Here is a 51,518-nt window from a genome sequence, read left to right as displayed (position 1 = left end):
GCCGCTAAAGCCGTAGCCGCCGATCGCGAAAACGGTCGAGACATTGTCTTTCTCGTCAACGAGGAAATGCTCCTCCAACTGCTTCATGGTGTCCAGCGTCTGCTCCATGGTGGCTCCGGTCGGAAGCGTGACCTGCGCAAAGAGGAAACCCTGGTCCTCATCGGGAAGGAAGCCGCTTGGGAGCTTCGCGAAAAGGGCTCCCATTCCAACAATGATGAGCACGTAAAGGAGCATGGATCGCTTCCAGCTACGGTTTACGCGCCCAACACCCTCACCGTAGCGGACAACATTGCGGTCGAAGGTTCGGTTGAACCAGCCGAAGAAGCCCTTGCGCTCATGATGATGGGCGCCGGTGGAAGGCTTCAGGATCGTCGCGCACAGGGCTGGCGTCAAGATCAGCGCGACCAGTACAGAGAGCGCCATGGAGGTCACGATGGTGATCGAGAACTGGCGATAGATGACACCGGTCGATCCGCCGAAGAAGGCCATCGGCAGGAACACCGCCGACAAGACAACGCCGATGCCGATCAGCGCGCCGCTGAGTTCGTCCATCGATTTGCGCGCGGCTTCCTTGGGCGACAGCCCTTCCTCCTGGATCAGTCGTTCGACATTCTCGACGACAACGATCGCATCGTCGACGAGCAGGCCGATCGCCAGCACCATGCCGAATAGGGTGAGCGTGTTGATAGAAAAACCTGCCGCCAGAAGGACCGCAAAGACGCCGAGCAGCACCACGGGCACAGCGATCGTCGGGATGAGCGTCGCCCGCCAGTTCTGTAGGAAGAGGAACATGACGAAGAAGACGAGGACGACGGCTTCGACCAGCGTATGGACGACCTGCTCGATCGACAGTTTGACGAACGGCGTCGTGTCATAAGGATAGACGATCTTGAGGTCCGAGGGGAATTGTTTCGCCAGCTCGGTGACCTCGGCCTTGACCGCTTCGACCGTATCGAGCGCATTGGCGCCGGGCGCCAGGCGGATGGCGAGGCCCGAGGCCGGCTTGCCGTTGAAGCGCGCGTCGAAGCTGTAATTTTCCGCACCGACCTCGACCCGTGCCACATCCTTGAGAGTGACCGTCGAACCGTCGGGATTGGTCCTGAGCAGGATGTCGCGGAATTGCTCGGGCGTCTCGAGGCGCGATTGCGCGGACACCGTGACGTTGAGTGCCTGGCCGGGCTTTGCCGGAAGGTTGCCGATCTGGCCGGCGGAGATTTGCGCGTTCTGCTTGCGGATCGCCGTCTTGATGTCGCTGAACGTCAGGTTGAGGTTGGCGAGCTTGATGGGATCGACCCACACGCGCATCGCATATTGCGCGCCCATGAGAAGCGTATCGCCGACCCCGGTGATGCGACTGATCGGATCCTGCAATTCGGAGGCGACATAGTCAGCAATATCCGCCTGGTCATGGCTACTGTCCTCCGAATAGAGTCCTACGATCATCAGGAAAGAGGCGGACGACTTCTGGACGCGCACGCCCTGTTGCTGCACTTCCTGCGGCAAAAGCGGCATCGCCTGCTGCAGCTTGTTCTGAACCTGGACCTGGGCGATGTCGGAATTGGTACCCTGCTCGAAGGTCAGGATGATCGAGAGATTTCCGGCGGAGTCGCTGGTCGAAGCAAAATAGCGCAGATTGTCGATGCCCTTCATCTGCTGTTCGATGACCGTGGTCGTGGTCTTTTCGAGAGTCGAAGCATCCGCGCCCGGATACAGGGTCTGGATCTCCACCGCGGGTGGCGCGATTTCGGGAAACTGCGCAATGGGCAGATCGCGAATAGCGAGTCCGCCCGCCAGCATCATGATGATCGCGATGACCCATGCGAAGATGGGACGGTCGATGAAATAGCGGGACATGCCTTAGTTCCCCGCCCCGGCAACCGATCCGGAGCCTGTCCCGGCCGACCCTGTTCGACGCGGCTGGGGCGCCTTGGGTGTGACGGTGAGGCCGGGTTTGGCGCGGAGCAAGCCGTCGACGATCAGCCGGTCGCCGGACTTGAGGCCACTTGTGACCACCCAGCGGTCGCCGATCGCCCGGTCGGTTGTGACGAACCGCTGTTCGACCTTGTTTTCCGCGTTGACGACGAGGGCAGTCGCGCGGCCGCGCGGATCGCGCGCGACTCCCTGTTGCGGCGCGAGGATCGCCGCTTGACGGACACCATCGACCAGCCGCGCCCGGACATACATGCCCGGCAGCAAAACCCCGCCTGGATTGGGAAAGGTGGCCCGCAAAGTGACGGCCCCCGTCGAGGGATCGACCGTGACTTCGGAAAACTGCAAGCGGCCTTCGATCGGATAGGTCTTGCCGTTGGGAAGAAGCAATTCGACGCGCGCGCTATCATTGTCGCGCGTCAGGCCGCCCGCGCGCATTGCCTCACGCAAATTGAGGATTTCGGCGGCCGATTGCGTGACGTCGACATAGACGGTGCCCGTGCGCTGGATCGTCGCAAGCGGTTCAGCCTGGCCGGCCTGCACCAGCGCGCCGGGGGTGAAAAGCGAGCGCCCGATCCGGCCCGAAATCGGCGCGCGGATGCGGGTGAAACCGAGATTGACCTCGGCCGCCTGCACGGCAGCGAGCTGCGCGGTGACGTCGGCGCGCGCCTGCCTGGCGGACGCCACCGCATTGTCTGCATCCTAGCGGCTCACCGCGTTGATGCCGACCAGGTCGCGGTAGCGCTCGGCCTGCAGTCGGGTGGCGTCGATCGCCGCTTCGGCGCGGGCCAGCCCGCCCTGGGCGCTGCCCAGCGCGGCACGATAGGGTGCATCCTCGATCTCGTAGAGAATCTGACCCGCCCTGACGAGCGAGCCCTCGTCGAAGAGACGCCGGCGAATGACACCATTGATCTGGGGACGTACCTCGGCAGTTTCGACGGCCGCGATTCTGCCCGGCAACTCGCTCGTCAATATGGCCGGTTCGCTCTTGAGCGTGACGACTCCGACCTCGGGCGGGGCAGTCCTGGGTTGCTCTCCGGCGCCGCAACCGGCCAGCAGGACAAACAAGAAGGGCAAGGAAGCCCTGGCCGATCTGCACACCAACATAGACAAAATCCCGTCTCGACATCTTCTAAGAATGAGCGCTCACTCCCATTATGCTGCGGTGCAATAGGTCAAGACCTCGGCTACTGCAATCGATTTTCCGCGGTTCGTCATACAGCCGCAGAAATCAGCAGGAATCAGAGCTGTTCGGAGATGGAAAGTGCTGTGGCCTCCCGGAAGTAGCGGGGAGGCGGTCAGAGCTTGACGTCGCCGTGGAGCTGATCCAGATAAAACATGAGAGAGCGCTCACTCCCAGGCCTGCCGAGCCGATCGGCCACTTCCGGGTGACGGCGCGGAGAACCAGATCGTCCATGATTGTGCTGCAAGCGGTGATCTGGGCTGATCGCCGACCTATGAGAAGCGCAGAAAATGGCACGAAAGCGACAGTTCGACCACGAAGAAGCACTTGATATCGCCACGCGGGCGTTCTGGCTGACCGGATATGAGGGCACCAGCATCGCGGATCTGGAATCAGCGATCGGCGTGTCCAAGCCAAGTATCTACAGGGTCTTTGGCAGCAAGGAACAACTGTTTCGTCAGGCGGTCGACTGCTTTGCCGAGCGATATGCCGGATTTTTCCTGGACGCTTTGGAGGAAGCGACCGCCATTAATGTCCTGCGGCATTTGATCGTTGAAGTGATTCGGTCGGTGACCGGCTCCGATACGCCGCCTGGTTCTCTTCTCGCGCATGGTGCCATGGCCTGCGTCCGGGAGAATGAAGAGATACGCGCCTATGTCCTGCGCCGGCGCGGGAAATTCGAACGGTTGCTTGTGCAAAGACTGATTCGCGCAAGAAGCGAGGGCGAGTTCGCCCAGGAGATCGATTGTCGGCTCGTCGCGCGATACGTCATCGCTCTGTGCGACGGTATCGCGCTCCAGGCAAAATCCGGCACAGGACGATCTGCCCTTGCCGGAATCCAGGATATCGCCCTCGCCGGCATTTGCTGCGCATTGGGCGTGGCATCGGCCGAACATCTGCCGACAGGTCATGCTGTTGGCGTCGACGCCCGCGATCGCGACGGCCGTTCGCAAAAATAGCCGCTGCTTGTCGCTCGGTCCTCAATCGACATACCAGGCGCTACACATCGCCCTACAGAGGACCGAACGCGCGGGCTCAAGAGGGATCGATAGCTGTCATGGGTGGCATCCTTGAATACCATCGAAATCTGCCGATCATCGCGCTCCTGTTCACTCTTGCATGGGCTTTCGTGATTGTCGCCGCGCCCCGTAGGCCGATCGGGTTGGGTAGCCTCGGGCGCCTTCTCTACTTCGGCGCTATCGGCTCGATGGGGCTTGTCGGCGGGGGAGCCAGCCTTCTGTCACTGATTTATCCGCGTGGCTTTCCTTGGGCCGGATTTCTCGCCATCATTCATGTCTTCACCGGCATGCGCGCCCGGCGCGCCCTTTGCGCCGGGCGAAGATCACAGGCGATCATTGCGGTCGCGCTGCAGTTAGCATGCGCTATCGCCAGCCATGGGCTACAGTGAACGACGATCCCTTCAGCGTGTCAGGCTTCGACGGGCCAAACCGCCCGCAACAACCCGCGTATGACCGAGGGTTAGTGACCGGTGGCTGGAATCTGCTCACTCAGACCGAGCCCGCGCATCATCACGCAGGCGGTGTTCCGGCTGGCCTGCTCAACATCGGCTGAGTGTGAAGCCGCAGTTCGGTGGCCGAGTCCGATGAAACAAGCCATCATGATGTCGACATAGGCATCGAGCTCGAGAGGCGAGACGTCCGGCCGCGCGAGCGCGGCCAGTCGCCGCACTCCCGCGCGGTAGAAGGCGAACAGGGTTTCAATGCGCTCGGCCACCGAAGCATTGCGGCAGGCCTCGGCGAGGATTTCATAAGAGAGGCCGCCGTCGCTATTCTGCAACGAAACTGCGGCGATCGCTTTGAGCGCATCAAACATTGAGCATTCGTTACGCTCAAGGGTATCGAATATCCCATGCATTTCCGCGACGCGGGCACGCGAATTCTCCTCGACGATGGAGAGGATGATATCGCTCTTGGACGAAAAATGCCGATAAATCTGGCCCATGCTGACAGAGGCCTCGGCCGCGAGCTCGGCGGTCGTGGTAACATGGAAGCCCTTCGATCCGAACAATTGGCGGGCTGCGGTGATGATCCTCTCGCGCGGCCCCTCTCCTGGCATTTTTGCTCTTGAAGCCTGTTTCATCCACGTTCCTTCGGCAGGGGCATACTCCCGATGCTGATGCGACGGATTCCGCATAAAGCGGAATTTCCAGTCTGTCCAACAACAGGCATAGACACGCGTCCATTTCCGCTTGACCCGTGGGAGCGACTTGCCTACCTTCGGACTCGGAGCGAGCGCTCACTCCCGTTGACTTTAAGGGATGCTTGTCATGCAATCCAGTCCCGATTTCCGATACCGGACCGGTGCCGCAAAGGCGGGAAGGGAGCGCCTTGGCCTATTCACCGCCTCATCCTCCATCGCTAAGTGCAACCTCTTGACAGATCGTGGCTCGACGACCGTCTTTAACTCCCCGCCACGATCTATCACCTGCCGGCCGACATTTCCCGCTGCTCCGGTGCCTCCCTCCGAGAGCCTTTCGGGTCGCCTCCCATGTCGGTCGGCAGCACCAATCATCTCATCACCGGAACTGCACGCACGGACTGCGCCGCGCAGTAGTGGAAGTCTGGCGTGACGGATTCAAGCTACGCACGGCAACGTCCGGTGCTGCGTCTGCGCCAGAGCAAGACCGTTGTGTCGGGCTGTGAGGAAGATGGAGGAGCGCCGGCCGGCGCTCCTCACGGGACGAGCTCTCGTGAGGCCGTGCAGCGGCCTCGCCGCCGGAAAAGCTGATGGCATGATCGGAGCAAGGATGTTCAGGAGATTGGCGTGCCAGAGCGCAGCTTTGCTGCTGCCGTTGACCGGACTGTGCGCATGTGACGGTGGGACGAAAGAGCCAGACCCTGCGGCCAATGAAAGAGGCAATACGACGACCGCTGTCGTGCTGCCGCCATCGATCAGGAAGACGACCGGCTACCGCTGCAAGGACAAGAGCATCGTATCGATCGATTTTCTCGACGACGATCGAACCATCAATCTGCGGGACGATGGCGGCATCAGCCAGTTCCGGGCTGCAAAGCCAGGCGGCCCCTATGATAGTGGATACAATGACAGCGGCGGTATGACGGTGGTGGTGAAGGGGAATGACATCAGCATCGAGCAAGGCGGCAAGGAGATCCGGCAATGCAAATCATGATCGACCATGCCTGTCCTCTACCCGTCCTGGCTCTGAAGCCTGTCAGCGGATGACAAAAGTCAGCGCGTCATAGACATACCACAGCGGCGCGAGCAGAAACACCGCAATGGCAAGCGGCCGATACACATATTCGTGCCGTGCCATTTATCCTCTCTAATCCGGCTTTCGCACCGTTTGTGGGTATCCTAAGCTGTCAGCGTGCGGATTGCATCAGGAAAGATGGCTCGGCGTGGCGGAGTCGAGATCGGTGCCAACGACGACGTACGCAAGGGGGTGGTCGTGATAGACCCGAACTATGCGTTCGATGTCTTGGCGCGCGCGGGTTATCTGGTCGATCACCGGACGCTTGCCTATGCGAGGCAGGGCCAGTGCGCGGGCATGACAATTTTGATGGATGGAGTATCGGCGGGGGCGTCGAGCGGGCGCTTGGCAACAAGGTCTCGACCCGCCTCGAATATCGCTACAGCGACCTCGGCAGCCGCGCGAGCAAGTTCGATCGCCATCAGGTGGTTCTGGGTGTCGACTATTGTTTCTGACGGTGTCGGGGCCGTTCAGCACAGGCTGGGCTGCCCCGCGCCTCCTGGCCGCAAGTTGCGGCAGCGTTTGACGTGCCTGCCGCCAATGTCATGATCATGGGGAACAGAAGGTAAGCACATGATTTCCATCGCATCATCAGTATCGCCGGGTGGAGGCGCCGGGCCTGTGGGCGGAAGCATTGACGCATGAGCCAAGAGAGGGTCATCAAGTGCCGCGCGTTCGACGAGACCGCAGCCGGCGAGAGGGCCAGCCTCGCGCGCACGCCGACCAAGCGCGACATTCAGAACTTCGCGCTCCTTCCGGGTGACGTCACTCCGACGCATCGGGACGCTGACCATACCGCAACCGACCTGTTCCGCCGGGGCGAAGCGCGGGCCGCCTTCCTGGTCGGCGATGCGGCAAAACAGATCACCGGGACGATCATTCCGGTCGACAGCGGCCAGCAGCTGTTCGCATGACGGCGCGGTTCCTCCCCCCGGCGCTGTCAGCCGCCCTCCTTGCCCTTGGCTCCCCTGCGCAAGCCGCTCCAGGTGTGGACGTCCTGATTCGTGATATCGGCGAGCGCGATGAGGCCGGCGCGATCCTCGTCGATCTGCGCCTGCTTAACGAAGGCAGCGAGCCACAGACATTTCCGTTGCCTGATCGCATCGAGGCCCGGATCGAGCGCACGGGCCGGGCGCAAACGATCTGGCTGGAGCGGGCGGCGGGGCTGCCGAACGATCTGTCCATAGCGGCCGGCGGCTTTGAGCGGGCACGCTATCGTTTCACCGCGTCCGACAGCGAGACCCTCGACGGCGCCGCGCTTTCTATTCCCGCCTGGAGCACCGGGCAGACCACCCTTACCCTGCGGCCCGCGGCCCCGGCTCCCCATCTCGCCGAAGCGCGGCCGACACGGCAGGAGCTTGCCGCAGAGACGCCGCAAGCGGCGCCCCCGCCCTCGGATCGGACGGCGGGTAACGCGTTCCTCACCAATCTGTCCGCCTATGAACCCATTTATGCGGTCTATGGACCGGGCACCAACAGCGAGGCGCGCGTCCAGATCAGCTTCAAATATCAGCTGTTCGGCACCCGGCAGGCGGAAGGCCTGCCGCGTTCGTGGCGCGACGGTCTCCACTTCGCCTACACGCAGCGCATGTTCTGGGATCTGGGCGCGCGTTCCTCGCCCTTCCGCAACATCGACTATCAGCCCGAGCTTTTCTACCTGACGCCCTCAGTCACCCTTTCGAGCGGCGTGTCGTTCAGCGCCCAGGGCGGCATACGGCACGAGTCGAACGGGCGCGACGGCCCAGAGTCGCGCAGCATCAACAACATCTATATCGCGCCGATGACGGCGATTCCGCTCGGCGGAGGCTACCGGCTGTCGCTCGCGCCCCGCCTGTCTTTCTTCGTCGGCGACAAGTCCGACAATCCCGACATTCGCCGCTATCGCGGCAATACAGGGCTCTTTATGGAGGTCGGGGAGGATGAGGGACTGCGCCTCTCCACCTCCACCCGGTTCAACTTCGGCAGCGGCAAGGGCGCGATCAGCGCCGACATCTCCTATCCGCTGCCACGCCTGATCGGCGGAGGACCCGACTTCTACCTCTTCGGACAGAGCTTCGTCGGCTACGGCGAAAATCTGCTCGACTATGATCGCCGCATGACGCGGTTCAGAATCGGCGTGGCGCTCGTGCGATGACGGCCGCGGATTTCCGGATCGAGGAGACAGACAGCGGCACCGTCCTTCACGCCATCGGCGACTGGATCGCCCTGGCAATGGATGACCTGGCCGATCGCCTTGGCGGTACGCTGGGCGAGAACAGGGCGAAGCGCCTCGACGTTACCGCGCTCGATCGTGTCGATACGGCGGGCATGCTGATGCTCCTGCGCGCGGTGGAAGACGGGCATGACTTCGCTACGGCGGGACGGGATGATCTGAAGCGCCTGGCAGAGCTGGTACGTCCCGCGCTTGAGGAGGAGCATCCCTCCCCCGCTGTCAAACACGGTCTGTACGCCTATTTCGAGCGGTTCGGCCGCCAGGTCGTGGCGCTCGCGTCAGATGCCTACCAGATGCAGGTCTTTTCCGGGCATCTCCTTGCCGCCTCGGCCAGGACGCTCGTTCATCCCCACAGGCTACGGCTGACGCCGCTCGTCGCGATGATGCAGGATTCGGGCATCAACGCGCTGCCGATCGTGTTCATCATGACCTTCTTCATCGGTGCGGTGATCGCACTCGTCGGTACCAACCTTCTGTCGAGCCTGGGAGTCGAGGTGTTCACCGTGCAGCTCGTCGGCGTGGCCATCCTGCGCGAGTTCGGCGTGGTGATCACCGCCATCCTGCTCGCCGGCCGATCCGCGTCAGCCTTTGCCGCACAATTGGGCTCGATGCGGATGAACCAGGAAACAGACGCCATGCAGGTGATGAGCATCGACCGGTTCGACGCGCTCGTCGTCCCGCGCGTGCTGGCGGCGATCCTGATGATGCCGCTCATGACCTTCTTCGCCGACCTCGGCGGCATCCTGGGTGGCATGTTGGTCAGTTGGGCGACCATCGACATCCATCCCGTCTTCTTCGTCCAGCGCACGCTCGAGACGGTCAGCGTCAGCCATTTCTGGATCGGCATGAGCAAGGCGCCCTTCCTCGCGATCGTCATCGCGGCCGCCGGCTGCCGCCACGGCCTGATGGTCGGCGGCGATGTCCAGAGCCTCGGCCACCACGTCACATCGGCGGTCGTCCAGTCGATCTTCATGATCATCATGTTCGACGCGATCTTCGCGGTAATCTTCATGGTGCTCGACCTGTGAGTGGCGGGGTAGCCGATCATCCCCCGGTCCGCGTGCGGGGCCTGCGCACCGCGTTCGGCGAAAAGGTCATCCACGACGACCTCGATCTCGAAGTCCGGCGCGGCGAGATACTGGGTGTGGTCGGCGGCTCGGGCACCGGCAAGTCGGTGCTGCTCAACACGATCCTCGGCCTCAAGCGCCCGGATGGCGGGACTGTCGAAATCCTCGGCCGCAATATCGAGGAAGAAGACGCCCAGACATGGGTCGGCCGGCATGTGGGCGTCATGTTCCAGCAAGGCGCGCTCTTTTCCTTCCTCACGGTCCAGGAGAATGTCGAGGCGCCGCTGATCGAGCATGCCCGGCTGCCCGCCTGGCACGCGGCCGAGGTCGCCCGGCTCAAGATCCGTCTGGCCGGCCTGCCCGCGACGGCAGGCGCGCTCAGGCCCTCCGAGCTGTCGGGCGGAATGCGCAAGCGCGCAGGCGTCGCGCGGGCGCTGGCGCTCGATCCGGCGATCCTGTTCCTGGACGAACCCACCGCCGGTCTCGACCCGATCGGCGCAAGCGAGTTCGACGACCTCATCAGGACGCTGCGCGACGCGCTGGGCCTCACCGTCTTCATCATCACCCACGACCTCGACACGCTCTATGCCATTTGCGACCGCGTTGCCGTCCTCGCCGACCGGAAAGTGATCGCGACAGCCCCGGTCGCCGAGCTCGAACGATCGGATCATCCCTGGATCAGGAGCTATTTCCTGGGCCCGCGCGGCCGCGCGGCGCATGACGCCAAGAAAGACCGCTGATGGAACGCCATGCAAGCTACGCCCTCGTCGGCATCATCTCGACCGCTCTCCTGATCGCCGCGATCGTCTTTGTCGTCTGGCTCGGCGGCAGCCGCTTCGGCACGTCGGACGATCCCTACCGCATCATCTTCCATGGGCCGGTCCGCGGCCTCAGCGTCGGTGCCGAGGTCCAGTTCAACGGCATCAAGGTCGGCCAGATCGAGCGCATCCGCCTCGACGAACGCGATCCCAACCGGGTGGTGACGGATGTCATCCTCTCGCGCGGCACGCCGGTCCGGGTTGATTCCCTCGCATCGACCGAGTTGCAGGGCATTTCAGGCGTGTCGATCGTTCAGATCAGCGCTGGAACGCCGGGCAAGCCGCTTCTGCGCAAGACGAGCCGCGCGCGGCGTCCCGTCATCCAGAGCAAGCCTAACGCCCTCTCCTCGCTGCTCCAGGGTGGCGGCCAGGTCGTACAGAATGCCGGCGAGGCATTGCAGCGGGTGAACCGGCTTCTCTCCGACCGCAACATCGATGCCGTCGGCGCCATGGTGCAGGATCTGCGGCTGACCACCGGGGAGCTCGCCGCCAATCGCGCGATGTTCGCCAACGCGGCGAGCACACTCGTAAAGCTCGATCGCGCCGCGGACGATATTCAGGGTGCGGCGGCATCGGTGCGAACCATCGCCGAGGGCGACGGGCGCAATACGATCGCGGAGATCTCGGCCACGGCGCGGGAACTCAAGGCCGCCGTCGCTGAAGCCCGCATCACGATCGCCAATATCAACCGGCAAAGCGGCACCATCGGATCGACGACTCTGCCGGCAGTCAACGCAACCATGCAGAGTTTGCAGGAGACGGTGGAGTCGCTTGACGGCCTCATTCGCGAGATCCGCCAGAATCCGCGGCGGGCGCTCGGCAAGGACAGCGGCAGAGAACTGGAGCTATCCCAATGAAATACATGCACGCCATCCGCCTGTCCGTCTTGCCGGCATTGCTGATCCCGCTTGCGGCCTGCGGCGCCATGCTTGGCGGGGGCAAACCCGACAATCTGTTTCGCTTCGGCGTCCCCGATCGGGAAGCCGCGCCGAGCGCGGCCGTTCCGATCGAGCAGAAGCCAGTCTCGCTTGCCCGGATACGGTTCGCGCCCGAGATCGAGGGGGACCGCATCCTCACCGCGCGCGCAGGCAGCGTCCTTTATATCAAGGACGCGCGCTGGGCCGCGCCTGCGCCCGATCTCTTCACCCAGGCGATGATACGCCGGTTCGCCGAGCGCGCCGCCGCGATCCGACTGACACCGCCGCGCGAGCGCCCGGGCAACGGCCTTTTGCTTCGCCTTCGCGTGGATCGGTTCGAAGCCCGCTATGTGCCGGACGCGGCGAAGGATGCTCCACCCGTCATTCTGCTGTCCGGCACGGCCGAACTGGCCGACCTCCAATCCCGCCGAACCGTCGCATCGCGACGCTTTGCGGTCGAGGAGCCCGCTTCGGCCAACGGCAAGACGGCCATCGTGGCGGCGTTCGACAGCGCCGTCTCGCGCTGCACGGTCGATGTCGTCGACTGGACGGCCGAGGTGGTCGCCAGGACATCCGGCCTCCAGGCCATGGAAGAAACGGAATGAACGTCATTGAGCGCCCCAGGGTCGTCATCGTCGGGGCGGGCTTCGGCGGGATGGCTGCGGCGCGCGCCCTCAAGGGCGCCGACGTGGAGGTCATATTGGTCGATCGGACCAACCATCATCTGTTCCAGCCGCTTCTCTACCAGGTAGCGACCGCGGCGCTTTCTCCGGCCGATATCGCCACCGCCAGCCGCATGCTGCTACGCGGTCAACGTAACGCGACCGTGCTGATGGCCGAGGTGGCGGACGTCGATCCTGACCGCCGGCTCGTTCGTTTCGCGGACGGACGAACCCTCCCCTATGACTATCTCGTCATTGCAACCGGTGCCGGTTACAGCTTTTTCGGGCATGACGAATGGGCACGACATGCCCGCGTGTTGAAGTCGATCGACGACGCGCTCACGATCCGCGCGCGGTTACTCGCCGCTTTCGAGCGCGCTGAACAGGTAAACGACAGGGATGCAGCACGGCGCCTCCTGACGTTCGTGGTCGTCGGCGGCGGTCCGACCGGGGTCGAGCTTGCCGGAACGATCGCCGAACTGGCGCGCACGACACTCGCCCGCGATTTTAGGCATATCGATCCGCGCTCCGCGCGCATCATCCTGTGCGAGGCGGGACCGCGGGTGCTCGGCGCATTCCCTGAAAAGCTCTCAGCCTATGCGGGAAAGGCGCTCGCCGCGCTCGGCGTTGACGTAAGGATCGGCAAACCCGTTGAGAAGATCGATGGTGAAGGGATTGTGGTCGGCGGTGAACAAATCCGCGCCGAAACCGTCCTCTGGTGCGCGGGCATGCAGGCGCGGCCCGCCGCTCGCTGGCTGGGTGCCGAGGCCACGCAAAATGGCGCGGTGAAGGTCGACGCCGCCTGCTCGGTTCCCGGGCGGCCAGAGATATTCGTGATCGGGGACTCGGCCAGTTTCAACAACGGCCTCAAACGTCCCCTGCCGGGCCTCGCGCCGGTTGCCAAGCAGCAGGGCCGCTATGTCGGCCGTCGGATCAAGGCCCGCATTAAAGGACGCGCGGAGGATCGGCCATTCCGTTACCATGATTATGGGACCATGGCGGTGATCGGCCGCTCGCGGGCGGTCGCGCATCTCGGGCGCATGCAACTCACCGGCTTTGTCGCCTGGTCGCTGGTCCATCTGATGTTGCTTGTCGATTTCCGGAGCCGGCTCATGGTCTATGCCAACTGGTCATGGGCCTGGTTCACCTACGGCCGCGGGGCCCGCCTCCTGACGGGCGACACCGCGCCGCCAGAAAGGGAAGCGCCACAATCGAAGCAGGATTCCCCCGCCGCAGGCGAACCTGAGATTGCCAAACCATTATCGGCCGCTAAAAAGACGTGATGACGAGTTTTTCCATGCAACGGTTTCAAACACACGATGGCCTTACTTTGGTCGGCGACGTGGGCGGCCCGTCGAATGCCCCGGCGGTTGTTCTGCTCCACGGAGGTGGCCAGACCCGTCATTCGTGGGCGGGAGCGATGCGACGCCTGGTCGAGCGCGGATATTTCGTCGTTAATTATGATGCCCGTGGTCATGGCGATAGCGACTGGTCTTCTGATGGGGATTATTCGCTTGCCTCTTTAGGATCTGATCTGCGCACAGTCCTCTCGGCCATCGCCGGGCCGGTTGCGCTCGTCGGCGCCTCCATGGGAGGAATGACGAGCTTCCATGCGATCGGCAGTGCCGATCATCCCATTGCCGATGCCCTGGTGATGGTTGACATTGCTCTCCGCCCGGCCTCTGCCGGTGTGCAGAAAATCCAGCGGTTCATGTCCGGGCATAATGGTGGGTTCGCGACCCTCGCCGAGGCCGCGGATGCGGTCGCCGCCTATAATCCCGATCGTCCCCGTCCTTCCGATCCTTCCGGCCTGCTGAGGAATTTGCGGCTGCGAGAGGATGGCCGCCTGTACTGGCACTGGGATCCTCGCCTGATGGACCAGCGCCCGATGCCCGAACCACCGACTTCCACAAGCGAACTGGAGCAGGTAAGTGATCGCGTGACCGTGCCTACGCTGCTGGTCAGGGGCGGCCAAAGCGATATCGTGGACGATGAAAGTGTCGCGGAAATGCGGAGACTGGTCCCGCAGACCGAAGTTTTCGAAGTCCCGGGAGCCGGGCACATGGTGGCGGGCGATCGAAATGACGCATTCAATGAAGGTGTCCTCGCATTCCTGGACCGTCATCACCCGGTCGGAGGAACAGCCTGGAAATCTAGATAGGGGTTGGTTCCCGTGTGAACGAATCCTTCGGCGCGGCGCCGGGCAATGCCATGGCCCGGATGAAGACGTCCCAGCGTCCGGCAAAATAGTCAGCGGGGTTCAGGCCGTCGAAGATATCGCCCCGGTAGCTGCGCATGCGCTGGGCGCTGCCGTTGATCAGATCGACCAGCACAGACAGTATCGGCGCCGAAGCGCCGGGACGAAGCTGCCCTAGGGCCTGCGCTTCGCGGATCAGGCTTATTCTTCCAGCCAGGCGTTCAACTCAGCCAGATCGCGGAAGCTGGGCATCGGTTGCCACAATCGGCGCCGAGCGTCCTGGACGTTCTTCTCGACCTGACCCTTCCCCCAGCCAGAAGCCGGATTGCAGAAATCGGTCTCGAACAGATAGTGGCTGGCCATGGCGGCAAACCTCGCGTTGACCTGCCGCGCCTTCCCGGTCCCGATCTTGTCGACAGCGGTCCTCATGTTGTCGAAGATCCCACGTTGAGGCACGCCGCCCAGCACTCGGAATGACCGGACTTCCTGTTCTCACTTTCAATGCTGTCTATGCCGTTGGTTCGGCTCCCGCTTTGGGAATTGCATTACGAGAAAGAATGATAATCGTACAGCGTATTTATGAATGCCCATCTTATCATTTTACAAAAATTCTACACCTGCCTGGCTCATCCAAGTAAAGATTTCCGCATTTTGACATTGGCGTCGACATTTAATCAATTGGTGGCTTGTCTACGAAGTTTCCCCAAGCGGACAGTAAGCGCCGACGCATATCAAGGAATGTCGTCCGGCGATACGCGCGCTGCACCTTGTCGGGGATGGTGTGCGCAAGCGCGGCTTCGGCGACCGTGTCAGGGATCGAAGGCATCGTCTCTGCGGCCCAGTCCGTAAAGCTGGAACGAAAGCCATGCGGAACAAAAGACAGGCGCATATCGCGCATAATCTTGCTGATCGTCATATCGGAGATCATGTCGCCCTTTGTGTTCGGGAAGATGACGCCATCGTCGTCGCTGCTGCGGAGAAGCGCTGCACGCTCGAGGATGGCGAGAGCGCCTTCATTCAGCGTCACCGTATGGGCGACGCGCGACTTCATCAGTTCCGCGGGCCGGTTCCAGAGCTTCTCCTTCAGGTCGATGTGGCTCCAGCGCGCTGATCGCACCTCGCCACTACGCGCGGCAGTATAAACCAGAAAGAGAAGCGCGAGGCGCCCGATCGTCTCCGGCTTGTCACGGACTCTGGCGATGAAAGCGGGAACTTCCTTGTAGGGCATTGACGGAAAGTTGCCTGCCGCCGGTTGCTTGGCGAGGAGCAGTGAGACAGCGCGCACCGGCGCCTCTCCTGCCCGCCAGCCTTCTCCGTGCGCGAAGTTGAGGACCATGCCGATACGCACGCGCACCTTGCGCGCCATATCGGGTTTGCTGTGCCAGATGGGCGCAACCGCGTCACGGATTTGGGGCGCATCGATCCGGTCTACAGAGAGATGGCCAATCGTCGGGAAGACGTGGGTCTCGAGCGAGGCCAGGAACATCTTCTCGTGCTTCTCGGTCCAGCCTTTCTTCATCTCGGCATGGCAGGCCTTGGCCGCTTCCTTGAAGCTCGGGATGCGCCGCCGGGCCGAGTCTCTGACCGCCACTGGATCGAGTCCCTTCTTGGCCGCCTTGCGCAACTCGGTCGCTTTTTCGCGCGCTTCGGCCAGGCTAAGGTCACGAAATGAACCGAGCCCGACATCACGCCTGCGACCGTCGACCTGCACGCGCAGCAGCCAGGAGCGCGAGCCGGACTTTTGGACCATCAGATACAGATCGTCCCCGTCGGCGTGCCGACCGGGCTTGGCGTTTTTTGCTGAGACGGCGGTTAGATTCCCCATCAGCCTTAAAACCTCACTCGCAGAGCGTTCCGCTTCCCTCACTTCTTCCCTCATTTCGACTTTTGGGAAGCGACCCATCAGCCATTTTTCTCTACCCTCATTCTTTCCCTCATCGTGCGCCGATTGAAAGTGAATGTCAACGGTCGAGGGCGGTCAGTGGCGAACGCAACATACTTGAAAACATTGACTTTCCGGTCACCAGCGAAGGCCGGCGAAAGGCAATTCGATTTTGGCTCGGGCCTCCAAAATCCTGTCTGGCGATGCGTGCCGACATTTGAAAAAACCGCTGATTTCCGTTAGTTTATGGGCATTCATTGATTGTCAGCGGATGCCCCTGTTTGCTTGCAATTGCGGATGATGGGGGCCTAATTTTGGGGCCCCACTGGGCCCCAGCTGAATCGAGGCCCCCAATGGCGCTAACCGATACCGCTATCTGAAATGCCAAGCCCGCGGACAAGCCTTACAAGATCGCTGACTCCCAAGGTTTGTATTTGCTCGTCAACCCGAGGGGCAGCAAGCTGTGGCGAATCAAATACCGCATGAGCGGCGTGGAGCGGAAAGCGGCCCGTAGGCAACTGGCTCATGCTGTCGATCCCAATGTCGCCAAGCGGCAAGCCCGCATCGAAGCGAGCATTCGGGCCAGCAACAGTTTCGCCACCGTGGCCGAGGAATTCATAGAGAAGAAAGCGCATGAGGGACTGGCAGAGCCAACGCTGGAGAAGATGCGCCGGTTTGTCAAACTGCTCGGGACAGACTTTGGAAAGTGCCCTGTCACCGATATCACGCCTCAGGAACTTCTTCATGAACTGCAAAAGCATGAACGGCGCGGCCGCTTGGAAACCGCCAATCTCCTGCGATCCTTTGCCAGCCGTGTTTTTCGCTTTGCGGTCGCAACGGCGCGTGCCGAACGTGATCCGGCGCAACTTCTGATCGGCGCATTGACCACGCCGAGGGTCAAGCACTTCACCGCCATCATCGACCCCATCGAGTTCGGTGCCCTGAGAGGGAATTTGCGGGTTCCGTTCCCACATTTTCAGCGAGATCACGAACCCACGATCATTCCCACATTCTACGCCAAATTCTGGCAGACCGATCATGAACATCGTACAAGACAAATCGTTGATTTTACAGTGTAGTTAGGAACGCCCCGGCATCGCCCGGGACAAAAATTCTACACGTAGGGATCACCAAGCAATTTCAATCAATTGCACGGCAGCTTTCCGATACAATCTGATCCCCGCCCTGCGCGCATAAACGCCCGCTCCGGTATTCCGGGGCGAGCGTTTGTTTGCATGAAGGACGCTATGGGATGACAGCGGTCTGGAATCAGCCGATTCCAGCAAGGATGTCGGCCGCTTCGGGGCGGTCGAGCCAGTCGGGGCTGACCTTGAGCCACTGGACCACGCGGCCGGGGCCGACCAGCAGCGCGGCTGGCTGTGGCAATTCCCAGCTGCCCGTGCCGGTGACTTCGCCGATCCAGCCCTCGGGCGGCGGTGAAGGCCGGTCGTCGGGCACGAAGCTGATCCCCAATGCCCGCGCCAGCCTATTGTCGGGGTCGGTCGCGACGGCGAAGGGAAGGCCATGGCGGACCTTGATCTCCCGCAGGCGATCAGGCCGCTGGGGGCTGAGGGCGACCAGCGGAATACCCCTGTCGCGCAGCGCCGGATAAAGCGCCTCGGCATAATAGGGCAGCGCGAGGTTGCAGGCCGGGCACCCGGCAAAGCGGAAGAAGATCAACAGCGCCGGGCCGTCGGCGGTCAGTGCGTCGAGGGTCAGCGTGCCCCCTTCGACATCGGCAAGGTCCAGCGGCAGCAGGATGTCGCCCGGCTGGGCCACGGCCGCCGCATCGAAGCGGTCGACCAGGATCTGGCGCTGGCGGGCATTGCCCGCAAGCTGCGCCGGGGGCCAGTTGCGCTCCCGCTCCGCCTGCAGCGTCGCATAACGTGCCTTGAGGGTATCAATCGCGATTGTCGCCATGGTCTTCTCCTTCCCGCAACACACGCCAGTCTTGGCGACGGAGGGGGGTGCGCGCCAATGAGAGTTACGGGAAGGAGGACGATAAATGCTTATGGATGCGGGGTTTCAGGCGGCGTTGCGCCGTTCCGCGACAGCCGCGCGCGCGTTGGCGGGGATCGTCAGGCCCAGATGGCCGCGCAGCGTGTCCGCCGCATAGTCCCGGCGGAAGAGGCCACGCTCCTGCAGGATCGGCACCACTTCGGCAACGAAACGGGCGAACTGGCCGGGATGGCCGAGATGGACGTTAAGCCCGTCGAGCGCGCGCCCTTCGAACCAGCGCGCGATCTCGTTCGCGACGGTCTCGGGCGAACCGACGAACGGGCTGCCCCGCCCCGCCCGCTGCCGTTCCACCGTCTGGCGCAGGGTCAGCCCCTCCGCGACGGCAAGGTCGGTGATCTTCTTCGCCTGGGTGTAGAAGCTGTTCCGGGCATATTCGAGCGCCTCGACCGGGAAGGGCGCATCCACGTCATAACGGCGGAAGTCGTGCCAGCCGAAGGCGCGGCCGAATTCGGCAAGCGCCTGTTCGAAGCTCTGGTCGGCGCGGCGATAATGCTGCTCGATCTCCTTCGCCTGCGCGTCGGTATCGCCGACATAGACGAAAAAGCCGGGCAGAATGACGATCTGGTCCGGATCGCGGCCAAGGCGCGCGGCGCGGCCCTTGAGGTCGGCATAGAAGGCCTGCCCCTGCTCGATCGTCGCGGCATGGGTGAAGATGGCGTCGGCGATGGTCGCGCCCAGATCCCTGCCCTGGTCGCTATCCCCCGCCTGGAAGATGACCGGCTCCCCCTGGGGCGAGCGCTGGATGTTGAGCGGCCCCGCGACCGAGAAGAATTCGCCCCGATGGTCCAGCCTGTGCAGCTTTTCCGGGTCGAGAAACTGGCCGTTGGCGCGATCGCGCACCAGCGCGCCGTCCTCATAGGAACGCCACAGGCCGCGCGCCACATCCAGGAATTCCTCGGCACGGCGATAGCGCGTGTCATAGTCGAAATGCTCTTCCTGGCTGAAATTGCCCGCCGTCCCGGCATCTCCGCTGGTGACGACATTCCACCCCGCACGCCCCCGGCTGATGAGATCGAGCGAGGCCAGGCGGCGCGCCAGGTTGAAGGGGTCATTATAGGAGGTGGTCAGCGTGCCCACGAGGCCGATATGCTTCGTCGCCACGGCGAGCGCGGAGAGCAGCGTCAACGGCTCCAGCCGGTTGAGATAATGCGGCGGCGAATGGGCGGTGATGAACTGGCTGTCGACAATGAAGACCAGATCGAACTTCGCCGCTTCCGCCTGCCGGACGACTTCTATGTACCAGTCGATATCGACGCTGGCATCGACCGGAATGTCGGTATCCAGCCAGCGGTTGCTGTCGCCGGGGCCGCCGACGCCGGTCGGTACAAGGCCCAGTTTCAGTTGGCGTTTGGTCATGATGACTTGTCCTGTTGAAGCAATGGTGCCCGCCGGTCAGGCGTCGAAACCGGGCGCCTGCCGCTGCGCCTTGCGCAATGCCGCTTCCCAGACGAGATCGGCATGGGAACGCGGGCCTTCCACCGGCTGGCGAATGCGCTGCATCTGCCGCCGCACCTCTTCCTGCGCGGCCTCCGGCGCGATCAGCACATGGTCGCGGCCGATGCTGAGGGTGCGTACCTGCGCGGTGCATGCCGCTTCAAGCTGGTAGATGCCGCTCCACGCCTCGCCGGGCGATGCGCCCAGCGCCAGCGTGCCATGGTTGCGCAGCAGCATGACCTTGGTATCGCCAAGGTCGGCGACCAGCCGTTCCCGCTCGTCAAGGTTGAGGGCGACGCCTTCATAGTCATGATAGGACAAGCGCGGGATCAGCGCGAGCGCCCGCTGGTTGAGCGGCAACAACCCTTCCGCATGGGCGGAGACCGCCATGCCGTCAGCACTGTGGAAATGCGCGATGAAATGGGCGTCATCCCTTGCCCCGTGGATCGCGGAATGGATCACATAGCCGGCATAGTTGATGCCATAGTCGCTTTCCCCGATCACATTGCCGTCAAGGTCGACCTTGACCAGGCTGGACGCGGTGATCTCATCGAACATCAGGCCGAAAGGATTGATGAGGAAATGATGCTCCGGCCCCGGCACGCGGGCGGAAATATGGGTATAGATGAAATCGTCCCAGCCATAGAGCGCCGACAGCCGGTAGAAGGCGGCAAGATCGACGCGCACCTTCCATTCGGCTTCGCTGATGCCGGCCTCGCGAAAACGGTCATCCTTCAAGACAGTAGCCATGCTGATCCTCCTTCAGTCGGAAAGTGTAGGAAAGTGGCGAAGCGCCGCCCAATGAGGATTTCTCAATCCGGTGCCGGCAGCGCTCATGCCGGGAAGACGCCCGCGTCCACGATGGAGGCGACATCGACATGCGCGGGCAGCTCGCCATCGGCATAGAAGCGGTCGACGATCCGTTGCAACGGGCGCACCACCGCCGCATCGGGCGGCACGAGCAACGCATTCTGCCGCGCCACCACCAGCGCCGCCAGCTTCGGATCGACCTTCGTCTGCTCGGCGAAGATGCGGGTATAGGCGGCGGGATTGGCCTGCGACCACATGCTGGCCCGTTTCAACCGCCCCAGCGCGTCGCGCAGCGCATCGCGCTTGGCCGGATCGTCCAGCGCGGCCTGCGATGCCGCGATCAGGGTGAGGCCGGTGTTGATCCCCTCCCCGTCACGCAGCACGCGCGCGCCGCGCTGTTCGGCGGCGATCTGGTAGATGCCGAACGTCGCCCACGCCTCTATCCGTCCCGCGGCAAAGGCGGCGGCGGCATCATTGGGCAGCATGAACCCGATATCGACCTTGCGCCGGTCGAGCTTCGCTTCCTTGAGGGCTTCCAGCAACAGATAATGGGAAATGCTGCCCCGCGCGCTGGAGACGATGACGCGATGACCGGCCAGCGCGCCGACCGACCGGATCGGCGAGCCCGGTGGCACGATGATGCCGATGTCCCGGGCGGACGACAGCGCGCCGGCGACGATCTTCAGCGGCACCCCGGCCGATGCCGCCAGCACGACCGGCAGGTCGCCGGCCGGCGCGGTATCGACAGCCCCGGCGTTCAGCGCCTCCAGCAGCGGCGCGGCACCCACGAAATTGGCCCATTCGATGTCATAGGGCAGGTTGCCGAGCACCCCCGCGGCGGCCGCCTTGGACTGGAACAGATGCACCTGATCCCCCAGGACCAGCTTCGTCCGCCCCCCTTTCCCGGCCCCGCCGCATGCGGAAAGGCCCAGTGTGGAAAAGCCCAGTGCCGTAACGCCGGCCAGGAAGGCCCGGCGATCAGAGAGAAAACGCGATGCGTCCATAATAATATCCGCCTGCCGGGTTGAAGGGCGACGGGCCATAATAGCCCTGCCCTGTCTGGGGATTGCCCGGTCCGTTGGTTTCGGGCCTGACGTCGAAGAGATTTGTAGCGCCGACCGAAAGGGTCGCGAAATGCGTGACCCTGGCGCTGATGCTCGCGTCGGTGATGATCTTGGCACCGAAATAGCGGTCGTCGCCCGCCGCGGTGCGCTGGGTATATTTCCCGTAGCGGGTGGCCGTGACGCTGAGGCCGAAGATGCCCCTGCTCCAGTTCAGCGTGCCCACCAGCTTGCTATGGGGCTGCAGCACCTCCAGTTCGCCGATCTTGTCGCCACCGAAGAAGACCGAACCGGCGCCAAGCAGGGAATTCCCGTTCGCATCGAAAAGTTGCGCGGGCGTATCGATGACGTCCGTGACCTTCGTCTTCGAATAGTTGAAGGCCAGCGTCGCCCCCAGCTTGCCAAGATCGCCAAGGCCGGTGGAATAATCGGCGACCAGATCGAACCCCTTGGTCGTCGTGTCGGCCGCGTTGATGAAATATTCCGCCTGTTCGATGTCCGAAAGGCCATTGGCGGCGAGGATCGCGGAAATGCCGGTGCCGAACAGGCGGCCGGTCCGCTCGATGCGGTTCTTGATCCGGATATAATAGCCATCGAAGGTGATCGACAGCGAAGGCGCCGGCGTGAAGACAAGGCCCAGGCCCGCATTCCACGTCTTTTCCGCCTTCAGCGGCCGTGCGCCCAGCAACTGGCCCACCGTCGAGTCCGCCGTCACCAGCTTGGCGACGGTCGGGCGCAATTCGGTCTGGCCGGTTTCGGGATTGAAGAAGGACGATGTGCGCCCGTCCGTCTGGGCATAGCCGATCTGTGTCAGCGAGGGGGCGCGGAAGCCGGTGCCCACCGTGCCGCGAATGGCGACGACGGGGCTGAACTCATAGCGGCTGTTGAGCTTGAGCCCGACCGGGCTGCCGGAACCGTCGCTATAATGTTCGGCGCGGATCGCGGCGCCGATATACCAGGCATCGACCGGATAGATGCCAAGGTCGATATAGCCGGCATAGACCTTCCGGCTGATGTCGGCCTCGTCCTCCGGCGAAAGGACGATGGCCCCCTGGACCACGGGCGAGGCGATGCGGCCCACATTCCAGTCATATTGCTGGTCGCCCGGCTGGAAGGTGTAGGTCGCCGGTTCATAGGCCAAAGGATCGCCGGCAAAGGTGCGGAAGCGGTCAAGCCGATATTCGCCACCGACGGAAACCTGCAGCGGCCGCGCAAGGCCGATGTCGAACTCCCGGGTCAGGTCGGCATTATGCGTCCATTGCCGGAATTCGAAATTGGCAAGATTGGGCCAGTAGGTCGGGCTGTCCGGCCCCAGGGACGGGCGAATGGACAGCTTGGAATATTGATGGCTGTAGTTGCGGCCAAAGGACGAGCTGATGTCATAGTCCCAGCCCCACAGCGCGCCCTTCAGGCCGCCGACGATCTGGAAATCATTCTCTTCGATATTGTTGAGCGGATAATAGCCGTCCGGGAAAAGCGCCGTGAAATTGGCCGTGCTGTTCGGCCGGCGGAAATTATTGCCGATCTGGCCATCGCGCTCGCCATAGGTGCCGAAGGAATAGAGGGTGACATTCTCCGTCACCGGCAGCTGGGCATTATAGGCAAGGTTGAAGGCCTTGATCTGCGGGTCGCCATTATGCGCGCCGTCGCGGTTCCATTGCGCATTGCGGGCATCGGCGGCGGCGCTGTTGGCCAGAACCTGATCGCGGGTCAGGCCGCTGGTCGCGACGACCTGATCGATGGTCCGGCCAGCGGGCAGGCCGTAGAGATTGGTGTCGGTCGCCAGCAGGTTCCACCAGGCGCCGCCGCGCTTGCGGATGTCGCCGCTCAAGGTCAGGAAACCGCCATCGCCGATCCGGGTGCCATAGCGCAGCGTGCCCTTCCAGCTGTCCGGCCTGCCATTGGCGTCGTAGAGCGTGCCATAGGTGAAATCGCCGCTCAGCCCCTCCTTCTCCGCAAGCTGGATGTTGATGACGCCGGCGATCGCATCCGTGCCATATTGGGCGGCGGCGGAATCCTTGAGCACTTCGATCCGGTCGATCGCGCTGGTCGGGATGAGATCGATGTCGACCGGGTTCGACCCCGAGGTGTCGGCCGTGCTGTTGTTGAGGAAGGCGCCGTTATGCCGGCGCTTTCCGTTCACCAGCACCAGCGTATAAGCCGGCGCCAGACCGCGATTGGTGACGGGGCGGCCGATGGAGAACACACCCGCATGGGTGGCGCCGAAATTGAGCGAGGGCAGCAGCTTCGACAGCGCCTCGCCGAATTCGGCCGAGCCGGTCGCCTGCAATTTTTCAGCGCTCACCACATCGATCGGTGCCGGGCTCTGCGCAACGGTGCGGGGCGCGCCGCGCACGCCGGTCACGATGACCGTGCCGGTGTCAGCGGCATTGTCCACGACGGCATCCGCCGGCGTGGCAATGGTCTGGGCAGCAAGAGGAGCGCCGCCCAGAAGCAGGCCGATGGTCGCCGAAGATGCCAGATACAGATAAGAATATTTCATTATTATCATTTCCCCAATCATTATGGGGACCGTCTATGTATCTACAGATCGCATGAATAATGACTTTGCCATCCGATCTATGATTTAAACTGAATTTTAGATCATCTATCATCGTGCAAAGATATTGTTTACCGGCTCTTGCCGAAGCTCGCGTCAAAAGCCTGGGTTACGTCCCGATCGCCTTCGATCAGGCCGGCATTGCGAAAACGCACAGTGATGTCCTGCTCATGGGCGATCACCTTGGCGTCGATCGGCTGCGAAATGCGATTGTTGCGGTCGAAGCTGGCGCGGGCGATGTCGAGCGGGAGGCCGGTTTCCTTGGCCAGCACCTGCGCAAACGCATCGGGATGCGCCCGTGCCCAGGCGACGGCTTTCGCCTCCCGCTGCAGGAAATCCGCCAGCAGGGCGCGCTTGGGCGCAATGGCATCGGCATGGGCGATATCGATATAGAGCGGCAGGCCATAATCCCTGGCATCGGCCACGGCGCGCGCGCCTTCCTTGATCGCGACATTGGTATAGGGCGTCCAGGTCGCCCATGCGTCGATCGCCCCGCTGTCGAACGCCGCCTTGGCGTCGCCCGGCGGCAGGAAGGTGACGTGGATCTTATCCGCCGGGATCTTCGCGCGTTCGAGGGCCTGGAGCAGCAGGTGATGGCCGATCGACCCGCGCGTGGTGGCGATCGACTTGCCGACCAGATCCTGCGCCGACCGGATGGGCGAGTCGCTCTTCACCAGCACGGCCAGCGCTTCGGCGGCCTGTTTCACAGGCGCCTGCACCGCGATCGCCTTGACCGGGCTGCCACTCTGATAGGCGAAGATGAAGGGCGCGTCGGCGGCAAGGCCAAGGTCGGCCGCACCGCTGCCGACAGCTTCGAGCAGCGGCTGGGCGGACGGGAATTCCGACCATTCGACCGTATAGGGCGCGCCGTCCAGCGCGCCCGACGCGATCATCATGGACTTGACCTGCCCCTTCTGGTTGGCGACGCGCAGGACATTCTCGTCCCCCCTGGCAAAGCGCGTGGCGGCGAGCGCGAGGCCCGCCACCACGACAACCGCCACGCCGATGACGGCGACTTTCACTTTCGCCATGTCAGCCTGCGAGCGCCAGCCCGGCCTGTTCGCGCTCGGCCACCTTGCGGCGGACGACCGGGAGCAGTTCGCGCCCATAGAGGATGCTGTCGCCCAGCGGATCGAAGCCCCGGATCAGGAAATGATCGATGCCGATGTCGTAATAATCCAGCATCGCGTCGGCGACCTGCTCCGGCGTGCCGACCAGGCCCGTGCTGTTGCCCGCCGCGCCCGTCAGTGCGGCGACGCCTGTCCACAGGCGCGTGTCGCGCCGGTTGCTGCTGGCGGTATCCAGCAGCCGCAGCGATCCGGCATTGGGCGGGCGGTGGCCCGCGATCGGCAAGCCGGCGGCGACGCGGTTCTCGCGCACCTGTTCCTCGATCTCCGCCGCGCGCTTCCACGCGGCTTCCTCGGTATCGGCGATCACCGGACGCAGCGAGAGCGAGAAGCCCGGATCGCGGCCATGGCGGGCGGCCGAGCGGCGCACCTGGCGCACCGTGTCGGCAACCGCCTCCAGCGTCTCGCCCCAGAGCGCGTAGACATCGGCATGGCGCCCGGCGACCTCGATCGCTTCTTCCGACGAGCCGCCGAAGAACACCGGCAGGTTGTCCGGCTTGATCGCGCTGAACGCCTGTTTCACGTCGTAGAAGCGGCCCTGATGGTCGAAGGGCTGCGCCTCGGTCCATTCCTGCCGCAGGATGGTGAGATATTCGTCCGTCCGGGCATAGCGCTCCGCCTTCACGGTCTTCGTATCGCCATCCCGCGCCATTTCCTCGTCCGCGCCGCCGGTGATGATGTGGACCGCGACACGGCCTCTCGAAAGCTGGTCCAGCGTCGCCAGCTGGCGTGCCGCCACCGTGGGCTGGGTAAAGCCCGGCCGGTGCGCGACGAGGAACCCCAGCGTCGTGGTGATCGCCGTCGCATATGCCGCGACGATCTGGCTTTCCGGGCTGTTGGAACCGAAGGGGATGAGCACGCGGTCGAAACCGCCCGCTTCCTGCGCCCTGGCCGCCGCCTCGACATAATCCCGGTCGAGCACGCGGCTGCGCACCGCCGCGTCCGTTTCCGACCCGTTGTTGAAACCGATATAGCCGATGAACTTCACACTCATGGGAACCTCCAGAAAAATCAGATGACGAAGAAGCCGTGCGTGCCGTCGCGCGCGAGCTGGTCGACAAGGCCATATTCCCAGTCGAGATAGGCCTGCATCTTCGCGGCCTGGTTGTCGGTGCCCTCATAGGGCCGCTTGTAGCGCCCTTCGCGGGTACGCGGGGCCGGCGCGCCGTCCGGGCCGGTCTCCAGCGTGACGGCCGACCAGTCGGCGTCGAGGACATAGACCTCCCAACCCAGCTGGGCGAGCCAGGAGGCGGTCATGTCCGCGCGCGGGCCGATGTCGTCGGCAACGACGATCCGGGCCCCGCGCACCGGCGCATTATGGTCGGTTTCCTGGACGAGCTGGCCGCCCTGCGCGTTACGGAAGCCCGGCAGATGGCCGCGTTCATAATCGCCCGGCTGACGCACGTCGTAGAGATAGAGGGTGCGGCGCGCGTCCGCCTTCAGGTGATCGAGGTCAGCCCAGCCGATCCACTTGACGCCGGCACGATAGGCGACGTCGCGGGCATGGGCGCGCGCGTCCTCCACGCCTTCGCGATCCACCTCCGGCGCGACACGCAACTGGCCGGTCTCCAGCTCCTGTCCGGCCAGCGTCCAGCCGATCGTACCGTTGCGCAGCGCGTAGATCCTGTTGGGCAGCCCCGCATTGACCAGCGACTGGGTGCCGATGATCGATCGGGTGCGGCCGGCGCAGTTGACGATGATGGTCGTGTCGGGATCGGGCGCGATGGCCCGCGCGCGCAACACCAGCTCCGCACCGGGGACGCTGGTGCCGGTCGGGATGCTCATCGTGTTATATTCGTCGTAGCGGCGCGCATCGAGGATGGCGATATCGGCCTTTTCGCGGATCAGCGCCTGCACCTCCTCGGCCGCCAGCGAGGGCGTGTGGCGGCGATGCTCGACCAGCTCGCCAAAGGCCTTGGAGTAGCTGTTGACGTCCTCGAACAGCTCGTAGCCCGCCTCGCGCCAACCACCAAGGCCGCCCTCCAGCTCGCGGACATCGGTATAGCCCAGCCCCTGGAGGCGGACGGCCGCCTTATGCGCCAGTCCCTCGCCATCGTCATAGACGACGATCGGGGTATCGCGCCGCGGGATGCGCCAGCGCGCCTCATCGTCGATGCGCCGGAGCGGGATCTGCGCGGCGAAGAGCGGATGGCCCTGCGCGAAATCATGTTCCTCGCGCACATCGATGAGGGCGATCTCATCACGGGCGAGGAGCGCCGTGCGGATGTCCGCGGGCGTGGCGGTCTGCGTGCGGTCGAGCGTGTCTGTCGTCATTTGGATCGGTCCCAGAGGTTGGGGATGACGCTGTTGGCGTATCCGGAAATGAAGGTCTTGGGCGTCCCGTCGGGCGCATAGGTCGCGCGTTCGACCGCCCCGATATTGGCGCCATAGACATGGATGGAGACGGACGGCGCATCATCGCGGCCATTGGCGACGCGGTGGATGTCGCCGATGCGCGGGGAGACGGCATCGACCTCGCCCTCGCGCAGGAAGCCGGTGCCTGCCGTGACGAGGGCGCCGCCGCCGATGCGCCGGAAGCGCTCCACCTTCTCGACGCCGCGCAACACGCCGACAAGGCCCCAGACACCATGGTCGTGGATCGGGGTCGACTGACCCGGCCCCCAGACGAAGCTGACGACGCTGAAGCGTTCGCGGCTGTCGCAATGGAGCAGATATTGCTGGTAGCGGTCGGGATGCGGGCGGGCGAAGGCTTCGGGCAGCCAGTCGTCCGTAGCGATCAGGCCGGCGAGCAGCGCGCGGCCGCTTTCCAGGATCGTCTTTTCATCGCGGGTTGCCGCAAGCAGATCGGCAAGGGCGGTGACGAAGCCGCGCAGGCGGCCAATATCGATATCAACATCGACACCGGCGTCCGCCGGCCGGTCGATGGCGGCAGCCGCATTCATTCCGCTGCCTCGGCAACGGGGGCAAAGGGCACGACGCCCTCGCCATGATGATCGCCGCCAAGAGAGGACAGCAATTGCTCGCGCAGGCGACCGGCGAAGCTGGCACGCTCGCCGCGCGGCGCCCCGATCCGCTCTTCCGCGACGATCCGCCCCTTGTCGAGCACCAGCACCCGGTCGGCCAGCGCAATCGCTTCCTCGACATCATGAGTAACGATCAGCACCGCCGGGCGATGCTTGCGCCAGAGCGAAAGCACCAGATCATGCATGCGATAGCGGGTGAGCGCGTCGAGCGCGGCAAAGGGCTCGTCCAGCAGCAGCAATTGCGGCTCGCGGACCAGCGCGCGGGCCAGCGCCACCCGCTGCGCCTCGCCGCCCGACAGGGTCAGCGGCCAAGCGTCCAGCCGATGGCCAAGCCCCACTTCCTTGAGCGCGCCTTCGCTGCGTTCGCGGATATCGGTGCCCTTGAGGCCAAGGGCGACATTCTTCCACACCGGCTTCCACGGTAGCAGCCGCGCATCCTGGAAGACGACGGCGCGCGAATCCGGCACCTCCACATCCTGGCCGCGCACCTCGTCCAGCCCCGCCAGCGTGCGCAGCAAGGTGGTCTTGCCCGATCCCGACCGGCCGAGCAGCGCGATGAACTCGCCCGGCGCGATGTCGAGGTTCAGCCCATCGATGATCGTGTTGGCGCCGAAGCGGCGAACGAAGTCGCGCAGGCGGACCACCGGCGAAGAATGCTCGCGGTCCTGATAACCGGCGGTCCCGTCCACCGTGGCAAAGCCGAGACGTGCGTCCATGATCATTGCTCCACTATGCTGGGGCGCCAGATGAGGGCGCGGGTTTCGATCGTGCGGACCAGCCAGTCGGCGCCAAGGCCGAGAATGGCGTAGACCATGAGGCAGACGACGATGATGTCGGTGCGCATGAAGTCGCGGGCGTTGTTGATGAGATAGCCCAGCCCCGCCGAGGCATTGATCTGTTCGGCGACGACCAGCACCAGGATCGACACGGAGAGCGCATAGCGCAGGCCGACGAGCAGCTGGGGCAGCGCCGAAGGCAGGATGACATGCCACACCTGATCCCAACGGCTGAGGCCGAAGCTCTTGGCCGCATCCAGCAGGCGCGGGTCGACGCTGCGGATGCCGCTGTAGAGATTGAGATAGACCGGGAAAATCGTGCCGAAGGCGATCAGCGCGACCTTGGGCGTTTCCCCGATGCCGAACCAGACGATGAAGAGCGGGGTCAGGGCGAGCGCGGGGATCGTCCGCTTGATCTGCATGAGGGGGTCGACCGCCAGTTCGCCGGTGCGCGACAGGCCGGAGACGAGGCCCAGCCCGATGCCCAGCCCCACGCCGATCAGCAGGCCGACGGCGACGCGCACGAAGGATACCAGCAGGTTGGACGGCAGTTCGCCGGAAATCACCATGCCCAGCAGCGTGCCGAGCACGGCCGACGGCGCCGCGAGCGTGCGTTCCGGTATCAGGCCCAGGCGCGACCCCAGTTCCCACAGCAGCAGCAGCAGGATCGGCGAGACCCAGCGCCCGCCCAGCCGGGCCAGCAAGACCCTTCGCTCCGGTGGCGCGCTGGCCATGGGCCTACCGATCGTCAAAGCCGTCATTCTTTCTCGCCCTTGCTGCCATGGCTGTGTGGATGGCGAGAAACCCAACATGAATTCTCTACTTGTTCAATTGAGTTGTTGCCGGCCAATCTATTGCCATTCGTCATAGGTCGCATTTCATCGCCGAAGATGCCCGTTTCGGCCCGGATTTCCGGGCTCCAGCCGCATGGAGACGAACGGCGATAGCTTTTCATGCCCCCTCTAAATCTCTACTATTTTGATTGATATATAAGGAAGTGCAATATGGCACCGCTTCCGTTCCCGACCACGGATCGGCCTCTTCCCCAGATCATGAGGTTCCCGTGCCGGTCAATCTTCCCACCAACCTGCTGCGCAGCTTCGTCGCCATCGTCGATACCGGATCGATGCTGAATGCGTCCGAGCAGGTCTTCGTCACCCAGTCCGCGCTCAGCCTCCAGATCAAGCGACTGGAGGAACTGGTGCAGCAATCGCTGTTCCTGCGCGAAGGGCGGCGGCTGAACCTGACGGCGGCGGGCGAGGTGCTGCTGGATTATGCGCGGCGGGTGCTGAACCTGCATGACGAGGCCGTCGCGGCCGTCAGCGCCGGGCGTTTCGCCGGGCCTGCGCGGATCGGCATGGTGCAGGATTTCGCCGACACGCTGCTCAGCGGCCTGCTTTCCCGCTTCGCCGAGCTGCACCCCGATGCGCAGATCTATGCGCGCGTCGCGGGGACGGCGGAGCTGCAGGCACTGCTCGACCGGCGGGATCTGGATATCCTGCTGGGCTTCGCCGCGCCCAATGATCCCCACGCCGTCACCGTCGCCCCCATGAGCTGGTATGGCGATGCGGCGCTTGTCGACCGGGAAGTCATTCCGCTGGCGGTGCTGGAAGAACCCTGCCGCTTCCGCGAGGCGGCGATCCGCGGCCTGGAGGATGCCGGCCTGCAATGGCGGATCACCGTCGAAACCCCCAATCTGGCAACACTCAAGGCGGCCGTGGGCGCGGGGCTGGGCATCACCTGCCGCACCCACCTGTTCCTTGGCGAGGGGACGGCGCTGGCGCATGAACGCCTGCCTGCCCTGCCGCGCGTGGCGGCGATCCTGCGGGCAGGCGAGAAGCTCGACCGGGCCGCGCAGCGGCTGGCCGAACTGGCGCGGGAAACGGTCGAGGTACTCTAATAGCCGCGCGTGGGATCGACGATATCGCTGGGCGGCTCGCCGCGCACGAAGCGGGACAGGTCGTCCTGGACCTTTTCGAGGAGGCGGCGGCGGACCAGCGTGTAGTTGCTGGAGATATGGGGCGTCAGCCGGACCCTAGGATGGGTATAGAGCGGATGCCCTTCCGGCAGCGGCTCCGGGTCCGTCACGTCGAGGGTCGCGAAGCCGAGATGTCCGGCATCGAGCGCGCGGATGAGCGCCGACTGGTCGACCACCGATCCCCGCGCCACGTTGATGAGATGCGCGCCGGGCTTTGCCCTGGCCAGCAGCGCATCGTCCACCAGATGCCGGGTGGCGGCCGTCGCCGGGACGGCGAGGACAATGTGATCGGCTTCCGCGATCACCTGCTTCACGCTGGCGAACAACTGGACGCCGGGGATGCCGGTCTGCGCGCCCGAACGGCGTACACCGATGACCTGGGCGCCCAGCGCCACGCCGCGCCGGGCCACCGCCGCGCCGATCGCGCCAAGGCCGATGATCCCGATGGTCGTGCCCGAGACGCGGCCCAGCGGCGCCTGGACCCATTGCGCGCGTGACCGGGCCGTCACCGCTTCGATATTCTTGGCATAGGCATAGATGGCGGCAACGACATAGTCCGCGATCTCTTCCGATGCGACGCCCCGCCCGCAGGTGACAAGCGGCGCATCGAGCAGCCAGTCGGGATAGAAATCGATCCCCGCCGACGCGCTGTAGACCCATTTCAAGCGCCCCGGCCATATGTCCGGTCGCGGCGCCACGGACTGGCGCCACGCGGCCGATGGCCGGACCAGCAGGATGTCGGCTTCCCCCGCCGCGCGCCATGGCTCGTCCTCCGCGACGTCGATGATGACGGGGTTGGACGGATGCCCCGCGAGGCTGCGGTTGAAGTCGGCTTCAAGCTGGCTGGCGATAATCAGGGGCATGGCTTAATTTCCCAGCGCCGCGCGACCGGCCGCGACCAATATCGTGTCGGTCTGGGGCGAGTGGATGCGGCTGCACAGCACGTCGCGATAATGGCGTTCCAGCGGATTCCTGCGGCTGATGCCGGGATTGCCGGTGAGTTCCAGGCCGATTTCGACGGCGCGAATGGCGTTGGCGGTCGCCACATATTTGACGATGTTGACCTCTGCGCCGCCGGGTGGATCGCCGGCGTCCGCACGCGCGGCAGCACTTTCGATCAGCGTGCGGTTGACCTGCAGCAGCGCCTCGATCTCGCCGAACTTCTCCTGCACGCGCGGCAGGGTGGCGAGCGACGCCCCCAGATTGCTGGGCACGCGATCGTTCAGATAGCCGCGCAGCCAGTCCCACGCCGCGCGGGCGACGCCATTATAGATGGTCGAGATCGAGAGCGCGTTCCAGATCGCCTGGCTGGGGTCCGCCGCAGCGGTCGACCATTCCTCCGGCCGACGGATGTCGACGGCATGGTCGAGCGGCACCGGCGTATCGGTGAAATGCACGGCATGGCTGACCGTCGCGCGCATGCCCAGATGATCCCAGGCCGGTTCGATAGCGATGCCGGGGCTATCCGCCCGCACGAGAAAATTGCCGACGCGCGGCTGCTCCTCGTCCGTCTTCGCCCAGACGGAAAACCAGTCGAGGCCGGTGGAGCCGGTGGAATAGATTTTCGTGCCGCTGATCGCCCAGCCCTCGTCGGTGCGCCGCGCTACCGTCGCGGGCAGGCCGCCGCGGACCGGCGTGCCCAGCTCCGGCTCGACCCGCAGGCCGCCGATCAGGCCCCTGCCCGCCACGGCATCGCGCGCCAGCTGCTCGTAGACGGCGGCCGGCCAGTTGCGCGCCCGCGCCGGCGTGGCGTGATAATGATAGGTCATGAACAGAATGAGCGCGGTCGAAGGCTCGCCCTTTGCCACGGCGCCCAGCACCCGCAACGCCTCCGACAGCGATGCCCCGCGCCCGCCCAGATCGCGCGGCACGGTGAGGCCGATCAGCCCCTCCCGGGCGAGCAGGTCGAAATTGGCGCGGGGGAATTCGGCGCTACGGTCATAATGCTCGGCGCTCGCCGCAAGCTGGCGCGTGATGCGATCGAGCAGGTCGCCCGGCACCGGGCCGCTTGCAGGGGGCTGGGGGACGGAAATCGGTTGGGTGGCCATGGGTCAGCCTCTCTTGGGGATCTGGGCGTTGAAGCGGGCGTCCCACAAGGGGCGCACATCGACCGGCCTGGGGATGAGCCCGGCCTTCAGGAAGACATCGGCCACCTGCTGCTGCGAGGCGATGGCGGCATCGGTGACGGGGCGAAGCTCGTAACTCGCGCTCTTGCGCCGGAACTGGTCGACGACATAGTCGCGCGGCACGCCGATATCCTGGGCGACGATGGTCGCCCATTCATCCTGATGCGTCGCCGCCCAGGCATAGGCTTTCTGCACCAGCCCCAGATATTCGCCGATGACCCGGCTCTTTTCCGGGTCCGCGAGCGCGTCGACATGGGCCGCGACCAGATAATTGCCCGACAATATGCCATGGGCCGTCCTGAGGATGCGCGCGCCCTCGGTCGCGATCGCGCGCTGGATGGGGAAGCCATAGATCGCCCAGGCATCGAGCGCGCCCTGCGAAAAGGCGGCCGCCCCGTCCGACACGCTCATGGCGACCGGCGTGATGTCACCCCAGCCCAGGCCGGCCTCTTCCAGCATGCGGATCAGGAAATATTGCGCGGTCGTCGCGCGCACATAGCCCACCCGCTTGCCCCTGAGATCGGCGATCGATTGCGCCGCCGAGCCCTTGGGCACCAGCACGACCTGATTATTGACGTCGCCATGCGCGACGGCGATCTGGCGAAAGCTCTGGATGGTCGACGCGGCGGCAAAGACCGGCGGGATTTCGCTCATCCCGCCATAGTCGAGCGATCCGCCGTTCAGCGCCTCGATCACCAGATGGCCGGACGAAAATTCGCTATATTGCAGGTCGAATCCTGCTGGCCGGATGCCGGCGGCCTTGAACAGCAGGCGCGTGTCGCCATCCCCCTTGCCGGTGAGCGAGACGCGCAGGCGGGGCCTGCCGCCCGGCCCGCCACGGCCGCAACCGCCAAGCAGCAGGCAGGCCGAAGCCGCCGCACCCACAAATGCCCGACGCGAGACCATTCAGCGCAGGCCGAACCGTTCTTCGCGCACGCGGCCGATGTCGTCGGAAGCCATGTTGAACAGGATGGCGTCGGCTTCCCTGGAAAGCCCGCGCTTCAAAGCGGCGCGCAGACCGGCCCAACGCGCCCTGAAAGCTTTTGAAAACGCCATTCTTCACCCTCCATTCGGAACCAAGAGGGTTGTTTATCTATCTTTTTGGTGGAGATATGTCTGTCAAGCAATCCTCTCCGACTCATTAGAATTGCTTGAAGCATGCGGATCGCGCGTCATGCGGTCCCAAAAGGCTTCGGCGCTTGCCGTCTGCCGGGACGCCGGGCGGACGACCCGGATGGACAGGGGCACATGCCATTGCGGCCCGCCGGCGACGACCAGGCTGCCGGCGGCGACAGGGTCAGCGACCAGGCTTTCGGGCAGCCAGGCGATCCCCCTTCCCTCCCGCGCCATGCCCAGCAGCGTGGCCGCGAGATGCGCGGAGAACATGCCGTCGAAACGATCCCGGTCGCCGGCAAAGCCCTGCGCCGCCCATATCCGCCCCAGACCCGATTCCGCCGTATAGGCAAGCAACGGCACGCGCTCGTCCCCATCGAGCCGCCAGAGCGGTTCGCCCGCGCCATCGGCGGCGCTATAGGGCACCAGCATATCCTGCCCGACAGTCACCGACCGGAAGCCGGCATTGTCCAGCCGTCCGGGCGCCAGATCGTGATAATGGCACAGCAGGAAATGCACCTGCCCCTGGATCAGCAGGTCCTCGCACGCCGCCATGCTGTCCGACACCAGGCTGACGACCCCGGCCGCGCCCTCGCCCTCCATCGCGCCCATCCAGCGCGGGAAGAAGGTGAAGGACAGCGCATGGGTCGCCGCGATCCGCAGCCGCCCGACTTCCCGCCCATGCGCCTCCCGCGCGGCATCGCGCAATTCCAGCATGCGCCGGATCAAGCCATCCGCATCGCGCTGGAACGCCTGCCCGGCGGCGGTCAGGCCGACACGCGGCCCGCTGCGGTCGAACAGCGGCGCGCCCACCCATTCCTCCAGCAAACGCACCCGGCGGCTGAAGGCCGGCTGGGTGATGTTGCGCAATTCCGCCGCGCGGGAGAAATTGCCCGTCGTCGCCAGGGTGACGAAATCCTCCAGCCAGCTCAGTTCCATGGCCGATGCCCGGTATGCATCGCGGCAGAGAAGATCGGCATTGGAACCCCGGCCCACCCTTCCCTAACCATGCCATATCACCTTCAGCCGGAGAGCCTGCGTGCGCATAGTGGACATACGCGAGAAGACCGTTTCCATCGCTTCGCCTATCGCCAACGCCTATATCGATTTTTCGAAAATGACCTGTTCGGTCGTTGCCCTGATCACCGATATCGTCAGGGATGGCAAGCCGGTCATCGGCTATGGCTTCAACTCCAATGGCCGCTATGGCCAGGGCGCGCTGATGCGGGAACGCTTCTTCCCCCGCCTGCGCGAAGCGCCGGCCGACAGCCTGATCGATCAGGCGAACGACAATCTCGACCCCTTCGCCATCTGGTCGACGCTAATGGCGAACGAGAAGCCGGGCGGCCATGGCGAACGCTCGGTCGCGGTCGGCACCATCGACATGGCGGTGTGGGACGCCGTCGCCAAGATCGCGGGCAAGCCGCTCTATCGCCTGCTTGCCGAACGCTTCGGCACGACGCCGCCCGACGACCGGGTGTGGGTGTATGCGGCGGGCGGCTATTATTATCCGGGCAAGGACCATGCGCAATTGCAGGCGGAGATGCGCCGTTATCGCGACATGGGCTATCGCGTCGTCAAGATGAAGATCGGCGGCGCCGGGCTGGACGAGGACCTGCGCCGGATCGACGCGGTGCTGGAAGTGGTGGGCAGCGGCAGCAACCTGGCCGTGGACGCCAATGGCCGCTTCGACCTGCCCACCGCGATCCGCTATGCAGAGGCGCTGAAACCCTATGGCCTCTTCTGGTATGAGGAAGCGGGCGACCCGCTCGACTATGCGCTGCAGGCCGAGCTTGCCCGCCATTATGACCTGCCGATGGCCACGGGCGAGAATCTCTTCTCGCACCAGGATGCCCGCAACCTGCTGCGCCATGGCGGCATGCGGCCCGACCGCGACTGGCTTCAGTTCGATTGCGCCCTGTCCTATGGCCTGGTCGAATATCTCCGGACGCTCGACGTGCTGAAGGAACTGGGCTGGTCGTCGCGCCGCATCGTGCCGCATGGCGGGCACCAGATGTCGCTCAACATCGCCGCCGGCCTGCATCTGGGCGGCAATGAATCCTATCCCGACGTCTTCCAGCCCTTTGGCGGCTTTGCCGACGGGATCGCGGTGGAGGACGGCTATGTCGCATTGCCCGACGTGCCCGGCGTCGGTTTCGAGGCGAAGGCGAAACTGCATGCCGTCATGCGCGCATTGACGGAGGATATCATGCCGTCAATGGCATGAACGGAGCCCAGGGTCGCCGACAGAGCGGCCGGCACGCGGAAAGGGAGGCGATGGAAAAGCTGAGGCACGCCTTCGGGCAGCTCTATATCCAGGTGCTGGCGGGGATGCTGATCGGCATCCTCACCGGCCTGTTGTGGCCGCAGGTCGGCGCCGGGCTGAAGCCGCTGGCCGACGCCTTCGTCAAGCTCATCAAAATGCTGCTGGCGCCGATCATCTTCGGCACGGTGGCCGTCGGCATCGCGCGCATGGGGAGCCTGAAGGATGTCGGTCGCCTCGGCCTGAAGGCACTCGTCTATTTCGAGATATTGACCAGCATCGCGCTGGCCGTGGGGCTGGTGGTCGCCAATATCGTGAAGCCGGGCGCGGGCATGCATGTCGATGCGCGCGCGCTCGATGCCGGTGCGCTCGCCTCCTTCAAGCTCGCGGGCGGCAGCGACGGCAACGGCGGCGGTGGTGCCAGCGCGTTCCTGCTGCACATCATCCCCGACAGCTTCCTGGGCGCCTTCACCGGCGGCAACATGCTTCAGGTGATCCTGCTCGCGGTGCTGTTCGGCCTTGCCCTTTCGGCCATGGGCGACGCGGGCCGGGGCGTGGGCGACATGGCCGACCAGGTGACGAACGTGCTGTTCCGCATCGTCGGCATGGTCATGCGCCTTGCGCCCATCGGCGCGGGCGCGGGCATGGCCTTCACCATCGGGGAATATGGCGTCGGCACGCTGTGGTCGCTCGGCGCGCTGCTGCTGTGCCTTTACCTGACGACGCTGATCTTCATCTTCGCGGTGCTGGGCAGCGTCGCGCGGATGGCGGGCATCCCGTTCCTCGCCTTCCTGAAGTTCATCCGCGCGGAGATATTGGTGGTGCTCGGCTCCTGTTCCACAGAAGCGGTGCTGCCGGCGATGATGCGCAAGCTGGAGCAGCTGGGCTGCGCGCGGCCGGTGGTGGGCATGGTGCTGCCGGCGGGCTATACGTTCAACACCGACGGCACCTGCATCTACCTCACCATGGCGGCGATCTTCATCGCGCAGGCGACCGACACGCCGCTGACGCTGATGGACCAGCTCACCATCCTCGCGGTGCTGCTGCTGACGTCCAAGGGCTCGGCGGGCGTCGCGGGCGCGGGGTTCGTGACGCTGGCGGCGACGCTTTCGGCCATTCCGGCGATCCCGGTCGCGGGCATCGTGCTCATCCTGGGCGTCGACCGTTTCCTGAACGAAGCCCGCGCCGTCACCAACCTGATCGGCAACGGCGTCGCGACGCTCGCCGTCGCCCGCTGGGACGGCGCGCTGGACGTTGCAAGGGCAAGGGCAGTGCTGCACGGTGACGCATCCGCCGAGATCGAGACATCCCTTGCCGCACAGGACCCCCGGACATGACGATGACGCTGCTCATGATGCTTCTGGCCGGCACGGCCCTGCCCGCCGACTTCGCCCTTTCCGCCAATGACGGGAAGCAGCAGCTTGTCGAGGGCAGGCAGATCGTGCCGCCCGATCCCGCGCCCGACAGCCTTTCGGTGATCGACCTTTCCGGCCCCCGCATCGTCGCATCGGTCGCGGTGCCCGCCAGCGTCATCGGCCCGCCGCGCAGCGTGGCGATCGCGCCCGATCGCAGCTTTGCGCTGGTCACGTCGGCCCGCCGGGTGGAGCATGGCGCACTGGTGCCGGACGATCTTGTCAGCCTGGTCGACCTGCGCGGACCAAAGCCCGTGGTCTCCGCCACCCTGCATGCGGGCGCCGGCGCGGCGGGCGTCGCCATCAGCCCCGACGGCAGGACCGCGCTCGTCGCGAACCGGACGGAAGGGACGCTCTCGATCTTCGCCATTGCCGGCCAGGCCCTGTCCCCCGCCGGAACGATCGCCATCGGCCCGGGCACTTCCCCCGCCCAGCCGCTTTTCTACGATGGCGGGCGCCATGTGCTGCTGACGCGGGACGGGGATCACAGGATATCCGTCCTCGCCATGGTGGACGGGAAAATGACACCGCTTTCCCTGACGCTGGCGCCGGGCCTGCGCCCCTATGCCATCGACACCGCGGGGCCGCGCACCCATGCGGTGGTCGGCAATATCGGCGGCGGCGGGCACGACATCGACACCATCGCGCTGATCCTGCTCGACGGCGCCACGCCGCGCGTGGTGGACAGTGTGGCGGTGGGCCTGACGCCCGAGGGGTTGAAGATGTCGCCCGACGGTCGTTTCGTGGCGATCACCGTCAATGACGGCTCCAACGCCGCGCCGGGATCGCCCCGCTATCACAAGGACGGCATCCTCCAGGTCTGGGAGATCGCCGGGGACAGGCTCCGCCTCGTCACGCAGGCGCCGATGGGCCGCTGGGGCCAGGGCGTTGCCTGGTCCCGCGACGGGCGGACCATCCTTGCCCAGGCGATGGATCAGCGGCGGATTGACGTCTTCGCTTTCGACGGCAAGACATTGCGGCACAAGCCGGCCATCGCGATGCCGGCGGGACCGGCCGCAATGGCCACGGAGGATCGATGAACAGGCGAGAGGCGATCAAGACGGTCGCGGGCGCGGCGCTGGCGGGAAGCATGGCCGGGAGCATGGCAGGCCGGATCGCCGCCCAGCCCCCGGCAAAGGGCCATGACCATGCCCAGCCCCCGACATGGGACGACAAGGATGCCCAGCGCCCGAAGGGAAGCCATGACGACGCCCTGCGGCGCCTGCTCGACAGGCTGGCCGGTGCGGACGATCCCGCCGAAGGCGTCGAGGCGTTGGCCGCCTTCGATCCCGCCACGCTGTCGCCCTATGCCCGGCTGGACCGGGATGCCGTTCTGGCCGGGCGCCGCATGGACGCGCAGATCGGGAAGGGCTGGCCCTATGGCATCGTCGGCGAGACGCCCTATGCGGTCTCGCCGGTTGCGGGCGCATGGCGCAGGGCCGGAACTGGGGCCAGCGCGGACGCGGCGACCATCGACCGGGAAACCGACCGGCTCCGCGCGGACGCCGCGCAGGGCGTGCGCCTCCCTCGTCCCCTGCTGGACCAGACGATCGCGGCGGTCTTGGGCGCGGCGGTCTTGGGCGCGGCGGTTTCCGGCGCGGCGGCGGATGCGGGAGCCCATGGCGCCGGGCCGGCCGCCGATGCCCTGCGGCGGCAGGCCGCGGCCCTCTCTGCCTTGCGCGAGGCCAGCCCGGCCGAGCCGGGCGTATGGCAATTGCCGCGGGGCGACGCCTATTATGCGGCGATGCTCCGGCGCCAATGCGGTGGGGCGATCACCCCGGCACAGGCGCATCGCCGCTTCCTGAAGGAAGCCGAAGCGCTCTCGCGCCGCGCGGACAGCCTCATGCGCGGCATGGGGATGGATCGCGGCACGGTCGGCGACCGGTTCCGGACGCTGTCGGACGATCCACGCTGGCTTTACAGCGACGACGATGCCGGGCGCGATACCGCCGTCGCCGACATGAACCGCTGGCTCGACAGGTCCCGCGCCCGCCTGCCCGCATTGCTTGGCCCGGTGCCCGGCGACATGGCGGCCATTCGCGTCCTGCGCATGACGCCCGCCGATGAGGCGCGCGGCCGATCCGGCTATCGGCGCCTGCCCGGCGGCACGCAGGCGGGCGCCTATTTCGTCGACCTCAAGGATATCCGCCGCCGCCCGTCATGGACCCTGCCCGGCGTCGTCCATCATGAACTGCTGCCGGGGCATCTGGCACAGGCCGCCTTCGCCGCGCTTGCCCCGGCCCACCCCCTGCGCGAGCGCTATGCGCCGGGCTTTTCCGAAGGTTGGGCGATCTATGCCGAGCGATTGATGGCGGCCGATGGCGCCTTCGCCAGCGACCCTCGCGCCGAACTGGGCCATCTCCACTGGATGATGTTCCGCATTTGCAGAGCACTGGTTGACACCGGTGTCCATTATAGGCGATGGTCACTTTCGGAGGCACGGACAACCGTCGCGGCACTTCAGGGCAATGCCGTCGCGTTCGCGCCGATGGAGAGGGATATGGAAAGAATCTGCATGGCTCCCGGCAATCGTGCCGCCGAAGCACTGACCTGGCTCGGCATTGCCGACCTGCGCGCCGGTGCCGGCGGCCGGATGATCCCCTTCCATGCCACGCTGCTGCGCAACGGCCCGGTGCCGTTGGCTTTTCTGGCCGGCGATCCCGGCATGTGACGCAGGAAAGGCTGTCACGACAATAATCGATAAAGGGAGAGAGACATGACAAGGATGACGAGAAAGTCGCACATGGCGCGCCTGACGGGCGCATCGCTGCTCGCGGTTGCGGCCGCCGGGCTGCTGGCCGGCACGGCCCACGCCCAGTCCGCCGAAGCCGCCCCCCAGGCGCTTCCGGAGGGTGAAACCGCCGACATCGTGGTTACCGGTTTCCGCAGCAGCCTCGCCAAGGCCATCGACCTGAAGCGCAGCGAAGCGGCGTCCGTCGATTCGATCCTGGCGGAGGACATCGGCAAGTTCCCCGACCTCAACCTGTCCGAATCGATCCAGCGCATCCCTGGCGTCGCCATTTCGCGCGACGGCGGCGAAGGGCGGCAGATTTCCGTGCGCGGCCTTGGCCCACAATTCACCCGCGTGCGCATCAACGGCATGGAGGCGATGAGCAGCGCCGGCGGTGCCGACGCCAGCGGCGGCACCAATCGCGGCCGCGGCTTCGACTTCAATGTCTTCGCCTCCGACCTGTTCAACGAGATCAGCGTGCGCAAGAGCGCGGAAGCCTCGGTCGAGGAAGGCTCGCTGGGCGCCACCGTCGACCTGCGCACGGCGCGGCCGTTCGACTATGGCGAGTTCACCCTCGTCGCCTCGGCCCAGGGCAGCTATAACGACCTGTCCGAAAAGGCATCGCCGCGCGGCGCCTTCCTGATCTCCGACACCTTTGCCGACGGCACCATCGGCGTCCTCTTGTCGGCCGCCTATGGCAGGCGCAAGATCGTGGAGGAGGGCTATTCCACGGTCCGCTGGGCCAAGGGCTCATCCTTCGCGCCCGGCTTCGAAAGCGTGCTGGGCCAGAATTGCGCCACCAACCCGGCCGCCTGCGCCACGGCGAACGATGCGCTCCACCCGCGCTTCCCGCGCTACGACCTCTACACCAACGACATCGAGCGCCTCGGCGCCACCGCGTCGATCCAGTTCCGGCCGAGCGACAACACCACGATCAGCATCGACGGCCTCTATGCCGACTTCAAGGTGAAGCGCGGCGAATATTATCTCGAAGCGCCCTCGTTCAGCGCCGCGGGGGCCTGCACCGCCGCCACCCGGCCGACGACCTGCGGCATCGCCGACACCGACATCACGGCCATGACCATCGACAATGGCGTCATGACATCGGGCACGTTCAACGATGTCGACCTGCGCGTCGAGAACCGCAACGACCGCTCCAAGACCAAGTTCCGCCAGATTTCCGCCGATATCGAGCAGAAGCTGGGCGAGCGCCTCACCTTCACCGGCTTTGCCGGCTATTCGAAGTCGGATTTCAACAATCCGATCCAGAACACCGTCATCCTCGATTCCTACAATAGCGACGGCTACAGCTATGATTATACGAACCCGCGCAGCCCGGTGTTCGATTTCGGCAGCACCGACGTTTCCAATCCCGGCAACTGGACCCTCGCCCAGCTCCGCCTGCGCGGGGCGCGCGCGACCAATGAGTTCAAGACCTTCCAGGCGAACCTGAAATGGCAGGTGACGGACGATTTCGATTTCACCGGCGGCCTCAACTACAAGAAATATGATTTCGACACGCTGGAGCTGCGCCGGTCCAACGGCACCACATCGAACCGCGAGGCGGTGATCCCCGCCGAAGTCGCAGCGATCCCGCTGTCGGAATATACCAAGGTCATCAGCTTCGCGGGCACATCCTTCGTCGTGCCCGACTATGCGACCGCCGCCGAAAAGCTGCACCTGGAAGACCAGAGCATCTATAACGGCGCTTTCAGGCTGGGGACGGAGCCTGCGCTCGGGTCGAAAAGCCAGGTGGGCGAGAAAGACAAGAGCGCCTGGTTCCAGGCCAATTTCAAGACCGAGATCGCCGGCATCCCGGTTCGCGGCAATGCCGGCATGCGCTATGTCGAGACCAACCAGAGCGCGACCGGCTATGTCTTCTCCAGCGGCGCTGCGCAGCAGGTGACGACGAAGCGCAGCTATGAGGACTGGCTGCCGTCGGTCAATGTGGTGATCGAACCGGCGCAGAACCTGATCCTGCGCCTTGCCGCCGCCCGCGTCATGGCCCGCCCCGATCTTGGCAGCCTGCCGCCCGGCGCGGCCATCTCCGTCTCCGGATCGGGCCGGTCGGTCAGCATCGGCAACCCCAATCTCGACCCCTATCGCGCCGCCACTTACGACGCGGCGGTCGAATGGTATTTCCAGCCGGGCGCCCTGCTGTCCATCGCCGTGTTCCAGAAGGATATCAGCAGCTTCGTCCAGACGGTGCAGACGCCGGGCAGCGTGTTCTCCGACAACCCCTTCGGCCTGCCGGACAGCTTTGCCATCGCCGCGTGCGGCACCACGCCCAACTGCGCGCCCAACCTCAACAACTGGACGTTCAGCGCCCCGGCCAATTCGCCCGGCGGCCGCCTGCGCGGATTCGAGGTGAGCTTCCAGCAGCCGCTGAAGTTCCTGCCCGGCTTCCTCAGCAATACCGGCGTGTTGCTGAACTACACCCAGGTCAGCTCACGCATCCAGTATCTGGCCGCCAACGGATCGGTCGCGACGGTCGACGACCTGACCGGCCTGTCGAAGCGCTCGGCCAACGCCACCCTCTATTATGAGGACAGCGTGTTCAGCGCCCGCGTCTCCGGCGCCTATCGCAGCAAATATCTGACCCGCGTGCCCGGCAACGAGGTCGGCACCGATGTCGACGGCACCAACGGCACGTTCAACCTCGATGCCTCGATGCAGTTCACCCTCAACGACCATTTCAAGCTGTCGCTGGAGGCCGTGAACCTGACCGACGAATATCAGGACCAGTTCAACGACAGCCGCGACCTGCTCTCGGTCTATCGTCACACCGGCCGCGAGTTCATCGCCGGCATCCGCTACACCTTCTGACGGGGCGCGGCAGGGGCGCGGGGCGGTTCGCCGCGCCGCGCCCCTGGCCCCGGACGATCGACCCAACGACAGAACGACTTTGCAAGGGAACAGGACGGCATGAAAGGCGCAGGAACACGCTGGCTACGACAGGGCATCATGGCAATCGCGCTGGCCGCTACGGTGGCGACGCCCGCTTATGCCGCGCCCGGCCGGAAGCAGATCACCGACACGATGAAGCGGGCCACCCGGTTCATGGTGGAAAAGGTCGCGACCAATGGCGGCTATGTCTGGTCCTACCTGCCCGACATGTCGCGCCGCTGGGGCGAGATGGAGGCCTATCCCTCGATGGTCTGGGTCCAGCCGCCGGGCACCGGCACTATGGGCCACCTGTTCCTCGACGCCTATCACGCAACGGGCGACGAATATTATTACCAGGCGGCGGAAAAGGCCGCCGACGCGCTGATCTCCGGCCAGCAGCCGAGCGGCGGCTGGCATTATTTCATCGACTTCGGCGGCGAGGCATCGACCCGGCAATGGTATGACACCATCGGCAAGAATGCGTGGCGGCTGGAGGAATTCCAGCATTATTGGGGCAACGCCACCTTCGACGATGCCGGCACGTCGGAAGCGATGCAGTTCCTGCTGCGCCTCTATGTCGAGAAGCGCGATCCCAAATATCGCCCGGCGCTGGAGAAGGCGATCGACTTCGTGCTGGAGAGCCAATATCCGGTCGGCGGCTGGCCGCAGCGCTATCCGCTGAAGAACGAGTTCGCCCATCACGGCAAGCCCGATTATTCCAGCTTCATCACTTTCAACGACGATGTCGCGGGCGAGAATATCAAGTTCCTGCGGATGTGCTATCAGGCGCTGGGCGAGAACCGGGTGCTCGACGCGATCAACCGCGCGATGACCGTCTATCTGGTGACGCAGCAGGGCAAACCCCAGCCGGGCTGGGCGCTGCAATATACGGTCGACCTGAAACCGTCGGGCGCGCGCACCTATGAGCCGACCGCGCTGGCCACCCATGCGACGGCGGGCGCCCTCAGCCAGCTCATGGATTTCTATCGCCTGACCGGCGACACCAAGTTCCTGGCCCGCATCCCCGAAGCGCTGGACTGGCTGGACAGCCTCCGCCTGCCCGACGCGCAGGTGAAGGACGGCAAGGCCTATCCCTCCTTCGTGGAGATCGGCACCGACAAGCCGCTCTACATCCACCGCCGCGGGTCCAACGTGGTCAACGGCGCCTATTATGTCGATTATGACCCGGCCAACACCGTCATCCATTATGGATCGACCCGCGCCCTCGACGTTGCCGGCCTGCGCCGCCGATATGAGGCGCTGAAGGCGTCGAACCCGGCGGAGATCGCGAAGGATTCGCCGCTCAAGCCCGGCCCGGCCAAACCCCTGCCCCGCTATTTCCTGCTCGACATGGGCAAGATATCGGACCTCAACACGTCGAAGGAGGAAGCCAGCGCCGACGGGCTGGTGAAGAGCCTCAATGCCGATGGCTGGTGGCCCACCGAGCTGAAGGCGACCAGCAATCCCTACAAGGGCGACGGATCGCCGGCGGCGCAGCCGGGCGACTATCGCGAAACCCGCGTCGGCGACGCGACCGACACATCGCCCTATTTCGCCGAGAAGCCGGTGATCGGCATCTCCACCGGCACCTATATCGAGCATATGGAGACGCTGATCGCCGCGCTCCAAAAGGTGGGGGCGTGATGCGCGGCCCGCTCGCCCTCGCTCTGGCGACGCTCGCATCCGCCGCGCAGGCGCAGTCGGGCGACATCGTCACCCGCCTCGCCCCCGGCGACCTGCCGGAGGCGGTGAGGGCGGCCGTCGCGGCCATGGCGCCGACCACCCGGATCACCGGCGCCGAGCGCAAGCAACGCCAGGGCCGGGTCTATTATGATGTCGAGGGCCAGACGCCCGACGGCGCGGATGTCGAGTTCGACCTGCTGCAGGAAGGCGCCGCCTTCCATGTCGTGGAGATGCAGCGCGACATCGCCTGGGGCGCGGTGCCGGCCATCGCCCGCAGCGCCGCCCGGGCCCCCTTCGTGCCGGCCCGTGTCATCGAAAGCACGCAGACCGACCGCAGCGTCATCTATGAGCTGTTCGCGCCGGGCAAGGCCGACACGCCCATGATCGAGGTGCGCGTCCGCAACGGCAAGGCGGAACGCCTCAAGGAAGCCTGGCCGCACTGACCATCGACCAGCGACCACCCCATCGGGAGACCCCAATGCCCCGCGCCCCTGCCCACCCCTCTCCCCTTCGTCCCGCGCCCTTTCGTCTTGCCTCCCTTCGCCTCAGCCTGGCCACGACGCTGGCCCTGGCGCTCTCGTCGCCTGTCGTCCCGGCGCTGGCCCAGAATGCCGCCCCGACGATCGCCGTCGATCGCCCCATGGCCCCGCCCGACTGGGCGCTCGCCGAACGGCGCCTGATGGACCTCAACGCGCAGGGCGTCGCCATGTTCGTCGCCCGCTATGTCGACGGGCGCGGCTATCTCAAAGGCCCCGAACATTGGGGCATCACCGACGGGCCGGACGACAGCGTCGAGCCGATCCGCAACTGGCCGCTCGCCCATGCGCTGGGCGGGCCGGAGTCGATCATCAGGAGCTGGCAGTTCGTCTGGGAAGGCCATGTCAACCAATATTCCCGCGCCAGGGTGCCGGAGGTCGAGTCGGCGAAGGACGGCATCTACCAGCGCGAATTCATGCCCTCCTTCGACTGGGAGCATATCGGCGAGGGATTGTCGGGCTTCTATTTCTATGGCCTCAGCCAGCCAGACGACCCCGCCTATGCGACACGCCTGCGCCGCTTTGCCGGCTTCTATCTGGGCGAAGACCCCGCCGCGCCCAATTACGACCCGAAGCTGAAGATCATCCGCAGCCTGTTCAACGGTTCGAAAGGCCCCAATCTGGGCGCGCCGACGCCGACCGACTGGGATGGGCCGCCCGTGCCCGGCGGCAATCCCGCCCGCCGCACCCGCTTCCTGAAGGCGACGAACATCAAGGGCGATCATCCGCTCAACCTTGGCAGCACCAACCTTGCCATGAACGCCTATATGGTGACGGGCGACACGAAATATCGCGACTGGCTGCTGGGCTATGTCGATGCATGGAAGGATCGGATCGCCCGCAACGGCGGCAACATCCCGTCCAATATCGGCCTGGACGGCAGCATCGGCGGCGAATGGGGCGGCAAATGGTATGGCGGCGTGTTCGGCTGGAACTCGCCCGACGAAGGCATCCGCAACTATGTGCTACGCGGCCCGCCCGAAGCGTTCGGCAATGCGCTGCTGCTGACCGGCGACCAGGGCTATACGCAGGTGCTGCGCCGCCAGATCGACAATCTCTATGCCCAGAAACGGCAGGAGGGCGGCAAGACGCTGATCCCCGTCTATCATGGCGACAAGGGATGGTATGGCTATTACGACGTCGACGGCCGCTCGCCGGGGCTCGGCAACCGGCGCGATGTGGAGGAGGACATCTACCTCTGGTCACTGAACCCGGCGGACCTCGATCGCCTGTCGAAGAACCCGTGGATCGGCTGGCTGCGGGGCGGCGACCCCAGCTATCCGTTCAGGGCATTGCAGGCGGATATCGAGGGCCTGCGCAAGGCCGCCGAGATATTGCGCCACGACGACAGCAGCATGGGCTATCCGCCCGACGACACGCGCTGGGCCAACAGCAACCCGGTGGCGACCACGGCGCTGATCAACCTGACCATGGGATCGCCCGATCCGGGCGGTTCGGGCCATGGGCCGCTTGCCCTGCATGCGCAGGTCCGCCATTTCGATCCGGTCGCCCACCGTGCCGGCCTGCCGCCGGACGTCGCCGCGCTGGTGGAGAAGATCCGGCTGGAATCCGTGGTGCTGACCCTGGTCAACACCAATGCGCTGGAGCCGCGCACCGTGACGGTGCAGATGGGCGCCTATGGCGAGCATCAGGCCACCAGCGTGCAGATCGGCACCGCGGCCCCCCGCAAGGTCGATGCCGCCGCCTTCACCGTGAAGCTGGCGCCCGGTGCGGGCGAGACGCTGACCATCGGCATCCGCCGCTATGCCAACCAGCCGACGCTCACATTCCCCTGGGACCGGTGATCGGATGATCGCGCGGGCGCATCGCCGCCTTTTCCCGACATAAAAAGGGCCAGCCGCCATGTGCAGATGGCGGCTGGCCCTGAGCCGTATCGGCGGCCGAGCCACCTTCGGCTGTCTCGCATGGGCGGCACTGCCGCCTTGGAAACCGGTGTCATAACCATGGCAACGATCCCGGCGAAAGTCAATCCGGCATGGCAGCCAAGCGCGCTGGCCCAGCCTCGCCCAGATGGCCGAAATCAGCTTCCGGGCTGGATATAGGGCACGCGCGCGAACAATTCCCGTTCCCAGGCGCGCGGATCGTCCTCGATCCGGCTTTCGACGTCGAAGATCATCGTCGCGCGCCGGTCCAGCCGATATTGCGGCCAGTCGGGCAGGCCGGGAGCATTGGGATTTCCCGTCCGCGCGAAGGCGAGATAGCGGTCCATCACCGCCCGCGACGCGGCCTGCGCACCCGCCCCGGTGCCGGTCGAGGAGCGCGGCGCGTCGAGCGTGCCGAAGCCGAGCGCGATGTCCATGCCGTGCGGCGCACCACGCTCCGGCCGGACCGGCGAGGCGAAGTCGACCTGATAGACCCAGCTGGGCGCATCGGCGCGGGCGCGGGCCTCCGCCTCCACCACCTGCCCGGGCCAGCTCCGCCCGGCGGTGGTGGCGGCATAGAACAGCCGTTCGGCCGACCAGTCGGGATAGCGCGCACGATATTGGGCCACCACCCATTCGGGCAGGATGTCCATCCGCAGTTCCGGCGCCATGCGCGCGGCGATATTGCTCCAGTCCAGCCCCTTGAGCTTCGGCCCCGTGGGGTCGATGAAGGCGCGGGTCTCGTCATGGGTGTTGCCCAGCATCATCGGCACGGCATTGCCGATCGGGTTCGCATCCGGCCAGAAGGGATGGCGGACCAGCCATTTCATGTCGAGCACCGGCCCCATATAGAGGCCCCCGCCCAGGATCGGGTCCTGCGCGGCCAGCCCGTCGACCAGCTTTTCCATCGGCATGGTCAGCAGCGGCGCGATGTCGCCGGACGCCAGGCCGAGCTTCGCCAGATAGGCGTCCGTCCGGCGCGAGGCATTGAGTGGCCCGGATGCCGTCACCTGCTGCCCGCTCATCGTGATCGCACGATGGAACAGGCCGCGCGCCGCCGGCATCCCCATCATCGTCGCGATCTTGGCGCCGCCGCCCGACTGGCCAAAGACCAGCACATTGGCCGGATCGCCGCCGAACGCCGCGATATTGTCCCGCACCCATGTCAGCGCGAGGATGAGGTCGAGCTGCCCCGCATTGCCGCTGTCGGCAAAGCGCGGATCGCGCCGGGGAAGATAAAGATAACCGAAGATGTTCAGGCGATGGTTGACCGTCACCACCACCGCGTCGCCCCGCGCCGCCAGCTTGTCCCCATAGGTCAGCGGATCGATGACGGTGCCGTTGGAATAGGCGCCGCCATGGATATAGACCATCACCGGGCGTTTCGCCTGCGGCTCCAGTCCCGGCGTCCAGATGTTGAGGAACAGGCAATCCTCGCTCTGGCGCTCCTGCCCCCGGCCCTGCGGACAGGAGGCCGCGAACTGCGTCGCATCGGCAATGCCGTCCCACGGATCGGGCGCGCGCGGCGCCTGGAAGCGATGACCGGCGGTGTCCTGGCCATAGCGCAGGCCGCGGAACACATGCACGCCGCCCTCGCGCGTGCCCCGCACCCGCCCGGCGCGGGTGCGGACGACGGGCGACGCGGCCCGGGCGGGGGTCGTGGCAAGGCCCATGGCGGCCAGGGCGGCAGCGCCCTTGAGTATCGCGCGGCGATCAGCGTCGGACATCCAGCTCTCCTGTCAGGAAGGTGTCGAGATCGCCTTGCCCGAACAGGCTGGCATCGCCGGGCAGCGAATGCTTGAGCGCTGTCAGGGCAAGTCCGGCCTCCGCTGCACCTTCGATATTGGCGGGGTCGGCAAGAAAGCCATGGAGCAGCCCGGCCGCGAAGGCGTCACCCGCGCCGATGCGGTCGACAATGCCGGAAATGGCGACGTCCCGCGTCTGCACGGCCCTGTCCGGCGTGTCGATCCGCGCCGAGATCCGATGGCGGTCCGCATCCTCCACATGGCGCGCCGTGGACGCGATCAGGCGCAGCCGGGGGAAAGCCGCGAAGCCCGCCTCTGCTGCTTCGCGCCGCCGGTCGGTGCCGTCGCCGGAGAAGCTTCGACCCAGCAGCAGCGACATATCGCGATGGTTGCCGAACAGGATGTCGGCCATGCCGATCAGCTCGGTCAACAGCGACCGCGGATCGCTGTCCCATGCATCCCACAGCCGCGCGCGGTAATTGCCGTCGAAGATCAGCGTCAGCCCCTTCGCCCTGGCCGCGCGCGCGGCGGCGAGCGCCGCTGCCGCCGAGCGCGGGCCGAGCGCCGGCGTGATGCCCGACAGATGGAGATGCGTGGCCCCTTCGAGCGCGGCATCCCAGTCGAAGTCCTCCGGCCCCGCCAGCGCAAAGGCGCTGCCGGCCCGGTCATAGACGATGTCCGATGCGCGCAGCCCGGCACCCGGCGTCAGGAAATACAGCCCCATCCGCCCTGGCGCCGTCGCGACATGGGTGCAATCGACGCCCGCCCCCATCAGCGCGCCCGTCGCCAGCTGGCCCAGCGCGTTGTCGGGCACATGGCTGATCATCCGGGTGGCATGGCCCAGGCTCGCAAGGCCAATGGCGACATTGGCCTCCGCCCCGCCGACATGCACATCCAGATGGCGGGCGGAACGCAGCAATTGCCGGCCGGGTGGCGACAGGCGCACCAGCAGTTCACCGAAGAAAGCAAGGCAGGTCATGCGCGGCCCTTCACGGACAAGAGGGGGAAATGGCGCGGGCGGCGGAGGCCAGCGGCCATGCCGCCGGCCATGGCGCGGCTGCGGCATCGTGCGGCGCGGGTCTCACCGGCCTGGAGGGCAACGATGCCCGCGCCCGCTTCGGCCGGCGCCATCCTGCCCGAAAGATCGAAGGGACGCGCCATGCGCCTCACTTCAACTGGCAGATATCGAGGACATTCATGTCGGTATAGTCGAGATTTTCGCCGCCCATGGCCCAGATGAAGGCATAGCTCTTGGTGCCCGATCCCATATGCACAGACCATGGCGGGGAGATCACCGCATCCTCATTGCCGATCACGATATGGCGCATCGCATCGGGCTCGCCCATATAGTGGAACACCCGGTCGCCGCCCTGCAGGTCGAAATAGAGATAGATCTCGCTGCGGCGGTCGTGGAGATGCGGGGGCATGGTGTTCCACACGCTGCCGGTCTCCAGCACGGTCAGGCCCATCAGCAGCTGCGCGCTCTCGCACACGCCGGGGATGACCAGCTGGTAGATGGTGCGGTGGTTGGAGTTGGCAAGGTCGCCGCGCTCCAGCGGATTGGCCTCGGCAAATGTGATCTTCCTGATCGGGCAGGCTTTGTGCGCGGGCAGCGAGGCGATGTAGAAGCGCGCATCGGCCCCTTCCAGCAGCACCTCCTTCGACCCCATGGGCACGTAGAGGCATTCCTTGTTGCCCAGTTCATAGCGCGCGCCGTCGACCATGATCGCGCCGGGGCCGCCGATATTGACGATGCCCGCCTCGCGCCGCTCCAGGAACGGATGGCCCGCAGCCGAGGCCGGCACGACCTGATCGGGAAGCTTGAGCGTCTGCCCGGCGGGCACCGCCCCACCGATCACGAAGCGTTCATTGTGCGAATAGTTGAGCACGACCTGGCCCTCAACGAACATGCCCTCAACCAGATAACGATCCCGCAGGGACGCATTGTCGACACAGTCCATCATCTCCGGATGCGTCGCGTGATAGGTCTTCTGAAACATGGAAAAGCCCCTCGCCTAACTGCGCCGGAATCATGCAGACACCGGTGTCAACTTTAGTCGAAAAGGCTCCTATCAGGCTTGCGCGGACCGCGCAACCGATCCGGAAAGGTCGGATGCCGCTTCGCTTCCACAGACCGGAACACAGCCCGGGCACGGCAGCGAAAACAAAAGCGAAAGGGCCCGGTCACATATGGCCGGGCCCTTTGGGTGCTGTGGTTGTGCTGTTGTTGTTGGTTATCAGATGCCTGTGACGGGATGCCCCTTGCTTGCGAGGCTTCGTGTGCGGCCATAG

General features: G+C 65.2%; 47 protein-coding genes and 3 pseudogenes. 23 read left to right on the top strand and 27 right to left on the bottom strand.

Features of this window, described 5'->3' with window-relative positions; translation table 11 throughout:
• Positions 1 to 1,854 (bottom strand): efflux RND transporter permease subunit (locus WFP78_RS21370; RefSeq protein WP_336966464.1); only part of this gene is annotated, 1,854 nt, incomplete at its 3' end.
• 3 nt (positions 1,855 to 1,857) lie between these two features.
• Positions 1,858 to 3,036: pseudogene (locus tag WFP78_RS21365) on the bottom strand (efflux RND transporter periplasmic adaptor subunit).
• 366 nt (positions 3,037 to 3,402) lie between these two features.
• Between WFP78_RS21365 and WFP78_RS21360 the strand changes: the two are divergent.
• Positions 3,403 to 4,071 carry a TetR/AcrR family transcriptional regulator gene (locus WFP78_RS21360; protein WP_336966463.1) on the top strand — a complete coding sequence of 223 codons (669 nt, stop codon included), beginning with the start codon at positions 3,403 to 3,405 and terminating at the stop codon, positions 4,069 to 4,071.
• 98 nt (positions 4,072 to 4,169) lie between these two features.
• Complete coding sequence (locus WFP78_RS21355) at positions 4,170 to 4,520, top strand: hypothetical protein (protein WP_336966462.1); 351 nt, start codon at positions 4,170 to 4,172, stop codon at positions 4,518 to 4,520.
• A gap of 71 nt (positions 4,521 to 4,591) precedes the next feature.
• On the opposite strand, the gene WFP78_RS21350 is transcribed toward WFP78_RS21355, so the two are convergent.
• Entirely contained in the window at positions 4,592 to 5,212 is a 621-nt protein-coding gene (locus WFP78_RS21350; protein WP_336966461.1) for a TetR/AcrR family transcriptional regulator, read from the bottom strand.
• 652 nt (positions 5,213 to 5,864) lie between these two features.
• On the opposite strand from WFP78_RS21350, the gene WFP78_RS21345 reads away from it, so the two are divergent.
• From WFP78_RS21345 to WFP78_RS21300, 10 genes are all read left to right on the top strand, one after another.
• Positions 5,865 to 6,263 (top strand): hypothetical protein, encoded by a 399-nt coding sequence (locus tag WFP78_RS21345; protein WP_336966460.1) that lies wholly within the window; start codon positions 5,865 to 5,867, stop codon positions 6,261 to 6,263.
• Between the two features lie 368 nt (positions 6,264 to 6,631).
• Positions 6,632 to 6,799 carry an outer membrane protein gene (locus WFP78_RS21340; RefSeq protein ID WP_336966459.1) on the top strand — a complete coding sequence of 56 codons (168 nt, stop codon included), beginning with the start codon at positions 6,632 to 6,634 and terminating at the stop codon, positions 6,797 to 6,799.
• A 186-nt stretch (positions 6,800 to 6,985) separates the two neighbouring features.
• A complete protein-coding gene (locus WFP78_RS21335; RefSeq protein WP_336966458.1) occupies positions 6,986 to 7,258 on the top strand; it encodes a hypothetical protein in 273 nt (90 codons plus the stop codon).
• The gene (locus tag WFP78_RS21330) at positions 7,255 to 8,478 is read left to right on the top strand and encodes a phospholipase A (protein WP_336966457.1); all 1,224 of its coding nucleotides are present in this window, start codon (positions 7,255 to 7,257) and stop codon (positions 8,476 to 8,478) included. Before WFP78_RS21335 ends, WFP78_RS21330 begins: the two co-directional genes overlap by 4 nt.
• A 77-nt stretch (positions 8,479 to 8,555) precedes the next feature.
• Entirely contained in the window at positions 8,556 to 9,584 is a 1,029-nt protein-coding gene (locus tag WFP78_RS21325; protein WP_336966456.1) for an MlaE family ABC transporter permease, read from the top strand.
• Positions 9,581 to 10,363 carry an ABC transporter ATP-binding protein gene (locus tag WFP78_RS21320; protein ID WP_336966455.1) on the top strand — a complete coding sequence of 261 codons (783 nt, stop codon included), beginning with the start codon at positions 9,581 to 9,583 and terminating at the stop codon, positions 10,361 to 10,363. Before WFP78_RS21325 ends, WFP78_RS21320 begins: the two co-directional genes overlap by 4 nt.
• Positions 10,363 to 11,298: an MlaD family protein gene (locus tag WFP78_RS21315; protein WP_336966454.1), complete on the top strand. Its 936-nt coding sequence runs from the start codon at positions 10,363 to 10,365 to the stop codon at positions 11,296 to 11,298. Before WFP78_RS21320 ends, WFP78_RS21315 begins: the two co-directional genes overlap by 1 nt.
• The gene (locus WFP78_RS21310) at positions 11,295 to 11,963 is read left to right on the top strand and encodes an ABC-type transport auxiliary lipoprotein family protein (RefSeq protein WP_336966453.1); all 669 of its coding nucleotides are present in this window, start codon (positions 11,295 to 11,297) and stop codon (positions 11,961 to 11,963) included. The genes WFP78_RS21315 and WFP78_RS21310 overlap by 4 nt, the downstream gene beginning before the upstream one ends.
• The gene (locus tag WFP78_RS21305) at positions 11,960 to 13,303 is read left to right on the top strand and encodes an NAD(P)/FAD-dependent oxidoreductase (RefSeq protein WP_336966452.1); all 1,344 of its coding nucleotides are present in this window, start codon (positions 11,960 to 11,962) and stop codon (positions 13,301 to 13,303) included. Before WFP78_RS21310 ends, WFP78_RS21305 begins: the two co-directional genes overlap by 4 nt.
• Positions 13,303 to 14,181, top strand: coding sequence for an alpha/beta fold hydrolase (locus WFP78_RS21300; RefSeq protein WP_336966451.1), 879 nt, complete (start codon positions 13,303 to 13,305; stop codon positions 14,179 to 14,181). Before WFP78_RS21305 ends, WFP78_RS21300 begins: the two co-directional genes overlap by 1 nt.
• Here WFP78_RS21300 and WFP78_RS21295 read toward each other — a convergent pair.
• The 3 genes and pseudogenes from WFP78_RS21295 to WFP78_RS21285 form a co-directional block, all read right to left on the bottom strand.
• The gene (locus tag WFP78_RS21295; protein ID WP_336966450.1) at positions 14,174 to 14,353 is read right to left on the bottom strand and encodes a hypothetical protein; all 180 of its coding nucleotides are present in this window, start codon (positions 14,351 to 14,353) and stop codon (positions 14,174 to 14,176) included. The two genes, WFP78_RS21300 and WFP78_RS21295, sit on opposite strands and share 8 nt — an antisense overlap.
• A 68-nt stretch (positions 14,354 to 14,421) precedes the next feature.
• Positions 14,422 to 14,697, bottom strand: a pseudogene (locus tag WFP78_RS21290) (IS21 family transposase); the annotation flags it as partial.
• 190 nt (positions 14,698 to 14,887) lie between these two features.
• On the bottom strand, positions 14,888 to 16,120 hold the full coding sequence (locus WFP78_RS21285; RefSeq protein WP_336966449.1) for a tyrosine-type recombinase/integrase: 1,233 nt from the start codon (positions 16,118 to 16,120) through the stop codon (positions 14,888 to 14,890).
• Between the two features lie 377 nt (positions 16,121 to 16,497).
• Here WFP78_RS21285 and WFP78_RS23495 point away from each other — a divergent pair.
• Both WFP78_RS23495 and WFP78_RS21280 read left to right on the top strand, forming a co-directional pair.
• Positions 16,498 to 16,659: pseudogene (locus WFP78_RS23495) on the top strand (Arm DNA-binding domain-containing protein); the annotation flags it as partial.
• A 42-nt stretch (positions 16,660 to 16,701) separates the two neighbouring features.
• On the top strand, positions 16,702 to 17,178 hold the full coding sequence (locus tag WFP78_RS21280) for a tyrosine-type recombinase/integrase (RefSeq protein ID WP_419723017.1): 477 nt from the start codon (positions 16,702 to 16,704) through the stop codon (positions 17,176 to 17,178).
• A 190-nt stretch (positions 17,179 to 17,368) separates the two neighbouring features.
• Here WFP78_RS21280 and WFP78_RS21275 read toward each other — a convergent pair whose 3' ends face one another.
• From WFP78_RS21275 to WFP78_RS21220, 12 genes are all read right to left on the bottom strand, one after another.
• A complete protein-coding gene (locus WFP78_RS21275; protein ID WP_336966448.1) occupies positions 17,369 to 18,019 on the bottom strand; it encodes a peroxiredoxin-like family protein in 651 nt (216 codons plus the stop codon).
• A 105-nt stretch (positions 18,020 to 18,124) separates the two neighbouring features.
• Positions 18,125 to 19,474 (bottom strand): LLM class flavin-dependent oxidoreductase, encoded by a 1,350-nt coding sequence (locus WFP78_RS21270; RefSeq protein WP_336966447.1) that lies wholly within the window; start codon positions 19,472 to 19,474, stop codon positions 18,125 to 18,127.
• Between the two features lie 36 nt (positions 19,475 to 19,510).
• Positions 19,511 to 20,302, bottom strand: a complete 792-nt coding sequence (locus WFP78_RS21265; protein WP_336966446.1) for a class II aldolase/adducin family protein — start codon at positions 20,300 to 20,302, stop codon at positions 19,511 to 19,513.
• Between the two features lie 83 nt (positions 20,303 to 20,385).
• Positions 20,386 to 21,366: an ABC transporter substrate-binding protein gene (locus tag WFP78_RS21260; protein WP_336966445.1), complete on the bottom strand. Its 981-nt coding sequence runs from the start codon at positions 21,364 to 21,366 to the stop codon at positions 20,386 to 20,388.
• Positions 21,341 to 23,926 (bottom strand): TonB-dependent receptor plug domain-containing protein, encoded by a 2,586-nt coding sequence (locus WFP78_RS21255; protein WP_336966444.1) that lies wholly within the window; start codon positions 23,924 to 23,926, stop codon positions 21,341 to 21,343. Before WFP78_RS21255 ends, WFP78_RS21260 begins: the two co-directional genes overlap by 26 nt.
• A gap of 128 nt (positions 23,927 to 24,054) precedes the next feature.
• Positions 24,055 to 25,014 (bottom strand): ABC transporter substrate-binding protein, encoded by a 960-nt coding sequence (locus WFP78_RS21250; RefSeq protein WP_336966443.1) that lies wholly within the window; start codon positions 25,012 to 25,014, stop codon positions 24,055 to 24,057.
• Between the two features lies 1 nt (position 25,015).
• The gene (locus tag WFP78_RS21245) at positions 25,016 to 26,104 is read right to left on the bottom strand and encodes an LLM class flavin-dependent oxidoreductase (RefSeq protein WP_336966442.1); all 1,089 of its coding nucleotides are present in this window, start codon (positions 26,102 to 26,104) and stop codon (positions 25,016 to 25,018) included.
• A 17-nt stretch (positions 26,105 to 26,121) separates the two neighbouring features.
• Complete coding sequence (locus WFP78_RS21240) at positions 26,122 to 27,384, bottom strand: rhodanese-like domain-containing protein (protein WP_336966441.1); 1,263 nt, start codon at positions 27,382 to 27,384, stop codon at positions 26,122 to 26,124.
• Positions 27,381 to 28,013: a cysteine dioxygenase family protein gene (locus WFP78_RS21235; RefSeq protein WP_336966440.1), complete on the bottom strand. Its 633-nt coding sequence runs from the start codon at positions 28,011 to 28,013 to the stop codon at positions 27,381 to 27,383. The genes WFP78_RS21240 and WFP78_RS21235 overlap by 4 nt, the downstream gene beginning before the upstream one ends.
• Positions 28,010 to 28,810, bottom strand: coding sequence for an ABC transporter ATP-binding protein (locus WFP78_RS21230; RefSeq protein ID WP_336966439.1), 801 nt, complete (start codon positions 28,808 to 28,810; stop codon positions 28,010 to 28,012). Before WFP78_RS21230 ends, WFP78_RS21235 begins: the two co-directional genes overlap by 4 nt.
• Before the next feature lie 2 nt (positions 28,811 to 28,812).
• Positions 28,813 to 29,631, bottom strand: coding sequence for an ABC transporter permease (locus tag WFP78_RS21225; protein ID WP_336966438.1), 819 nt, complete (start codon positions 29,629 to 29,631; stop codon positions 28,813 to 28,815).
• Positions 29,628 to 29,825 carry a hypothetical protein gene (locus WFP78_RS21220; RefSeq protein ID WP_336966437.1) on the bottom strand — a complete coding sequence of 66 codons (198 nt, stop codon included), beginning with the start codon at positions 29,823 to 29,825 and terminating at the stop codon, positions 29,628 to 29,630. Before WFP78_RS21220 ends, WFP78_RS21225 begins: the two co-directional genes overlap by 4 nt.
• A 108-nt stretch (positions 29,826 to 29,933) precedes the next feature.
• Between WFP78_RS21220 and WFP78_RS21215 the strand changes: the two genes are divergently transcribed.
• On the top strand, positions 29,934 to 30,770 hold the full coding sequence (locus WFP78_RS21215) for a LysR substrate-binding domain-containing protein (protein ID WP_336966436.1): 837 nt from the start codon (positions 29,934 to 29,936) through the stop codon (positions 30,768 to 30,770).
• Here WFP78_RS21215 and WFP78_RS21210 read toward each other — a convergent pair.
• The 5 genes from WFP78_RS21210 to WFP78_RS21190 form a co-directional block, all read right to left on the bottom strand.
• Complete coding sequence (locus WFP78_RS21210; RefSeq protein ID WP_336966435.1) at positions 30,767 to 31,711, bottom strand: NAD(P)-dependent oxidoreductase; 945 nt, start codon at positions 31,709 to 31,711, stop codon at positions 30,767 to 30,769. The genes WFP78_RS21215 and WFP78_RS21210 overlap by 4 nt on opposite strands.
• 3 nt (positions 31,712 to 31,714) lie before the next feature.
• A complete protein-coding gene (locus WFP78_RS21205; protein ID WP_336966434.1) occupies positions 31,715 to 32,896 on the bottom strand; it encodes an acyl-CoA dehydrogenase family protein in 1,182 nt (393 codons plus the stop codon).
• Positions 32,897 to 32,899: 3 nt separating this feature from the next.
• On the bottom strand, positions 32,900 to 33,880 hold the full coding sequence (locus tag WFP78_RS21200; protein ID WP_336966433.1) for an ABC transporter substrate-binding protein: 981 nt from the start codon (positions 33,878 to 33,880) through the stop codon (positions 32,900 to 32,902).
• Positions 33,881 to 34,030 (bottom strand): hypothetical protein, encoded by a 150-nt coding sequence (locus tag WFP78_RS21195; protein ID WP_336966432.1) that lies wholly within the window; start codon positions 34,028 to 34,030, stop codon positions 33,881 to 33,883. It lies immediately after the preceding gene.
• A gap of 63 nt (positions 34,031 to 34,093) precedes the next feature.
• Positions 34,094 to 35,026, bottom strand: a complete 933-nt coding sequence (locus WFP78_RS21190) for a LysR family transcriptional regulator (protein WP_336966431.1) — start codon at positions 35,024 to 35,026, stop codon at positions 34,094 to 34,096.
• 100 nt (positions 35,027 to 35,126) lie between these two features.
• Here WFP78_RS21190 and WFP78_RS21185 point away from each other — a divergent pair, with 100 nt between their 5' ends.
• The 8 genes from WFP78_RS21185 (at position 35,127) to WFP78_RS21150 (ending at position 47,403) form a co-directional block, all read left to right on the top strand.
• Entirely contained in the window at positions 35,127 to 36,314 is a 1,188-nt protein-coding gene (locus WFP78_RS21185) for a mandelate racemase/muconate lactonizing enzyme family protein (protein WP_336966430.1), read from the top strand.
• A 50-nt stretch (positions 36,315 to 36,364) separates the two neighbouring features.
• Positions 36,365 to 37,687 carry a C4-dicarboxylate transporter DctA gene (gene dctA / locus WFP78_RS21180; protein ID WP_336966429.1) on the top strand — a complete coding sequence of 441 codons (1,323 nt, stop codon included), beginning with the start codon at positions 36,365 to 36,367 and terminating at the stop codon, positions 37,685 to 37,687.
• Complete coding sequence (locus WFP78_RS21175) at positions 37,684 to 38,802, top strand: beta-propeller fold lactonase family protein (protein ID WP_336966428.1); 1,119 nt, start codon at positions 37,684 to 37,686, stop codon at positions 38,800 to 38,802. The genes dctA and WFP78_RS21175 overlap by 4 nt, the downstream gene beginning before the upstream one ends.
• Complete coding sequence (locus tag WFP78_RS21170) at positions 38,799 to 40,433, top strand: DUF885 family protein (protein WP_336966427.1); 1,635 nt, start codon at positions 38,799 to 38,801, stop codon at positions 40,431 to 40,433. The genes WFP78_RS21175 and WFP78_RS21170 overlap by 4 nt, the downstream gene beginning before the upstream one ends.
• A gap of 45 nt (positions 40,434 to 40,478) precedes the next feature.
• Positions 40,479 to 43,319, top strand: coding sequence for a TonB-dependent receptor (locus WFP78_RS21165; protein ID WP_336966426.1), 2,841 nt, complete (start codon positions 40,479 to 40,481; stop codon positions 43,317 to 43,319).
• A 138-nt stretch (positions 43,320 to 43,457) separates the two neighbouring features.
• Positions 43,458 to 45,023: a pectate lyase gene (locus WFP78_RS21160; protein WP_336966425.1), complete on the top strand. Its 1,566-nt coding sequence runs from the start codon at positions 43,458 to 43,460 to the stop codon at positions 45,021 to 45,023.
• Entirely contained in the window at positions 45,023 to 45,505 is a 483-nt protein-coding gene (locus WFP78_RS21155) for a hypothetical protein (protein WP_336966424.1), read from the top strand. The genes WFP78_RS21160 and WFP78_RS21155 overlap by 1 nt, the downstream gene beginning before the upstream one ends.
• A 35-nt stretch (positions 45,506 to 45,540) precedes the next feature.
• A complete protein-coding gene (locus tag WFP78_RS21150) occupies positions 45,541 to 47,403 on the top strand; it encodes a DUF8034 domain-containing protein (protein ID WP_336966423.1) in 1,863 nt (620 codons plus the stop codon).
• A 236-nt stretch (positions 47,404 to 47,639) separates the two neighbouring features.
• On the opposite strand, the gene WFP78_RS21145 is transcribed toward WFP78_RS21150, so the two are convergent.
• From WFP78_RS21145 to kduI, 4 genes are read right to left on the bottom strand one after another with little or no spacing between them, the layout of a single operon-like run.
• Entirely contained in the window at positions 47,640 to 49,208 is a 1,569-nt protein-coding gene (locus WFP78_RS21145; RefSeq protein WP_336966422.1) for a carboxylesterase/lipase family protein, read from the bottom strand.
• Entirely contained in the window at positions 49,195 to 50,205 is a 1,011-nt protein-coding gene (locus WFP78_RS21140) for a sugar kinase (protein ID WP_336966421.1), read from the bottom strand. Before WFP78_RS21140 ends, WFP78_RS21145 begins: the two co-directional genes overlap by 14 nt.
• Positions 50,202 to 50,387 (bottom strand): hypothetical protein, encoded by a 186-nt coding sequence (locus WFP78_RS21135; RefSeq protein WP_336966420.1) that lies wholly within the window; start codon positions 50,385 to 50,387, stop codon positions 50,202 to 50,204. Before WFP78_RS21135 ends, WFP78_RS21140 begins: the two co-directional genes overlap by 4 nt.
• A gap of 5 nt (positions 50,388 to 50,392) precedes the next feature.
• Positions 50,393 to 51,226 (bottom strand): 5-dehydro-4-deoxy-D-glucuronate isomerase, encoded by an 834-nt coding sequence (gene kduI / locus WFP78_RS21130; protein WP_336966419.1) that lies wholly within the window; start codon positions 51,224 to 51,226, stop codon positions 50,393 to 50,395.
• Positions 51,227 to 51,518 lie beyond the last annotated feature (292 nt).

The organism is Sphingobium aquiterrae, assembly GCF_037154135.1.
GTDB lineage: Bacteria > Pseudomonadota > Alphaproteobacteria > Sphingomonadales > Sphingomonadaceae > Sphingobium > Sphingobium aquiterrae.
This window is presented reverse-complemented; position numbering and strand designations above follow the sequence as displayed.

Bases quoted from the DNA above. Each gene is read 5' to 3' on its own strand.
- WFP78_RS21360 (WP_336966463.1), top strand. From the start codon at position 3,403: ATGGCACGAAAGCGACAGTTCGACCACGAAGAAGCACTTGATATCGCC.
- WFP78_RS21355 (WP_336966462.1), top strand. From the start codon at position 4,170: ATGGGTGGCATCCTTGAATACCATCGAAATCTGCCGATCATCGCGCTC.
- WFP78_RS21350 (WP_336966461.1), bottom strand. From the start codon at position 5,212: ATGAAACAGGCTTCAAGAGCAAAAATGCCAGGAGAGGGGCCGCGCGAG.
- WFP78_RS21345 (WP_336966460.1), top strand. From the start codon at position 5,865: ATGATCGGAGCAAGGATGTTCAGGAGATTGGCGTGCCAGAGCGCAGCT.
- WFP78_RS21335 (WP_336966458.1), top strand. From the start codon at position 6,986: ATGAGCCAAGAGAGGGTCATCAAGTGCCGCGCGTTCGACGAGACCGCA.
- WFP78_RS21330 (WP_336966457.1), top strand. From the start codon at position 7,255: ATGACGGCGCGGTTCCTCCCCCCGGCGCTGTCAGCCGCCCTCCTTGCC.
- WFP78_RS21325 (WP_336966456.1), top strand. From the start codon at position 8,556: ATGGATGACCTGGCCGATCGCCTTGGCGGTACGCTGGGCGAGAACAGG.
- WFP78_RS21315 (WP_336966454.1), top strand. From the start codon at position 10,363: ATGGAACGCCATGCAAGCTACGCCCTCGTCGGCATCATCTCGACCGCT.
- WFP78_RS21310 (WP_336966453.1), top strand. From the start codon at position 11,295: ATGAAATACATGCACGCCATCCGCCTGTCCGTCTTGCCGGCATTGCTG.
- WFP78_RS21305 (WP_336966452.1), top strand. From the start codon at position 11,960: ATGAACGTCATTGAGCGCCCCAGGGTCGTCATCGTCGGGGCGGGCTTC.
- WFP78_RS21300 (WP_336966451.1), top strand. From the start codon at position 13,303: ATGACGAGTTTTTCCATGCAACGGTTTCAAACACACGATGGCCTTACT.
- WFP78_RS21285 (WP_336966449.1), bottom strand. From the start codon at position 16,120: ATGGGTCGCTTCCCAAAAGTCGAAATGAGGGAAGAAGTGAGGGAAGCG.
- WFP78_RS21275 (WP_336966448.1), bottom strand. From the start codon at position 18,019: ATGGCGACAATCGCGATTGATACCCTCAAGGCACGTTATGCGACGCTG.
- WFP78_RS21270 (WP_336966447.1), bottom strand. From the start codon at position 19,474: ATGACCAAACGCCAACTGAAACTGGGCCTTGTACCGACCGGCGTCGGC.
- WFP78_RS21265 (WP_336966446.1), bottom strand. From the start codon at position 20,302: ATGGCTACTGTCTTGAAGGATGACCGTTTTCGCGAGGCCGGCATCAGC.
- WFP78_RS21260 (WP_336966445.1), bottom strand. From the start codon at position 21,366: ATGGACGCATCGCGTTTTCTCTCTGATCGCCGGGCCTTCCTGGCCGGC.
- WFP78_RS21255 (WP_336966444.1), bottom strand. From the start codon at position 23,926: ATGAAATATTCTTATCTGTATCTGGCATCTTCGGCGACCATCGGCCTG.
- WFP78_RS21250 (WP_336966443.1), bottom strand. From the start codon at position 25,014: ATGGCGAAAGTGAAAGTCGCCGTCATCGGCGTGGCGGTTGTCGTGGTG.
- WFP78_RS21245 (WP_336966442.1), bottom strand. From the start codon at position 26,104: ATGAGTGTGAAGTTCATCGGCTATATCGGTTTCAACAACGGGTCGGAA.
- WFP78_RS21240 (WP_336966441.1), bottom strand. From the start codon at position 27,384: ATGACGACAGACACGCTCGACCGCACGCAGACCGCCACGCCCGCGGAC.
- WFP78_RS21235 (WP_336966440.1), bottom strand. From the start codon at position 28,013: ATGAATGCGGCTGCCGCCATCGACCGGCCGGCGGACGCCGGTGTCGAT.
- WFP78_RS21230 (WP_336966439.1), bottom strand. From the start codon at position 28,810: ATGGACGCACGTCTCGGCTTTGCCACGGTGGACGGGACCGCCGGTTAT.
- WFP78_RS21225 (WP_336966438.1), bottom strand. From the start codon at position 29,631: ATGACGGCTTTGACGATCGGTAGGCCCATGGCCAGCGCGCCACCGGAG.
- WFP78_RS21220 (WP_336966437.1), bottom strand. From the start codon at position 29,825: ATGAAAAGCTATCGCCGTTCGTCTCCATGCGGCTGGAGCCCGGAAATC.
- WFP78_RS21210 (WP_336966435.1), bottom strand. From the start codon at position 31,711: ATGCCCCTGATTATCGCCAGCCAGCTTGAAGCCGACTTCAACCGCAGC.
- WFP78_RS21205 (WP_336966434.1), bottom strand. From the start codon at position 32,896: ATGGCCACCCAACCGATTTCCGTCCCCCAGCCCCCTGCAAGCGGCCCG.
- WFP78_RS21200 (WP_336966433.1), bottom strand. From the start codon at position 33,880: ATGGTCTCGCGTCGGGCATTTGTGGGTGCGGCGGCTTCGGCCTGCCTG.
- WFP78_RS21195 (WP_336966432.1), bottom strand. From the start codon at position 34,030: ATGGCGTTTTCAAAAGCTTTCAGGGCGCGTTGGGCCGGTCTGCGCGCC.
- WFP78_RS21190 (WP_336966431.1), bottom strand. From the start codon at position 35,026: ATGGAACTGAGCTGGCTGGAGGATTTCGTCACCCTGGCGACGACGGGC.
- dctA (WP_336966429.1), top strand. From the start codon at position 36,365: ATGGAAAAGCTGAGGCACGCCTTCGGGCAGCTCTATATCCAGGTGCTG.
- WFP78_RS21175 (WP_336966428.1), top strand. From the start codon at position 37,684: ATGACGATGACGCTGCTCATGATGCTTCTGGCCGGCACGGCCCTGCCC.
- WFP78_RS21170 (WP_336966427.1), top strand. From the start codon at position 38,799: ATGAACAGGCGAGAGGCGATCAAGACGGTCGCGGGCGCGGCGCTGGCG.
- WFP78_RS21165 (WP_336966426.1), top strand. From the start codon at position 40,479: ATGACAAGGATGACGAGAAAGTCGCACATGGCGCGCCTGACGGGCGCA.
- WFP78_RS21160 (WP_336966425.1), top strand. From the start codon at position 43,458: ATGGCAATCGCGCTGGCCGCTACGGTGGCGACGCCCGCTTATGCCGCG.
- WFP78_RS21155 (WP_336966424.1), top strand. From the start codon at position 45,023: ATGCGCGGCCCGCTCGCCCTCGCTCTGGCGACGCTCGCATCCGCCGCG.
- WFP78_RS21150 (WP_336966423.1), top strand. From the start codon at position 45,541: ATGCCCCGCGCCCCTGCCCACCCCTCTCCCCTTCGTCCCGCGCCCTTT.
- WFP78_RS21145 (WP_336966422.1), bottom strand. From the start codon at position 49,208: ATGTCCGACGCTGATCGCCGCGCGATACTCAAGGGCGCTGCCGCCCTG.
- WFP78_RS21140 (WP_336966421.1), bottom strand. From the start codon at position 50,205: ATGACCTGCCTTGCTTTCTTCGGTGAACTGCTGGTGCGCCTGTCGCCA.
- WFP78_RS21135 (WP_336966420.1), bottom strand. From the start codon at position 50,387: ATGGCGCGTCCCTTCGATCTTTCGGGCAGGATGGCGCCGGCCGAAGCG.
- kduI (WP_336966419.1), bottom strand. From the start codon at position 51,226: ATGTTTCAGAAGACCTATCACGCGACGCATCCGGAGATGATGGACTGT.